This window comes from Pseudomonas sp. GW823-FHT06E10 (genome assembly GCF_058794995.1).
Genome location: NZ_JBXAHJ010000016.1, coordinates 56,535 through 112,809, shown reverse-complemented (window position 1 = coordinate 112,809; position 56,275 = coordinate 56,535). Strand labels below are relative to the sequence as shown.

At 58.1% G+C, this 56,275-nt stretch carries 54 protein-coding genes and 1 pseudogene (1 of these 55 running past the window's edge); 33 read left to right on the top strand and 22 right to left on the bottom strand.

What is annotated here, in order from left to right:
* Positions 1-69: 69 nt before the first annotated feature.
* The gene (locus AC1Q6Y_RS23295; protein ID WP_057715323.1) at positions 70-639 is read right to left on the bottom strand and encodes a lipid-binding SYLF domain-containing protein; all 570 of its coding nucleotides are present in this window, start codon (positions 637-639) and stop codon (positions 70-72) included.
* 414 nt (positions 640-1,053) lie between these two features.
* Here AC1Q6Y_RS23295 and AC1Q6Y_RS23290 point away from each other — a divergent pair, with 414 nt between their 5' ends.
* Positions 1,054-1,281: a hypothetical protein gene (locus tag AC1Q6Y_RS23290; RefSeq protein WP_057715324.1), complete on the top strand. Its 228-nt coding sequence runs from the start codon at positions 1,054-1,056 to the stop codon at positions 1,279-1,281.
* Here AC1Q6Y_RS23290 and AC1Q6Y_RS23285 read toward each other — a convergent pair.
* Positions 1,244-1,813: a carboxymuconolactone decarboxylase family protein gene (locus tag AC1Q6Y_RS23285; RefSeq protein WP_057716630.1), complete on the bottom strand. Its 570-nt coding sequence runs from the start codon at positions 1,811-1,813 to the stop codon at positions 1,244-1,246. The two genes, AC1Q6Y_RS23290 and AC1Q6Y_RS23285, sit on opposite strands and share 38 nt — an antisense overlap.
* A gap of 73 nt (positions 1,814-1,886) precedes the next feature.
* Here AC1Q6Y_RS23285 and AC1Q6Y_RS23280 point away from each other — a divergent pair, with 73 nt between their 5' ends.
* Positions 1,887-2,204 (top strand): winged helix-turn-helix transcriptional regulator, encoded by a 318-nt coding sequence (locus tag AC1Q6Y_RS23280; protein WP_057715325.1) that lies wholly within the window; start codon positions 1,887-1,889, stop codon positions 2,202-2,204.
* Between the two features lie 84 nt (positions 2,205-2,288).
* Here AC1Q6Y_RS23280 and AC1Q6Y_RS23275 read toward each other — a convergent pair.
* From AC1Q6Y_RS23275 to AC1Q6Y_RS23255, 5 genes and pseudogenes are all read right to left on the bottom strand, one after another.
* A pseudogene (locus tag AC1Q6Y_RS23275) lies at positions 2,289-2,909 on the bottom strand (tyrosine-type recombinase/integrase).
* A 196-nt stretch (positions 2,910-3,105) separates the two neighbouring features.
* On the bottom strand, positions 3,106-4,119 hold the full coding sequence (locus AC1Q6Y_RS23270) for an alpha/beta hydrolase (RefSeq protein ID WP_057715326.1): 1,014 nt from the start codon (positions 4,117-4,119) through the stop codon (positions 3,106-3,108).
* 32 nt (positions 4,120-4,151) lie between these two features.
* Positions 4,152-4,571, bottom strand: coding sequence for an organic hydroperoxide resistance protein (locus AC1Q6Y_RS23265; protein ID WP_057715327.1), 420 nt, complete (start codon positions 4,569-4,571; stop codon positions 4,152-4,154).
* 205 nt (positions 4,572-4,776) lie between these two features.
* Positions 4,777-5,178 (bottom strand): helix-turn-helix domain-containing protein, encoded by a 402-nt coding sequence (locus AC1Q6Y_RS23260; protein ID WP_057716631.1) that lies wholly within the window; start codon positions 5,176-5,178, stop codon positions 4,777-4,779.
* 164 nt (positions 5,179-5,342) lie between these two features.
* Positions 5,343-6,029: a hydrolase gene (locus AC1Q6Y_RS23255; RefSeq protein ID WP_008020170.1), complete on the bottom strand. Its 687-nt coding sequence runs from the start codon at positions 6,027-6,029 to the stop codon at positions 5,343-5,345.
* Positions 6,030-6,288: 259 nt separating this feature from the next.
* On the opposite strand from AC1Q6Y_RS23255, the gene AC1Q6Y_RS23250 reads away from it, so the two are divergent.
* On the top strand, positions 6,289-6,750 hold the full coding sequence (locus tag AC1Q6Y_RS23250; RefSeq protein ID WP_057715328.1) for a RidA family protein: 462 nt from the start codon (positions 6,289-6,291) through the stop codon (positions 6,748-6,750).
* A gap of 20 nt (positions 6,751-6,770) precedes the next feature.
* On the opposite strand, the gene AC1Q6Y_RS23245 is transcribed toward AC1Q6Y_RS23250, so the two are convergent.
* The gene (locus tag AC1Q6Y_RS23245; protein ID WP_057715329.1) at positions 6,771-7,739 is read right to left on the bottom strand and encodes a LysR family transcriptional regulator; all 969 of its coding nucleotides are present in this window, start codon (positions 7,737-7,739) and stop codon (positions 6,771-6,773) included.
* A gap of 291 nt (positions 7,740-8,030) precedes the next feature.
* Here AC1Q6Y_RS23245 and AC1Q6Y_RS23240 point away from each other — a divergent pair, with 291 nt between their 5' ends.
* Complete coding sequence (locus AC1Q6Y_RS23240; protein WP_057715330.1) at positions 8,031-8,324, top strand: hypothetical protein; 294 nt, start codon at positions 8,031-8,033, stop codon at positions 8,322-8,324.
* Positions 8,325-8,454: 130 nt separating this feature from the next.
* On the top strand, positions 8,455-9,015 hold the full coding sequence (locus tag AC1Q6Y_RS23235; RefSeq protein WP_057715331.1) for a hypothetical protein: 561 nt from the start codon (positions 8,455-8,457) through the stop codon (positions 9,013-9,015).
* 36 nt (positions 9,016-9,051) lie between these two features.
* On the opposite strand, the gene AC1Q6Y_RS23230 is transcribed toward AC1Q6Y_RS23235, so the two are convergent.
* The 5 genes from AC1Q6Y_RS23230 to AC1Q6Y_RS23210 are packed head-to-tail and all read right to left on the bottom strand — an operon-like array spanning position 9,052 to position 14,086.
* Positions 9,052-9,369, bottom strand: a complete 318-nt coding sequence (locus AC1Q6Y_RS23230) for a cytochrome C oxidase subunit IV family protein (RefSeq protein WP_057715332.1) — start codon at positions 9,367-9,369, stop codon at positions 9,052-9,054.
* 13 nt (positions 9,370-9,382) lie between these two features.
* Complete coding sequence (locus tag AC1Q6Y_RS23225; protein ID WP_057715333.1) at positions 9,383-10,096, bottom strand: heme-copper oxidase subunit III family protein; 714 nt, start codon at positions 10,094-10,096, stop codon at positions 9,383-9,385.
* Between the two features lie 6 nt (positions 10,097-10,102).
* Positions 10,103-10,795, bottom strand: a complete 693-nt coding sequence (locus AC1Q6Y_RS23220; RefSeq protein WP_057715334.1) for a cytochrome c oxidase subunit 3 — start codon at positions 10,793-10,795, stop codon at positions 10,103-10,105.
* Positions 10,792-12,564, bottom strand: coding sequence for a cytochrome c oxidase subunit I (gene ctaD / locus AC1Q6Y_RS23215; protein WP_489340615.1), 1,773 nt, complete (start codon positions 12,562-12,564; stop codon positions 10,792-10,794). The genes AC1Q6Y_RS23220 and ctaD overlap by 4 nt, the downstream gene beginning before the upstream one ends.
* A 49-nt stretch (positions 12,565-12,613) precedes the next feature.
* Positions 12,614-14,086: a c-type cytochrome gene (locus tag AC1Q6Y_RS23210; protein WP_492625236.1), complete on the bottom strand. Its 1,473-nt coding sequence runs from the start codon at positions 14,084-14,086 to the stop codon at positions 12,614-12,616.
* A gap of 314 nt (positions 14,087-14,400) precedes the next feature.
* Between AC1Q6Y_RS23210 and AC1Q6Y_RS23205 the strand changes: the two genes are divergently transcribed.
* Positions 14,401-14,739: a hypothetical protein gene (locus tag AC1Q6Y_RS23205; RefSeq protein WP_057716632.1), complete on the top strand. Its 339-nt coding sequence runs from the start codon at positions 14,401-14,403 to the stop codon at positions 14,737-14,739.
* 941 nt (positions 14,740-15,680) lie between these two features.
* Here AC1Q6Y_RS23205 and AC1Q6Y_RS23200 read toward each other — a convergent pair.
* Both AC1Q6Y_RS23200 and AC1Q6Y_RS23195 read right to left on the bottom strand, forming a co-directional pair.
* Complete coding sequence (locus tag AC1Q6Y_RS23200; RefSeq protein WP_492625235.1) at positions 15,681-16,607, bottom strand: LysR family transcriptional regulator; 927 nt, start codon at positions 16,605-16,607, stop codon at positions 15,681-15,683.
* Positions 16,604-17,578 (bottom strand): quinone oxidoreductase family protein, encoded by a 975-nt coding sequence (locus AC1Q6Y_RS23195; RefSeq protein WP_492625234.1) that lies wholly within the window; start codon positions 17,576-17,578, stop codon positions 16,604-16,606. The genes AC1Q6Y_RS23200 and AC1Q6Y_RS23195 overlap by 4 nt, the downstream gene beginning before the upstream one ends.
* Before the next feature lie 491 nt (positions 17,579-18,069).
* On the opposite strand from AC1Q6Y_RS23195, the gene AC1Q6Y_RS23190 reads away from it, so the two are divergent.
* Both AC1Q6Y_RS23190 and AC1Q6Y_RS23185 read left to right on the top strand, forming a co-directional pair.
* Positions 18,070-18,348 (top strand): DUF2790 domain-containing protein, encoded by a 279-nt coding sequence (locus tag AC1Q6Y_RS23190; protein ID WP_057715339.1) that lies wholly within the window; start codon positions 18,070-18,072, stop codon positions 18,346-18,348.
* Positions 18,349-18,624: 276 nt separating this feature from the next.
* Positions 18,625-19,278 (top strand): hypothetical protein, encoded by a 654-nt coding sequence (locus tag AC1Q6Y_RS23185; protein ID WP_057715340.1) that lies wholly within the window; start codon positions 18,625-18,627, stop codon positions 19,276-19,278.
* A 152-nt stretch (positions 19,279-19,430) separates the two neighbouring features.
* Here the strand turns inward: AC1Q6Y_RS23185 and AC1Q6Y_RS23180 are convergent, their stop codons facing one another.
* Positions 19,431-19,730, bottom strand: coding sequence for a hypothetical protein (locus AC1Q6Y_RS23180; protein WP_150813722.1), 300 nt, complete (start codon positions 19,728-19,730; stop codon positions 19,431-19,433).
* 319 nt (positions 19,731-20,049) lie between these two features.
* Positions 20,050-20,691, bottom strand: a complete 642-nt coding sequence (locus AC1Q6Y_RS23175) for a response regulator (RefSeq protein ID WP_057715341.1) — start codon at positions 20,689-20,691, stop codon at positions 20,050-20,052.
* A 284-nt stretch (positions 20,692-20,975) separates the two neighbouring features.
* Between AC1Q6Y_RS23175 and AC1Q6Y_RS23170 the strand changes: the two genes are divergently transcribed.
* From AC1Q6Y_RS23170 to AC1Q6Y_RS23140, 7 genes are all read left to right on the top strand, one after another.
* Positions 20,976-25,838 carry a HAMP domain-containing protein gene (locus AC1Q6Y_RS23170; protein WP_492625233.1) on the top strand — a complete coding sequence of 1,621 codons (4,863 nt, stop codon included), beginning with the start codon at positions 20,976-20,978 and terminating at the stop codon, positions 25,836-25,838.
* 117 nt (positions 25,839-25,955) lie between these two features.
* Positions 25,956-27,089 carry an ATP-binding response regulator gene (locus AC1Q6Y_RS23165; protein WP_090454854.1) on the top strand — a complete coding sequence of 378 codons (1,134 nt, stop codon included), beginning with the start codon at positions 25,956-25,958 and terminating at the stop codon, positions 27,087-27,089.
* A 56-nt stretch (positions 27,090-27,145) separates the two neighbouring features.
* Positions 27,146-27,886: a Mut7-C RNAse domain-containing protein gene (locus tag AC1Q6Y_RS23160; RefSeq protein WP_057715344.1), complete on the top strand. Its 741-nt coding sequence runs from the start codon at positions 27,146-27,148 to the stop codon at positions 27,884-27,886.
* Positions 27,887-27,992: 106 nt separating this feature from the next.
* The gene (locus AC1Q6Y_RS23155; RefSeq protein ID WP_492625232.1) at positions 27,993-30,119 is read left to right on the top strand and encodes a TonB-dependent receptor family protein; all 2,127 of its coding nucleotides are present in this window, start codon (positions 27,993-27,995) and stop codon (positions 30,117-30,119) included.
* An 87-nt stretch (positions 30,120-30,206) separates the two neighbouring features.
* Positions 30,207-31,484, top strand: coding sequence for a peptidase MATCAP family protein (locus AC1Q6Y_RS23150; RefSeq protein ID WP_492625231.1), 1,278 nt, complete (start codon positions 30,207-30,209; stop codon positions 31,482-31,484).
* A gap of 165 nt (positions 31,485-31,649) precedes the next feature.
* Positions 31,650-33,197 (top strand): DUF3300 domain-containing protein, encoded by a 1,548-nt coding sequence (locus AC1Q6Y_RS23145; protein ID WP_492625230.1) that lies wholly within the window; start codon positions 31,650-31,652, stop codon positions 33,195-33,197.
* A gap of 80 nt (positions 33,198-33,277) precedes the next feature.
* Positions 33,278-34,111, top strand: a complete 834-nt coding sequence (locus tag AC1Q6Y_RS23140; RefSeq protein ID WP_218498396.1) for a DUF2950 domain-containing protein — start codon at positions 33,278-33,280, stop codon at positions 34,109-34,111.
* A gap of 42 nt (positions 34,112-34,153) precedes the next feature.
* Here AC1Q6Y_RS23140 and AC1Q6Y_RS23135 read toward each other — a convergent pair whose 3' ends face one another.
* The gene (locus AC1Q6Y_RS23135; RefSeq protein ID WP_492625229.1) at positions 34,154-34,657 is read right to left on the bottom strand and encodes a GNAT family N-acetyltransferase; all 504 of its coding nucleotides are present in this window, start codon (positions 34,655-34,657) and stop codon (positions 34,154-34,156) included.
* A gap of 158 nt (positions 34,658-34,815) precedes the next feature.
* On the opposite strand from AC1Q6Y_RS23135, the gene AC1Q6Y_RS23130 reads away from it, so the two are divergent.
* Genes AC1Q6Y_RS23130 through arsH form a run of 4 tightly spaced genes read left to right on the top strand, consistent with a single transcriptional unit; the run spans position 34,816 to position 37,676 of the window.
* On the top strand, positions 34,816-35,163 hold the full coding sequence (locus tag AC1Q6Y_RS23130) for a metalloregulator ArsR/SmtB family transcription factor (protein ID WP_090454848.1): 348 nt from the start codon (positions 34,816-34,818) through the stop codon (positions 35,161-35,163).
* 23 nt (positions 35,164-35,186) lie between these two features.
* Complete coding sequence (locus tag AC1Q6Y_RS23125) at positions 35,187-36,470, top strand: arsenic transporter (RefSeq protein ID WP_492625228.1); 1,284 nt, start codon at positions 35,187-35,189, stop codon at positions 36,468-36,470.
* Between the two features lie 28 nt (positions 36,471-36,498).
* Complete coding sequence (locus AC1Q6Y_RS23120; protein WP_090454846.1) at positions 36,499-36,969, top strand: arsenate reductase ArsC; 471 nt, start codon at positions 36,499-36,501, stop codon at positions 36,967-36,969.
* Positions 36,970-36,980: 11 nt separating this feature from the next.
* On the top strand, positions 36,981-37,676 hold the full coding sequence (gene arsH, locus AC1Q6Y_RS23115; protein ID WP_102669998.1) for an arsenical resistance protein ArsH: 696 nt from the start codon (positions 36,981-36,983) through the stop codon (positions 37,674-37,676).
* Between the two features lie 149 nt (positions 37,677-37,825).
* On the opposite strand, the gene AC1Q6Y_RS23110 is transcribed toward arsH, so the two are convergent.
* Positions 37,826-38,575, bottom strand: coding sequence for a hypothetical protein (locus AC1Q6Y_RS23110; RefSeq protein WP_492625227.1), 750 nt, complete (start codon positions 38,573-38,575; stop codon positions 37,826-37,828).
* 440 nt (positions 38,576-39,015) lie between these two features.
* Between AC1Q6Y_RS23110 and AC1Q6Y_RS23105 the strand changes: the two genes are divergently transcribed.
* The 11 genes from AC1Q6Y_RS23105 to AC1Q6Y_RS23055 all read left to right on the top strand — a co-directional run bounded on the left by AC1Q6Y_RS23105 (position 39,016) and on the right by AC1Q6Y_RS23055 (position 50,999).
* A complete protein-coding gene (locus AC1Q6Y_RS23105; RefSeq protein ID WP_150814841.1) occupies positions 39,016-39,792 on the top strand; it encodes an ABC transporter substrate-binding protein in 777 nt (258 codons plus the stop codon).
* A gap of 91 nt (positions 39,793-39,883) precedes the next feature.
* Positions 39,884-40,573 carry an ABC transporter permease gene (locus AC1Q6Y_RS23100; RefSeq protein WP_057715357.1) on the top strand — a complete coding sequence of 230 codons (690 nt, stop codon included), beginning with the start codon at positions 39,884-39,886 and terminating at the stop codon, positions 40,571-40,573.
* Positions 40,574-40,585: 12 nt separating this feature from the next.
* Entirely contained in the window at positions 40,586-41,284 is a 699-nt protein-coding gene (locus tag AC1Q6Y_RS23095) for an ABC transporter permease (RefSeq protein ID WP_057715358.1), read from the top strand.
* Between the two features lie 9 nt (positions 41,285-41,293).
* Positions 41,294-42,406, top strand: coding sequence for a succinylglutamate desuccinylase/aspartoacylase family protein (locus tag AC1Q6Y_RS23090; protein ID WP_492625226.1), 1,113 nt, complete (start codon positions 41,294-41,296; stop codon positions 42,404-42,406).
* Positions 42,407-42,424: 18 nt separating this feature from the next.
* The gene (locus AC1Q6Y_RS23085; protein ID WP_057715360.1) at positions 42,425-43,189 is read left to right on the top strand and encodes an ABC transporter ATP-binding protein; all 765 of its coding nucleotides are present in this window, start codon (positions 42,425-42,427) and stop codon (positions 43,187-43,189) included.
* A 127-nt stretch (positions 43,190-43,316) separates the two neighbouring features.
* Positions 43,317-44,225, top strand: coding sequence for a MurR/RpiR family transcriptional regulator (locus AC1Q6Y_RS23080; protein WP_057715361.1), 909 nt, complete (start codon positions 43,317-43,319; stop codon positions 44,223-44,225).
* 92 nt (positions 44,226-44,317) lie between these two features.
* Positions 44,318-44,659 (top strand): hypothetical protein, encoded by a 342-nt coding sequence (locus tag AC1Q6Y_RS23075; protein ID WP_057715362.1) that lies wholly within the window; start codon positions 44,318-44,320, stop codon positions 44,657-44,659.
* A 100-nt stretch (positions 44,660-44,759) separates the two neighbouring features.
* Positions 44,760-46,016 carry a TolC family protein gene (locus AC1Q6Y_RS23070; RefSeq protein WP_492625225.1) on the top strand — a complete coding sequence of 419 codons (1,257 nt, stop codon included), beginning with the start codon at positions 44,760-44,762 and terminating at the stop codon, positions 46,014-46,016.
* The gene (locus tag AC1Q6Y_RS23065) at positions 46,013-47,497 is read left to right on the top strand and encodes an efflux RND transporter periplasmic adaptor subunit (protein WP_492625224.1); all 1,485 of its coding nucleotides are present in this window, start codon (positions 46,013-46,015) and stop codon (positions 47,495-47,497) included. The genes AC1Q6Y_RS23070 and AC1Q6Y_RS23065 overlap by 4 nt, the downstream gene beginning before the upstream one ends.
* On the top strand, positions 47,494-50,652 hold the full coding sequence (locus AC1Q6Y_RS23060) for an efflux RND transporter permease subunit (RefSeq protein WP_492625223.1): 3,159 nt from the start codon (positions 47,494-47,496) through the stop codon (positions 50,650-50,652). Before AC1Q6Y_RS23065 ends, AC1Q6Y_RS23060 begins: the two co-directional genes overlap by 4 nt.
* Complete coding sequence (locus AC1Q6Y_RS23055; protein ID WP_492625222.1) at positions 50,649-50,999, top strand: copper-binding protein; 351 nt, start codon at positions 50,649-50,651, stop codon at positions 50,997-50,999. The genes AC1Q6Y_RS23060 and AC1Q6Y_RS23055 overlap by 4 nt, the downstream gene beginning before the upstream one ends.
* Positions 51,000-51,296: 297 nt before the next feature.
* On the opposite strand, the gene AC1Q6Y_RS23050 is transcribed toward AC1Q6Y_RS23055, so the two are convergent.
* On the bottom strand, positions 51,297-52,313 hold the full coding sequence (locus tag AC1Q6Y_RS23050) for a hypothetical protein (protein WP_492625221.1): 1,017 nt from the start codon (positions 52,311-52,313) through the stop codon (positions 51,297-51,299).
* Positions 52,314-52,673: 360 nt separating this feature from the next.
* Between AC1Q6Y_RS23050 and AC1Q6Y_RS23045 the strand changes: the two genes are divergently transcribed.
* The 3 genes from AC1Q6Y_RS23045 to AC1Q6Y_RS23035 all read left to right on the top strand — a co-directional run bounded on the left by AC1Q6Y_RS23045 (position 52,674) and on the right by AC1Q6Y_RS23035 (position 55,188).
* The gene (locus AC1Q6Y_RS23045; RefSeq protein WP_057715369.1) at positions 52,674-53,159 is read left to right on the top strand and encodes an adenosine-specific kinase; all 486 of its coding nucleotides are present in this window, start codon (positions 52,674-52,676) and stop codon (positions 53,157-53,159) included.
* A 332-nt stretch (positions 53,160-53,491) separates the two neighbouring features.
* A complete protein-coding gene (locus AC1Q6Y_RS23040) occupies positions 53,492-54,301 on the top strand; it encodes a glycosyltransferase (RefSeq protein ID WP_057715370.1) in 810 nt (269 codons plus the stop codon).
* A gap of 83 nt (positions 54,302-54,384) precedes the next feature.
* Positions 54,385-55,188: a 2OG-Fe(II) oxygenase gene (locus AC1Q6Y_RS23035; RefSeq protein WP_057715371.1), complete on the top strand. Its 804-nt coding sequence runs from the start codon at positions 54,385-54,387 to the stop codon at positions 55,186-55,188.
* A gap of 92 nt (positions 55,189-55,280) precedes the next feature.
* On the opposite strand, the gene AC1Q6Y_RS23030 is transcribed toward AC1Q6Y_RS23035, so the two are convergent.
* Both AC1Q6Y_RS23030 and AC1Q6Y_RS23025 read right to left on the bottom strand, forming a co-directional pair.
* Positions 55,281-56,030, bottom strand: a complete 750-nt coding sequence (locus AC1Q6Y_RS23030) for a hypothetical protein (RefSeq protein ID WP_057715372.1) — start codon at positions 56,028-56,030, stop codon at positions 55,281-55,283.
* Between the two features lie 102 nt (positions 56,031-56,132).
* Positions 56,133-56,275, bottom strand: the 3' end of a protein-coding gene (locus AC1Q6Y_RS23025) for a DUF5666 domain-containing protein (protein WP_492625220.1). Its footprint extends 1,519 nt past the window's final position; only the last 143 of its 1,662 coding nucleotides appear in the window; its start codon lies beyond the right edge, outside the window; the stop codon is at positions 56,133-56,135.

Here is a 56,275-nt window from a genome sequence, read left to right as displayed (position 1 = left end):
TCCTGATGGCAACGAGGAGGCTCGCTAGCTGTCGCTCGAGCCTCCAGCTGAAGCGACCGACCGACGGGTTCAACGATCGAGCTTAGTAATTTTTGAACCCTGCAGTCCCAGCCCGGCCATTAAGCCCTTTTGATCAAAGATGAACGCATAAACATCAGACTGAGCCGTTGAAGTAGTCAGCGACTTAGCCATGCCTGAATCTACGACCACAATGCTTGGGCCCACGCCGACCTCAAAGCCATTAACATTTTTCAGATCGTTCATCGCTGAATAGGTCATGAAGAACATCACGTAACCAAACTTCTGCGCGCCCGCCTGAAGACCGTATGATGCTGCAGTGGTCGAGTAGTATCCCGTGACTTTGCCGTTCTCGATCAATTCGCCTTCGCCATGCTGTGCACCGACGATGAGACCCGCTTTCAGCACATCCGGGAAAACGAGGATACCCTTGGCTTTCTGCGCTAAGACACGCGCTTCCGGCGTACTGATATATAAACTCTTTAACGCCGCTTTTGCCTCCTGATCCATCTGAGCGTTCGCAGCCTTCGCACCAGAGGCGGAAGTCGATTGATCCGTTTGGCACCCCGCAACGATCGCGAAGATAGAAACCAATGCCATTATTTGAAGGTGTTTGATCATGAGGAATACTCTTTTTCTACCCCCCGCCACTGATGAACCTGCGTGACGACAGCCGTTGCTGGTTAACGTCTAACAGGTCCGACCTTTATTGCGTCGTGCTCACAAACAACTGGACTTTAGCCCTGCTAAGCGTTTGGTCAAATACGATGCGATGAACGCTTCGGATCGGCCCAGCAAAACCAAAATAGATCGCAGTGGTTTTAGACAGCTTCCACCCGCTCTCCGGCGTCGTGCCAACGGAACACAATCCACCTATCGCAGTAGTGATGCGCTAGTACATCACTGGTAATCTTCGCGCCACGTTCGCCAAACATTAAGGGATGGGGGCGAAAATAGAAGCCCCGGAGCCGCGAACCTTCGGGGCTTTGCTTTTTCTGCCTGGTGCTACGCTCACCTCATAACCGAGGATCCGCGATGCCTAATTTTGACCTGCTCCCCTCCCTGCTTCTCAAAATCAACGAAAACCAACTCGCCCTCGAAGCCGCCATCCTGGAACTATCCAACTGGGTTGAGCAGCGTGGGTCAGCTGAGGTCGCCGACAACGTACGCGACGCCTTGGAGGCGATCGACCGGTTGAATCCACAGCCAGAAGCGGACAGTGAGCCTAAGACGATTGCGCGGTTTCATGACGAAACTCGCTGAACCTCGCCGCGTTTGGCTCAAGCGGAAGAGCCAGACTATTGGCAATATACGATACCGTTCGATAGAAGCCCGCCAGCATGAGCACTTCAAGAATCTGATTGTCATCGAGGTACTTTCGGGCGGCCTGAAATTCCGCTTCGGTCAATGTAGCGCGATCGTGCAGGGCATCGATCGTAGCCAGCAGCACCGCTTCTTCTTCCTTCCAGTATTCCGCCCGGAGTGGATGGTCCAGCGTGTGGCCGATATCGTCTCTGGTCAGTCCGGCGCTCTCAGCGAAAGCCATAACGTGCACACCCCACTCATATTCGCATCCAGTACGCGCGCAGACCCTGTTGATGATCAGTTCCCGTTGACGAAGCGTCAGCAGGTTTCCATCCAGCAATGAACCGCCCCTGAACTTGCGCCACGCCCTCTCGCTGCTGGCGATGGTCGTGAACAACAACAGTGGTGGGACACCCTCCCCCATTATTTTGTCGAACGTTGCCTGGAGTTCTTCTGTGTAGGGTTTGCTGAGTGCTTGAATTCGAGCCACGGTGTACCCTCCGCTATCAAATATGTAGCACCAGTATTCGCTACACAATAAGTAGCACACAAGGGCCATAATTATGAGTGATGAGCAAAACTTGGATTCACGAATGCTAGACGGGCGTCGTCCGATCATGGCGCTCCTGGATGTGCTCGGACAAAAATGGGCCTTGCGGATTATCTGGGAGCTTCAGCACGGTTCACTGAGTTCCCGTGCATTGAGAAGCGCGTGTGGCGATATCTCGCCCACCGTTTTGCAAAGCAGAGTCAATGAGCTCCGAGAGGCGGGCTTCATCGAGTCAAACGATGGCGGTTATGGACTAACACCACTGGGTAAGGAGCTATCGGACTCGTTCTTACCTCTCTACAGGTTCGCCAATAAATGGGCCAATTCGTAGAGTAAAAATAGCGTTTGATTCTCGGCGAAATGTCCCCTTTGGGTCGGATAGCGACGGTCTAGCATCGACCGTCACTATGGATGATCAGACCTCCGTTTGTTCTGCCATTTCCAGGGCATCATCGACCTCGATTCCCAGGTATCTGACAGTGCTTTCAAGCTTCGTATGACCAAGCAGGAGTTGGACAGCTCTCAGGTTCTTCGTCCTGCGATAGATTAACGATGCCTTGGTTCTCCGTAGCGTGTGGGTACCGTACATGGTTGGATCAAGACCAATGGCTGTCACCCACGCTTTGACTATTCGAGCGTATTGCCTGGTGGAAAGATGGTCTGAGGCGTGCAAGCGGCTCAAGAACAAGAAGTCCTCACTGCGGAGATGGGCCCGATGCATCCAAGCCTCCAGAACCGTTCGGGTTTGCTCAGTGATTTCAAATTGCACTGGGTGCTGAGTTTTCTGCTGCATCACGATGGCTCATGACGACACATGCTCCCCATGGGCGATGTCTCGGACTCGCAACTTGGTTAAGTCACAGGCACGCAGCTTGCTATCGATGGCCAAGTTGAAGAGCGCCAAATCACGCGTCTTCTCAGCAAGCTGAAGTCTGACCCGGATGGCCCAGATATCTCTGACTCGAAGCGGGGCTTTCTGCCCGACAAGCTTTCCCTTGTTCCAAGGCTGATGGCTGTATCTAGCAATAGTGTTCATGGCTCGTCCTCCAGGTTGAGGGAGGACAAGGGTGGGTCAGTCACAATGGCTGATGGTCGCTATCCTACCCATAGGTGCCCTTGGCGGAGGGCTGCTAACGCTACACCGGAAACGAAAAAGCCCGCTGTTTAGCGGGCTTTTCGTTTCCGGCGGTGATTACCAGTTCATTGCATACATCTCCGGTCTTGAGTGGGGGTCACTTCAAATGAACTTTCAGCTCTTCGGAAGCCTGCAGCATTGCAGAGCGTACCGCCGGAACCTGGCTGACCACGTTCAGCAAGCCGTAGTCATGGATCATGCCGTTGTAGCGCACCGCAGTGACCGGCACGCCAGCTTGGTCCAGTTTGCGAGCGTAGGCTTCCCCTTCGTCACGCAGCACATCGGCACTCGCGGTCTGGACCAGCGCTGGCGGCAGGCCTTTCAACTGCTCAGTGGTAGCGCGCAGCGGCGAGGCGTAGATCTCGGCACATTGCTTGGGGTCGGTGGTGTAGTTGTCCCAGAACCACTTCATCATGTTCTTGGTGAGGAAGTGCCCCTCGGCGTACTGGTTGTACGACGCTGTCTCGAAGTTGGCGTCGGTCACTGGCCACAGCAGCACCTGGTACTTAATGGCCGGGGTACCTTTATCCTTGGCCATCAGGCTGACCACGGCTGCCATGTTGCCGCCGACGCTGTTGCCCGCTACCGCCAGGCGCTTACCGTCGACATTGATTTCCTTGCCGTGCTCGGCCACCCATTTGGTTGCCCCGTAGGCCTGGTTGATCGCCGTCGGGTAGTGCGCTTCAGGGGACGGGGTGTAATTGACGAACACCGCCGCCGCCCCGGACCCGACGACCAGATCGCGCACCAGGCGCTCATGGGTCGGGAAGTCGCCGAGCACCCAGCCACCGCCGTGGAAGTACATGAACACAGGCAAGGTCCCCTTCACACCCGCCGGACGCACGATGGTCAAGCTGATGTCCTGGCCGTCGACGGTGATGGTCTTCTCGCTGACATCCGCCTTGGGCAGTGTCAGTTTTACCCCGGCCTGAGCGCCGGTCAGTACCGCACGGGCGTCCTTCGGCGAAAGCTGCTCGATGGGTTTACCACTGCCTGAGTTCAATGCATCGAGGAATGCCTGGGTGTTGTGTTCGACGCCAGAGTCAGCGAATGCGTTACCGATCGACAAGGCAAGGAGCGAGCCGACGAGTGTTTTGGTCAAAACGTTCATTTCATATCTCCTGTTTCTCGTGAGGCGGGAAGTTAGACGGTGACGTGCAGACGGACATCGACGTTGCCACGGGTTGCGTTGGAGTACGGGCACACTTGGTGGGCCGCCTCCACCAACGCTTGTGCATCGGCGTGCTCCAGGCCTGGCAGGTTGATGTTCAGGTCGATATCCAGGCCAAAGCCGCCTGGGATCTGGCCAATGCCGACCCGCGCAGTGATCGAGGCGTCGGCTGGAATGCTGCGTTTGCTCTGGCTGGCGACGAACTTCAGTGCACCGATGAAGCAGGCCGAGTAACCAGCGGCGAACAGTTGCTCAGGGTTGGTGGCATCACCACCGGCACCGCCCAATTCCTTCGGAGTGGCCAGTTTCACGTCGAGGTTCTTGTCGCTGGAGATGGCTCGGCCATCACGACCGCCGGTTGCGGTTGCGACTGCGGTGTAGAGAACTTTCATGGCTTTCCTCACTTTTGAATGTCTTCGAGGGATTCTGTTAGCGATTTAAATGTTTGCGTTATAACAATGTGCAATAAGTTGCCGCTCAATAATTTAGCGCGCAAGATTTATAAAAAATCGTCGATAGCTGTAACAAATTGATTTTCAAGGGGGTTACACCTCAGTCCGCTTGGGCTCGCCCGCGCGTTGATGATGCCTTACCGTCTCAAGCAACGACCGGAATCGGGCAGATTGCTTGTTGCTGCCAAGCCTTCGGTGTCATGCCTTCAGCCTTCACGAATGTACGGCAGAAGTGAGATTGATCGCTGAAGCCGCATTCCTGCGCGATCTCTGTGAGCAACATCGTGGAAGCCTTCAATAACTCTCTGCTCTTCATGACCCGCTGTTCACGCAGCCATCGCTGCGGGGACATCCGGGTGCTTTCCTTGAACCTGCGTGAGAAGTGACTGCGCGACAATGCGCAAGCTTCGGCTAGTTCAGTCACTGAAATGCCGGTATCCAGCCTGTCCAGCATCAGTTGTTTGGCAGTTCTTATCTGCCAGGATTTGAGCTGCCCTGTCGAAGCCAGTGTGAGAGTCGCCAGCACGGTAGATTTGTCCTTGTTCATACACATCCCTTAATCCAGGTAACAGGATGCGAGCGCCTGACTCGAACAGCGCTGGGCACTGGAAATCCCCAGGGGGGCCAGGCCAGGCTCGTTGACTCGGTTCAGTCGACTGCGCACCCTTCGCAAGTCTGTGAACAGCCCCCAGGGCAGGGGCTGGCGATGGCTCAGACAGATGCAGCGACAGGCGCCAGGGTGGGGCCATGCTGAACGCGCTCAGGCGCCTTGTGCACCATGGTGTAGGCGTAGTCGACGCCCATGCCATATGCACCAGAATGTTCCTTTACCAGTTCCATTACGGCGTCGTAGGTGTCGCGGTTCTTCCAGTCCCGTTGCCATTCCAGCAGCACCTGCTGCCAGGTCACCGGTACCACGCCGGCCTGGATCATGCGCTGCATGGCGTAATCGTGGGCTTCTTTGGTGGTGCCGCCGGAGGCATCTGCAACCATATAGATTTCATAGCCGGCATCGTTCATTGCCGACAGGGCGAAGGTGGCATTGCATACCTCGGTCCACAAGCCGGAGACGATGATCTTGTTGCGACCATTTCTCTTGAGTGCGTCGCGTACCTTCTGATCATCCCAGGAATTCATGGAGGTGCGCTCCAGCAGCGGGGCGTCCGGGAACACAGCGAGTAGCTCGGGGTAGGTGTGACCTGAGAAGCTTTCTGTCTCAACCGTGGTGAAGGTGGTGGGGACATTAAAAATCTTCGCTGCCTTGGCCAAGGCAACGGTATTGTTTTTCAGCGTTTGCCGGTCAATGCTCTGAACGCCGAAGGCCATCTGTGGCTGCTGATCGATGAAGATCAGTTGGCTATTAAGCGGAGTCAGGACTTCAGTTTTAGGATTGCTCATTTTTGTTTCCTTTCAGCTCGATGATGTTCAATCGCACAAGTCTCGGGTCCCGCACCTTGCAGGCATTACCGTAGCCACGAGTGCACTCCTCAGCGTCATTGCTTGAGGACGAGCAAAAGATAACGAAACAAGGCGCCTGTCGGTGGCGCATTTTTGCGCTCCTGTCGGCTCATTTATAAGCCATAAAATACGCGATCGCGCTGCTAGCATTCGCCCACCCATTCGGATCATTCCGGTCCCTCATGTGCAGGAGAATGCAATGGCAGCTTCACAACCGTTCAACAAGCAGACCGCCTACTGGGGCGTTTCCTGGGAGGAGGCGTATGGCTATCCGCAGGCACGGCGGGTAGGAAACGAGATCTACGTATCAGGTCAATTCAACCATGATGAGGCAGGTAATCTGGTAGCCCCGGCGCCGCTGAACGCCGATGGTAAGCCCAGTGATTTCTCTTCGATGGGAGAGCAGATGCGGGTCTCTTACGACAACATTTCGAAGCTGCTCACCTTGTATGGCGCAACTATGCAAGATGTTGTCGAGGAAACGCTTTATGTGCTGGACATGGACGCTGCGTTCGCGGTGGTCGGCAAAGTGCGCAAGGCGGCCTATGGCACTGAGCGGCCTCAGTGCGCGAGCAATATCATTGGGGTGTCGAGACTTGCCCAGCGTCCGCAGCTGATTGAGATCGTGTGCAAGGCCGTGATTGGCGCCCGAGACATCTGAGCTGCACTCCCGGTTTCGATCTAGGTGACCGGGAGTATCAATTGCCCCTCGACCAAGGGCTTTTGACTGGCCACGGCAGCGGCGCAGAAGGTCATGAATGCTTTGACTCGCCACGATTTTCGAATGTCCTGGTGAGTCAGCAGCCACAACTCATCCTGAAGCTCTGGCACTACCGGGCCGGCGCGTACCAACCCTGGGGTTATGTCGCCCAACATGCAGGGAAGGAATCCAAATCCCAGACCCGCCGCGATTGCAGCGCTTGCTGCTGCAACAGAATCGGTGCGGTACGCTATGCGCTCAGCAGCGACTCTGCTTTCGACATAGCTTGTCGCCTTCAAACCGCAGAGCGCTGAGGAGTATGACACCCATGCCTGGCCCTCTTCGAAAAGGGGCAAGGCAGTCATCTGCTTGGCACAGCAGTAAGGTGCCCAGGCAATGTTCGCCAGTTTACGGCCCACCAGGCTTTCTGCAGGTTTTCTCGTCGCTCGAATCGCGATATCCGATTCATCCCGGGCGAGGCTAAGGGTTTCATTGCCCACCAGCACCTCGATGGTGATCCCCTCGTTCAGGGCCTTGAAGTCCGCGATGATGGGGGTGAAGAAGTACAGCAGCAGCGAGTCGCTGGTGGTAATTCGAAGTTTCCCGAGGGGACCTTGGCCTGAACGTGAAACACGCCGCGTGACGCTGACAATATCCAGCTCCACTCGCTCGGCGAGTGCTCGCAATTCAGCACCCTCGGCGGTGAGCAGATACCCTGATTTGCGGTGATCAAACAGCGCGATGCCGAGCGTTCGCTCAACTTGAGCAACTCGGCGCGAAACGGTGGATACATTGATGCCAAGCTTCTTGGCCGTAGCCGAACGATTGCCGCAATCACTGAGCGTCTTGATGATGCGCAAGTCGTCCCACGAGAGCTGATTGACAGCCTCGCCTATGTCCCACTTCGCCCCGTCAGAGGCAGCCGGAGCTTTTCCAGTTGGCGATTTCACACAGTTCGTTCCAGATGCAAAGGCGCTGATGATACGAGAAGGGGTTGGGTGAAGCAGCCACATTGTTCCGGCGATTGGTTGAAAACTGTTATGCCGACTGGCTGCAATGGGTCGGTTTCAGCCCCTCACGACAGGCAGTTATCGGCCAAAAATGGCCGGTGGTCGTTGCATTACGATTGTCGCCGACGTTTGGCTAAGCTTAATAAATCAAGGCGAGCTGAAGCCTTGAGTAATAGCGGCCATCAACGGATCTGGATTGGCATCAAGGCGACACTCCCAAGGGAGACGACTATGTATGCGGTTATAAGAACCTACCTGGGTACTGGAGCAAAGCAGCTTTTCGAGTTGTTGGAAGAGCGCAATGCCGACGTCGAAGCGACCCTGCGGACAGTGCCTGGCCTCGTCAGCTACACACTGTTGAATACGGGTGATGGTGGTACAGCGGTGACTGTTTGCACGGACAAGGCCGGCAGCGATGCGAGCCTGAAAGTCGCGCGTGACTGGATTCAGAAAAATGCATCGAATATCCGCGCGAACCCGCCGATCGTGACGGAAGGTCCGGTCATTGTGCAGATCAGCCAGTGACCGGTCCGCAGGATGGTGAGTGCTATACTTTTTTCAAATTGCACCGGGTGTGCAACGTTCCCCACAGTACAGCTGCCAAGTGCTGCCGGACAGAGGAGGTCTGCAGCAAACCCGAGATGGGAGGTGTGGCATGAACCGACACTATTACATCAGTGACAATCTCAACGATCTTGAAAACGTTGAATATGAATTGGAAGCCAGCGGCATCAATTCCGAACAGATTCATGTACTCAGTGAAAAAGTTGCTGATGTAGAAGAACATCACCTCCACGAGATCAGCTCGCTGATGGAACAGGATGCTGTTCACTCTGGTGAGATTGGTGCGGTGATCGGCGTGCCACTCGCAGCGCTGGTCCTGGGTGGCGCCTATTGGATGGGCTGGACCGAATCCGCCGCAGGCTGGATGCCCTTTATCTTCCTTGCCATTGTTGTATTGGGCTTCTGCATCTGGGAAGGCGGTTTTTTTGGGTTCCAGGTGCCGAACACTCACTTCCGCAATTTCAAACAGGCAGTAAAAGAAGGCAAACATATCTTCTTCGTGGATGTTGAACCGAATCAGGAATCGGTACTGGACCAGGTCATCAAACAGCATCCGAAGCTGAAGATCGCCGGCACGGGAACGGCGGCCCCCCACTGGACAGTGGCCTGGCAGCACAAATGGCATCAGTTCAAGCGAGTGATATCGGGTTAGCGCCTGGGGACTCAAGGCCATCCGAAAGCTGCTTGCCTACTGGCCAAAGAAAATGCCCCTGCTGAGGAAAATATAGTCTGCCTCGGAGGCCATCAGCCCGATAAGTACCAGTAAACACAAAGGTGGCACCAGTATGGCGTAGACCAATGCCAGGCGCTCCCATGCCATATGCATGAAGATGGAGACAATCAAACCTGCCTTCAACAACATGAAAGTGATGATCAGGGACCACCGAAGGTAGCCATGGAAGTGGAAATAGTCGACAAGGTACGACAGCGTGCTGAGGACGAATAACAGTCCCCAGATTTTAAGGTACAAACTGATTGGATGTTGCTGACCCTGAGCATGTGCCATCACCCGTGCTCCTCTACCATAAATAGAAGAATGCAAAAATAAATACCCACACTAAATCCACGAAGTGCCAGTAAAGCCCGGCTATCTCGACGTTCTGATAGTTGCCGGAACGCTCATAATCTCCGCGCCATACCTTCAGCGCCACAATGCTGAGATAGAGGGCGCCGATTGATACATGCAGTCCGTGAAAACCGGTAATCATGAAAAAACTGGCGCCAAATTGCGCCGCTCCCATGGGGTTCCCCCAGGGACGCACCCCTTCTGCGATGAGCTTGCTCCATTCAAATGCCTGCATGCTGACGAAAGTCACACCCAAGGCAGCGGTCGCCAGCATCAGGGCCGCGGTTTTCGCGCGATTACGGCGATAGGCGAAATTGACGGCCATGGCCATGGTGCCGCTGCTACTGATCAGCACAAAGGTCATGATGGCGATCAGAATAAGCGGGATTTCCTTGCCGCCGATCGTCAATGCGAACACTTCACTGGGGTTCGGCCAGGCGCTGGTGATGGTCATGCGTACCGACATGTATCCGGTCAGAAAACAGGTGAATATAAACGTGTCGCTGAGCAGGAATATCCACATCATCGCCTTGCCCCAGGGCACCTGCTTGAAGGCCTCTTTATCCGAGGACCAATCGCTGGCGATGCCCTGCCATCCCGGTGCAGGCGGCGAACCTGGTGGGTTGGATGAACTGGATTCGACTTGGGCTTGTGGGTGCAATGCCATGACTGTTTACCTCAGGCCGCAGAATCTGGCGATGGCTTCATAGGTTTGCGGCGTGCTGGCCAGCAGCGCGAAAAGCACGAACCAAAGGCCCAGCAAGTAATGCCAATAGATGGCACAGAGCTCTACGCTGGCGCCAAGTTGCGCCAGTGGCACATGACGCAGAAATCTGGCGACGATCCAGCACCAGGCGATCAGCCCGCCCAGCAGGTGGAGCCCATGCAGGCCGGTCAACAGGTAGAAGAAACTGTTGGCCGGATTGCTGGCGACAAAGTAGCCCCAGGCGACAAACTGCTGCCAGACCCAGAGTTGCCCCGCCAGAAAGGCAATGGCAAACACACCCCCCAATGCAAAACCAATGACCGTTGCGCCCAGCCGAGCCTTTCGGGCGGCCATACGCGACCATTGCAGTGCGATGCAACTCAATACCAGAAAAGCCGAATTCAGCCAGAGCGGCCGGAGATTGCCTAACGGCGCCAAAGGCTCTGTCAGGGGTAGCCAATCGGCCATTTGAGAGCGGGCAATAAAGGCGATCAGGAAGAGGAAGAATAACGAACTCACCACCACCAGAAACAAGCGCAGGCCTACCCTTGCGGTTTGCCTTCTATCGGCATCCTCGGCGGCCTGCATACCCTCAGGGTCGCGACTCCAGCTGCCGCCGGGATCAGCGCCGTCGGCGATTTTCAATAGCAGCCTGTTCATGTCTTGATGTCCGCCTTGGTTCCGGCACTGAGTTGCCGCATCTGCTCCAGCTCCTCGGCGGAGACCGTTTGCGGCACGAAATCCTGCTCTATCCCCGGCACACTGTAGTCATAGGCCCAGCGATGCACGACCGGCAACTTCTCTCCCCAGTTACCGTGTTTCGGCGGGGTGTCCGGCGTTTGCCATTCCAGGCTGGCCGCACCCCAGGGATTACTGCCTGCGGGCTTGCCCTTGAATGCACTCCAGGCCAGGTTGAACAGGAACAGCAACTGGGAAACGCCGACAGTCAATGCGATCACCGTAATGAAGGCATTCAAGTCTTGCGCGGACTGCGGGATGAACGCGTAGTTTTCATAGGCGTAGTAACGACGTGGCATGCCCTGGAAACCCAAGTAGTGCATGGGGAAGAAAATGGCGTAGGTGCCCAGAAAGGTTATCCAGAAATGCAACTTGCCCAGGGTGTCGTTCAACATGCGCCCGGTGACTTTCGGGTACCAGTGATAAATGCCGCCGAACACCACCAGTACCGGGGCTACCCCCATGACCATATGAAAATGGGCCACGACGAAATAGGTGTCCGAGAGCGGGATGTCCACGATCACATTGCCGAGAAACAACCCGGTCAGACCGCCGACCAGGAAGGTGACGATAAAGGCCAGGGCAAACAGCATCGGCACAGTCAGGTGGATGTCGCCGCGCCACAGGGTCAGTACCCAGTTATAGACTTTCAGCGCCGTCGGCACCGCGATGATCAAGGTGGTGACTGCGAAGAAAAAGCCAAAGTACGGGTTCATTCCGCTGACATACATGTGGTGCGCCCAGACCACAAAACTGAGTACGCCAATCGCAATAATGGCCCACACCATCATTCGGTAGCCGAAGATATTTTTACGCGCATGGGTACTGATCAAGTCGGAGACCAGACCAAACGCAGGGAGAGCGACGATGTAGACCTCCGGGTGGCCGAAGAACCAGAACAGGTGCTGGAACAATATCGGGCTGCCACCCTGGTGATCGAGCTGCTGCCCCAGCGAGATCATCGCCGGCATGAAGAAGCTGGTGCCCAACAGCTTGTCGAACAACATCATGACCGCACTGACAAACAACGCCGGGAAGGCCAGCAAGGCCATGATCGAGGCCATGAAGATGCCCCATACCGAGAGCGGCATGCGAAACAAGGTCATGCCGTGCGTGCGCGCCTGCAACACAGTGGTGACGTAGTTCAACCCGCCCATGGTGGCGGCGACGATAAAAATCGCCAGTGAGACGAGCATCAGGACAATGCCCCACTCGACCCCCGGTGTCCCCTGGGTAATGGACTGTGGCGGATAGAGCGTCCAGCCCGAACCTGTGGGGCCGCCAGGGACAAAAAAACTGCTGAGCAACACCAGTACCGCCACCAGGTAGAACCAGTAGCTGAGCATGTTGACATAGGGGAAGACCATGTCGCGGGCGCCCACCATCAGCGGGATCAGATAGTTGCCGAAACCACCCAGAAACAAGGCTGTGAGCAAGTAAATGACCATGATCATGCCGTGCATGGTCATCGCCTGATAGTAAGTACTGGCGTCCATGAACGCCAAACTGCCGGGGAAACCTATCTGCATGCGCATCAAGCTGGACAACACCAGAGCGATAAGACCCACGAAGATGGCCGTCAAGGAATATTGAATGGCTATGACCTTGTGGTCCTGACTCCAGATATATCTGGTCAGGAAACTCTTGGGCTCGTGCAGTGCTTCTGTCTCGGCTTGCTCCGCATAGGCCATCACGTCATCCTCCTGCCGAAGTTTCAGTGCATTCCTGGCTGTTTTACGGCTACTTCCCTGGCTCCGCCTTGCTCGCATCAGCGTCAGCATTCGCTTTGGATTTGATAAAAGCGATCAGTGCATTGAGCTCCTCGTCACTCGGAGCCAGGGCCGGCATGACGGCTGCATAGCCCTTGACGATTTTGGCATTGGGATGCAGAACCGATTCTTTGATATAGCCCTCGTCGACCTTTACGCTCGTATCGTCGCCAAGGGTTTGCGTCTTGCCATACAGGCCCTGCCAGCTGGGGCCGACGCCCTTGTTGCCATCGACACTGTGGCAGGCCAGACAGCCGAGCGACCCGGCCAATCGCTGCCCCTGCGCCACCAGGTCTTCACCCGGGCTCGACGCTTCGCCGGTCGAAGGTTCATCGTCTTGCCCCGCTGCGCCCAGTGATTTGATCAGGGCGATGACAGCGCCCATTTCATCGTCTTTGAGAGTATAGGCCACCATCACCGGCGGGTAGCCCTGTACCAGCCGGGCCTTCGGATCGAGAATCGACTCTTTCAGGTAGGCCTCGTCGACCACCGCACTGGTGCCATCGGCAAACTGTTCAGTGCGGCCGTACAGCCCTTTCCATCCCGGGCCGAGACTGGCACTGCCATCCTGGCTATGGCAGGCCTTGCAGCCGAGCTGTTCGACCAACTGGCGGCCTTTTTCCAGCACGCTGTCGCGACCGGGTTTGGCAGTTGTCGTCAATGTCTGCGCAAAAGTCGGCTGGCCGTTGAGCCATTGATCGAAGACGCCCTGCTCTTCCACGATCATATGGCCGCGCATGTTGTAATGACCTACACCACAAAACTCAGCGCAAAGGACTTCGTATTTTCCGGTTTTAGTTGGCGTAAACCAAAAGTACGACACCATTCCTGGCACCATATCCATCTTGCTGCGAATTTGCGGTACATAGAAATCGTGCAGGACATCTTTAGCGCGCAACAAGACTTTCACCGGCCGGTCGAGCGGAAGGCGAACTTCATTATTCATTACAAGCACATCGTCTTGCCCTGCAGGATCCTTGGGATCAAGGCCGAAGGGATTGGCGGCATCAATAAACCTGATATCCGATTTGCCCAGCTTTGCGTCCTGGCCGGGAAAACGAAAGGCCCACTGCCACTGTTGGGCGACCACTTCAAGTTCGTAAGCCTCTTTCGGTACCCGGATGAAGTCGTTGTAGACAACCAGACCTGGCGCCAACATCCCGGCAATACCTACCGACGTAATGATAATTAACCACAGTTCCAGCTTTTTATTTTCTGGCTGGTAGGCCGCCCTGGCGCCCTCCTTGTGACGATACCGCATCACCGCTACAGCCATGAATACCGTGATGGCAATGAAAAATATTCCGCTAATGATCAGGGTGATGAACAGGGTGGTGTCTATGGAACCCCAGTTGGAAGCTGCCGGTGTCGCGTGCCAAGGCGCCAGTATGTGGAATAGCACTGATGCAATAACGATTAGTATCAGGACAATTGCTATTGCCATTTCCTCTTCATCCTATTCCTGTTGTTCATTGGTTATGCAAAAGCATCGCCACTGACGTCCAAGCAGGGCAGACAAATACCACCCATCGGGGCGGCAAAGTCAGTAAGAAGTATAGAGCCCATCGGGTTGTACGTGAGGTTGGCAAGCGAGGCCCGGCGACCGGCTATACTGAATTTCTGATGACGGACAGCAGGGTCGACCAGAAGCGGCGCCAAAAATCGAACCCTGCCCTTGTGCAGTCATCCAACATAAGTGATGGCATCGAGCAGGAACGATAGCTACAGATTCCAGCAATCCACATGGGAGGTTTCGTCATGAGTGCCCTGACGATCGAAGGTTGGTGCAAAACCAGCGGCGCCCAAAAGTCCACCCCGATGGGGGAAGTTCATTTCTACGTCGACGGCCCTCTGCACCTCCGTCTGGAGCAGGCCGAAGAGCACTTGCAGAAGACCCACGAGCCGGAAGCCATGGTCGATGTCGATATGGACTCGATGGATCTGATCATGCCCGAGGGATACGCCCCCTTGTCCGACTGTCAGATGCGTGTCTATTTGCACCACGAACGCGGACAGTTCCATCTGGTTGGACACCGGGCGAGTGACGGCAGTTTGATCTACACCAATGCGGTGTTGATAGATCAGCTGCTTGAGTAGCGGTTACGTGATTCTCGGCATCGATGTTTCTCCTCGGGTAATGTGCGGTGCCGAAAACTCACTCGTCTATTAAACAGAATTCAGTGTGTTGCTTCGACCGGTTGAAACCACAGTTAGAAGCGGCCCTTCCGCCCCGTTAAATCCACCTCGCCTCAGGGACAAGTAGCCCCTACCAAAAACAATCGGTGAAACAGGGCCGCTACTCTCTCCAAAAATGGGGTACTACACCCACCCAACCAGGCGTTTACCACCAACTTTGAGGAATATTCCCCCCTCCCCCCTTTCTCTCGCTTGAAACCCCTCGCAAACAGCTTGTTAATTAATTTGAGTTTTTTCTTCGCCCTATTGAAATGGCTCATTAGTTGCACCACCCCTGGTACCCGCAACAGCTGTCGTCCCGGACATCATGGAGACGGCGGGGCTCGCCGGATTCGGCATGACGCGAGGGGTAGGAAATGAAACGCGCGACACCATGCGGTTCCATCGCCTTACTGCCCAAGTCAAGCCTGTGGTGCGTGTTCCACGCAAAAGTGAGGATGAGTGATGGCTTCCACTGATAGATCAATTGCTCGAATCACGAAACGGCCGATGGCCCTTTATAAGCAGCTGGCCGAGTTGGGCCTGATGTTTATCGCGTTGGTGATGACGCTGGCGTTGTCCGCTGTACTGGCGATGGAATTGACCCTTGGAGTGTTCTGACGAGTTATTGCTCATGCGACGAGCGCCCGTTTTACCAGGCACCCATGCAAAGAAAACGGTTATGGGAGGTGTGTCATGTGGAATCAGCCTCTGATGATTGTGGCGATCTACCTTGCCATCACCCTCTGCATCGGCTGGTTGTGGTCCGTTACTATCCTGTATTGGCTTTGATGCAATGCTGATTTTATGAACACACATGACCGGCAGCCATGTGTCGGTCAGGTGAATCGAAGGTCAGCCGGTCAGATGGTCCATGGGGGCGCGGGGGTAAACTTTGACTCGATCCATTGTTTGAACGCGACGACCACGGCACCCGGAAACTTGGCTGATGGCCTGACCAGGTAGACCCCACCGGCGGTATCCAATTGCCAGTCAGGAAGGACCTGCAACAGTCCCCCGGCAGCAATATCACGACTCATCAACCAGTCACCTGCCCCCAGTATTCCCGCATCGGCGCAGGCCGCTGCAAGTAATGACTCGCTGTCGTTGGCCGTCAGGTTTCCTTTGGGAGAAACCGTCTGCAGTTCATTGCCGCGATGGAGTCTCCACTGAGGAAAAGACGCAAGGCCACTGAAGCGAAGGCAATTGTGCCTGATCAGGTCCTGTGGCGTTTCGGGCATGCCGTGCTTTGTGATGTAAGCAGGCGAGGCACACAGTATCCGGCGATGGTCACTTAGTTTTTTGGCTATCAGCCGGCTGTCGTCCAACTCTCCGATTCGGATCGCCGCGTCAAAACCTTCATCGATGATGTCGACCAGACGCTCGCTATAGTCAGCGATGATCGAGACATGCGGATGAGCCTTGAGAAACTCCGGCAGCATCGGGCCAAGCCAACGCCTGCCCATGGCTGCCGGCAATGCAAGGCGCAAAGTACCGCGGATTTCGATGGCGCCCTCGGACGCTTGCTGCTGCGCTTCATTCATCAATTCGATGGCTGAGCGAAGGCGTTGCTCCAGCCTGGCACCTGTTTCAGTAATTCGAACCTGGCGGGTGGAGCGCTCCACAAGCCGAACGCCAAGGCGCTTTTCCATTGCGGCGAGTCGTTTCGAAACGACTGTTGGGTGTCGCTGCAATAGCCGGCCTGCCCCGACAAACGAGCCTTGCGAGGCCACGGCCAGAAACGCAGCGATTTCGTCGCTGTGCTGATTGTTCAGAACATCAAGATTCATGGTTTTAGAATGATCGCCCCCGATGAACGCCCCGACTCCAGGTCCGCATGCGCCAATGCTGCGTCCGCCAGAGAGTAACTTGCCCGGACCGAAGGTTTGATAATACCTGCACCAATGGCGGCCAACACATCCTGCGCTCGTTCCTGGTACTCAGAGACACTCGCCGTATGGGCTGCCAACGAAGGACGTGTCAGGAACAGCGAGCCTTTGGTATTGAGTGTCGACAGTTCCACCGCTGACGGCGCACCTGATGAGGCTCCGAACGATACCATCAGGCCTCGTGGTCGCAAGCTATCCAGGGATGCCTGGAAAGAAACACGCCCAATCGGGTCATAGACGACGTCGACCATTTTACCCTTGGTGATACGAGCGACCCGGGAAGCCAGGCTGTGCGCATCGAACACCAGGACTTCATCGCATCCCGACGCCAGAGCTTTCTCGACACTGGCCTGCTTTGAAACCACGCCGATCACGATGGCACCCAAGTGCTTCGCCCACGGCACCATTATTTCCCCCAGCCCTCCAGCCACACCGTAGAGAAGAATGGTTGTACCGGGCCCCACAGGATAGGTGGCTTTCAACAGGTACTGCGCAGTGATGCCCTTGAACATGACGGCTGCTGCATCGTCAAATGACAGCGAATCCGGAATTCTGACCAGCCGCTCTGCCGGATAAAGCCGGGCCGAAGCATAGGAACCCAAGGGGCCGGTGGCATAGGCGACGCGATCCCCTACTCGCACGTTGCTGACACCCACACCCACAGCGGCGACACGCCCCGCGCCTTCCAGCCCAACTCCAGATGGCAAAGCAATCGGCACCGCCCCTTTTCGTTGGCTAACGTCGAGAAAGTTGACACCTACAGCCTCTTGCTCAAGCCATACCTCACCCTGGCCGGGCGCTTGTTCGCTCAGTGTCTCCAGGTTCAGTACTTCAGGGTTGCCGAACTGGATAAACCGGATCGCAGATACCATGGTCATCTCTCCTTCAGTCAGAAGCCGTTATCAAATGAGTGACCTCAGTGTGATAACTGACCTACTAATGAACAAGACTGGTTTATTGCAGGACATTAATGCACCTGTTGCAGCAATATAATCATGGATAGCACGCTTTACTACGTGGAGCATGTTGGTTTCATTGTGATTTTGGAGATGCCAAAGATTGCCTCCGAGAGTCCTCCATGGGTCGGATATAGCCCTCGGTGACAGGCAGAAATCGGCCAATACCCGACGCATGACAATCGGTCATGACATGTCATGACCTCCTTGAAAAACGGACTTTTTCCAGCAAATACGGGGGTTAAAGGACGAACGGTCGAGAGGCGTCAAGCGTGGGGAATTGCCGGGAGTTTGCAGCCACTACAGGCTTTTCAGGCAGGCGCGTTCGTCGCGGTCAAGTGAACTTCACTTTCACCACGTGTCACATTAAGTCCTTGTCAAGCGAACTTCAGTGGAGGTACAGCCTTATGAGCATGGCCACGATTGTCAGTGCCGTGATTTCCAGTCTCGCACCCAGTGTCTTTGACCAGAGCAGCCTGCAAGAACCCGGCGCGCATGTTTCAGCCGTCGAATACCACTACGGGATGGACATCGATGTGAAACGGGTACTGCAGCGCACCGATACATCCGACAAGACCGGCGTGGTACCGGTGACCCTGGTCTACGAAGACAGCGAGGGCGAGGTTCACAAGATCCGTTTCCTCGAATGGGGTGGAAGCCCCGCCGACCCTACCAGCATTGCCTGATTCGCTCGTCGATCGGGTTCCGGGCCTCACCGCCCCCCAGAAGCGGAAGTTAAACCTCCCATGCACTCAGTGCGATTGAGGTTTTTGGTTACCTGAAAATGGACATGATCGAATGACTAAAAGTTCATTCGAGAAACTCACTATTATCTTGCTGGCGTAATGTCGCAAGATTAACTGATAACAATTGCTGGATCTAAATGGCAGTCAGCAACGGTAAATTCCAATCAAGCCGTGCCGAGAGCCAAGTTGATTCACTATTGAAGCCAAGAGGTCACCATGGAACTTAGTATGTTTTCTTCGTCCACCGTGGAATATGTGCGTTTGGGCGTTGTATATTTTCATCTTATCGCCTGCTGTGTGGCAATCGGGCTGGTCTTGACCAGCGACATTGCAATGGTCAAGCAACTCCTGAAGGGAGATGCGTCAGGCCACCACGATGACGCGCACATGGAAAGCCTTCAGAAAACCGTAGTGCTTGCACTTGTAGCGCTCTGGATTACGGGCATTGGTATTGTCGGGATCGATTATGCCGGCAAGGGGATGGAATATTTCCTCAATCCAAAACTGCAAGCCAAAATCGGCATAGTAGTGCTGTTGACCTTTAACGGCATCCTGTTGCATAGCGCTGTATTGCCGGCACTGAAAAAAGCCGGTTCGTTACTCAAGCTCTCCTTCAGCCTGCGCATGCTGGCGCTGTTTTCCGGCGCCCTCTCTGGCGTGTCATGGTTCTATGCCGCCATGCTGGGTATTGGTCGTCCGCTGGCCTGGAAGTACTCGCTGGTGGAGTTGCTGGCAGCCTATCCGGTACTCATCGTCGGTGGTTTCGGGGCGATGGTACTGCTCACCGCCTGGGCAAAAGACAGAGACACCGAAGCGCGTTTGGAGCAAGACACCAGGCCCCTGGGAAACGCCGCCCTGGCTGGATGGTGAAGTCAGGTTGAACAAGGAAGTTCAGCTTTAGCCAATAAAATCCGTTGTTAGCCGTTCGCAAAATTTGAGTTGAGCGCCTGACCGGAAAAGTCTCCCCGCCGGGCGACGATAGTGAAATCTCAATTACCCGCAGTAGTCATGGAGGCAGGTATCTATCGCTTCCCCTTCATGCAGACTACGGAAAGATATGCACCCCAAAGAACACCACATAGGGCAAGTATCAGCTCCGGATTGAAAACACTCTGATCGACCGGCGCCACCAGGATTTCGCTATAAAGACACATGGCGCCCGCGATCAACGCAATAAAGTAGCCTGTCCGGTTTCTAGTCCGGCGCAGCAACAGAACCTTTTTCAGACCCTCGTCTTTCCATTCCTGTCGGGGTATGAGTTGGATCTCCTCCAGCAGCACCACTCCCCACAGCAATGCGCATAACCAATAACCTATCATCATGACGCCCTCCAGTTTGAACATTGATTCAACATGAATGCAGCGTGCACTCCGCGCTCAACTTGCGAGTATCAATTCCGGAGTCTTTTCTGACTCGCGAAACTTGCTCTCATGCATATCCTGAAGGCCATGGCGGTACAAGACTTTGACGAAGACAACTCCATTGAGCGAACGAAAATTTGCCGAGAGGTAAATATGCTTGATTGGAACGGCTCCCGCTATCGACGTTAGCAGGACATCTTTGTGGAGATTTCGACCAAGAGCTTGTAGTGATTCCACTACAAACAGTCTGGTGCCCGGCTGCGTCGGATGGCAGGGCGATCTAAGTCAACAGGCCGTTTTCGAGTGCATAGCGGGCCAGTTTCGCGTTGCTGTCCATCCCTGTTTTTTCCAGGATGCGTGCCCGGTACGTCGTGACGGTACTCGGGCTCAAGTGCAATATCTGAGCGATGCGGACAATTCTCTCGCCTGCAGCGAGGAGCTTGAGTACTTCAAGCTCCCGGTCGGATAGCGCTTCGTGGGGCGCCGCGTCGCCTTTGCCGATAGCGTTGACCAGTTTTTCCGCCAGTTCAGGACTGACGTGCTTGCCACCTGAGGCCACCTTGCGAACTGCCGTAACCAGGGTGGCTGCGGAAATATCTTTGGTGAGGTAGCCCGCAGCGCCGAGCTTGATTGCGCGTAACGCATAGGCCTCGACCGAATGCATGCTCAGCATCAGAACGGCGAGCTTGGGCTTGTGCGCACGCATGAGTTTGAGGAGTTGGAGGCCGGTCTTGTCGGGAAGCTGAATATCCACCAGCGCCACGTCGAAATCCTGCTCCCGGACCAGGAGCATTGCGTCTTGTGCCGTCTCGGCTTCACCCGTTACGTCGATCTCGCCGGCAGTCTCCAGCATGCGTCGCACGCCACTGCGCACGATGCTGTGATCATCCACCAGCAAGACTCTGATTTTGTGGTCAATCATCTGTATTTTCCATTCGCACCCGCAAAGCCCCCGGCCGTATCGTGTCTCGACCTACAGATGATGTTGAACCCGCCGGCACAGTGGCGCGCGCCCATGCATTCCCACACCAGCCCTGCGGCCAGTGGCCAGCAAGCCATGGAATCTACTGCAGAGTTTGACGTTAGCAGGCACAGAGCACACTTGCACTTTTGCCTCAGGCGTTAGCGGCGCCTAAGCTCTTAGGATTGTCTGCACGCCCATGGGTAATGCCTTGCCCGTGGCATCAATTATGACTGGACAGAGGCATGGCCACAGTGACGACACCGATCGAAGTTTTCGACATGAAGACGTTGCTGGCAGCGCTGAAGTCGTTGCGCAAAGGTGACTTCACTACGCGTATGCCGGAAGACTGGACCGGCATGCCGGGCAAGATCGCTGACACGCTCAACGAGATCATCGACATGGCAGCCGACACCACCACCGAATTCGAACGCGTGGCGCGTCTGATCGGCAAGCAGGGCAAGGTCGATGAGCGTATCGAATTGCCGATGATGAAAGGCTCATGGCAAAAGATCGTCAACTCGAGCAATGCGCTCACCAGCGACCTCATCAGCCCGATGAACGAGATCATTCGCGTTGTCGGTTCGGTTGCCGAGGGTAATCTGAACCAGCAGGTACCGCCGGTACTCAACGGCCTGAGACTGCGGGGTCAGTTCCTCAAATCCGCCGAGATCGTGAACACCATGGTGACGCGACTGGGCTCCTTCGCTTCCGAGGTGACCCGCGTGGCGCGCGAAGTCGGCACTGAAGGGATTCTCGGTGGGCAGGCCAATGTCAAAGGGGTGTCCGGCACCTGGAAAGACCTGACTGACTCCGTCAACGACATGGCCGCCAATCTGACCACCCAGATGCGCAACATCGCTTACGTGACGACTGCGGTGGCCAAAGGCGATCTGGGCAAGACGATTACCGTCGAAGCCAAGGGTGAGATTCTCGAGCTGAAGAACACCATCAATACGATGGTCGGCCAGCTCTCGAGTTTCGCTGCGGAGGTGACCCGCGTGGCGCTGGAAGTCGGTACCGAAGGCAAGTTGGGCGGTCAGGCGGAAGTGCGCGACGTATCAGGCACCTGGCGCGACCTGACCGAATCGGTCAACGGCATGGCGGCCAACCTGACCACCCAGGTGCGCAACCTCGCACAGGTGACGACGGCGGTGGCGCGCGGCGACCTCGGCAAGAAAATTACGGTTGAAGCCAAGGGCGAGATTCTCGAACTGAAAAACACCATCAACACGATGGTCGACCAGCTCTCCAGCTTCGCCGCGGAGGTGACACGCGTCGCACTGGAAGTCGGAACCGAAGGCAAACTGGGCGGACAGGCCGAAGTGACCGGCGTGTCCGGTACCTGGAAGGACTTGACCAATTCGGTCAACGGCATGGCGGCCAACCTGACCACCCAGGTGCGCAACATTGCCGACGTGACGACGGCGGTGGCCAACGGCGACCTGTCACGCAAGATCACAGCCGAAGCGAAAGGAGAAATTCTCCAACTCAAGGAAACCATCAACACGATGGTGGACCAGCTCTCGACCTTTGCCGACGAAGTGACGCGCATGGCTCGCGAAGTGGGGACCGACGGCAAGCTCGGTGGCCAGGCCAAGGTGACAGGCGTCGGTGGAACCTGGAAAGATTTGACCGACTCGGTCAACAGTATGGCGGCCAACCTGACCAATCAGGTGCGCAACATCGCCGACGTGACGACGGCGGTGGCCAAAGGCGACCTGGGGCGCAAGATTACCGTGGAAGCCAAGGGCGAAATCATGGAGCTGAAGAACACCATCAACACCATGGTGGACCAGCTCAATAGCTTTGCCGCCGAAGTGACGCGGGTGGCGCGCGAAGTCGGCACCGAAGGAAAGCTCGGGGGACAGGCACAGGTGCAAGGCGTGTCCGGCACCTGGAGGGATCTGACCGAAAACGTGAACTTCATGGCCGCCAACCTGACCAGCCAGGTGCGAGGCATCGCGAAAGTGGTGACCGCGGTAGCCAACGGCGACATGAAGAAGAAACTGACACTGGAAGCCAAGGGTGAAATCGCCGAACTGGCCGACACCATCAACGGTATGACCGATACGCTGGCGCTGTTCTCCGATCAGGTGACCTCGGTGGCGCGTGAAGTGGGCGTCGAGGGCAAGCTGGGGGGCCAGGCCAACGTGCCGGGTGCTGCCGGCACCTGGCGCGATCTGACCGACAACGTGAACGGTCTGGCGGCCAACCTGACCAATCAGGTGCGCGCAATTGCCGATGTGGCGACTGCCGTGACCAAGGGCGATCTGACGCGTTACGTGGAGGTGGAAGCAAAGGGTGAAGTGGCGGAGCTGAAGGACAACGTCAACGAGATGATCCGCAACCTGCGGGAAACCACGCGGCAAAACGCGGAGCAGGATTGGCTCAAGAGCAATCTGGCGAAATTCAACCGTCTGCTGCAGGGCCAGCGCGATCTGGCGGCAGTCTCCAAGATGGTGCTGTCTGAACTGGCTCCGCTGATCAACGCCCAGCACGGTGTGTTCTACATGATGAACGAGAGCCCGCCCGATCCTGCGAAACTCAAGCTACTGTCCGCTTATGCGTACAAGGGAAACATCAATGTGAACGATGAGTGGCGGCTCGGCGAGGGCTTGGTCGGGCAATGCGCTTATGAGAAGCGGCGCATCCTGCTGACCGATGTACCCGCAGATTACGTCGCGATTTCATCCGGACTGGGTGCCGCCGCCCCGCTGAACATCATCGTGTTGCCGATCCTGTTCGAGAACAAGGTCAAGGCCGTCGTCGAAATGGCTTCGTTCACGCGCTACAGCATCATTCATCAAACCTTCCTTGATCAGCTTGCTGAATCGATTGGTATCGTGCTCAACACGATCGAAGCCAATATGCGTACCGAAGAACTGCTCAAGCAGTCGCAATCGCTGGCGCAGGAGCTGCAAAAGCAACAAGAAGAATTGAGACAGACCAACGAGGAACTGGGGGACAAGGCTGGACTGCTGGCGGAGCAGAAAGCCGAAGTCGAGCGCAAGAACCGCGAAGTCGAAATCACCAAGCTATCGCTGGAGGAGAAGGCGGAGCAACTGACGCTGACCTCGAAGTACAAGTCCGAATTCCTCTCCAGTATGTCCCATGAGCTCAGAACGCCATTGAACAGCTTGCTGATCCTGGCCCGCCAGCTCAGCGACAACGCGGAACACAATCTCACTCCCAGGCAGGTCGAATATGCCAAGACCATCCGTAGCGCGGGCAAGGATCTGCTGGAGCTGATCGACGAGATTCTCTATCTGTCCAAGATCGAGTCGGGTACGGTCACACTGGATCTGAATGAAGCGCTGTTCGCCGATCTGCACGACCAGATCGAACGCACCTTCCGGCCGGTCGCCGAAAGCCGGGGCCTCTCCTTCACGATTGAACTGGCGACTACCCTGCCCCCCGTCATCCGGACCGACGAAAAGCGCCTGCTGCAGGTGGTCAAGAACCTGCTGTCCAACGCCTTCAAGTTCACTGAACAAGGCAGCGTCAAGATCAGCATCGCGCCCGCTGTGTCCGGGTGGAGCGTGGATAACAGCGAATTGAATCGTGCCGATGCGGTGGTCGCCTTCGTGGTCACCGACACCGGCATTGGCGTCTCGGCCGGCAAGCAGAAGCTGATCTTCGAAGCGTTCCAGCAGGGAGATACCGGAACCTCACGAAAATACGGCGGCACCGGCCTCGGCCTGTCGATCAGCCGCGAGCTCGCACACCGGCTGGGCGGTGAGCTGCGACTGATCCCCGCTGAGGTCGGCAAGGGCAGTACTTTCGCGCTGTACGTGCCCTTGCGTACACAGGATGCCCAGGGTCAGACGCTAGACGAATCAGCGACAGAGGCAGTACCTGGCCAGGTCAAACGCGACCTCATGTCAAACCCGACCGCACAGGTACTGGACGACCGAGAGTCTGTCCAACCCGGGGATAAAGTGCTGCTGATGCTCGAGGGCGACGCCCGATTCGCCAGCATTCTGCTCGAGGCCGCGCACCAGAAGGGGTTCAGGGCTATCGTCACGACCCGTGGCGCGGATGCACTGGAGCTTGTCGAGCGCTTCAAACCCGCCGCGATCACGCTGGACCCGGGCCTGACGGACATCGATGGCTGGTCGCTGCTCGAGCAGTTGAAGCGCAATTTCGCCACGCGTCACATCCCGGTCCAGATCATCTCGATCGCTGACGACCACACCCGTGGGCTGCGCTATGGCGCTTTCGACTATCTGCTCAAGCCGGTCACAGCCGACGAGATTCAAAATGCGCTGGCCGCCATCGTGGCATTCGCTCGGCGCAAGACCCGGGACCTGCTGCTCATCGACGGCGACGAAGGGAACCGCGCCCGCATCCTCGATCTGCTCGATAACACCGACGTGAAGATCACAGCGACCGACAGCGGCGCTGACGCCATGAAGAAACTGGCAAAGAAACGCTACGACTGCATGGCAATCAATCTCAAACTGCCCGACGCATCCGGCATCAGGTTTCTCGAGGCGTTGCAGGAAGACCACGCCATGCGTGAATTGCCGATCGTCGTCTATGGTGCACAGACGCTGACCAAACCGGAACACGAGCGTTTCAGGACACTGCTCGGCAAGAGCGTCATCAAGGCCGTTCAGTCCCCCGAGCGCATACTCGACGAAACCGCTCTGTTTCTACACCGTGTCGTCGCCAGGCTGTCGCAGACCCAGCGCAGAATGCTGGAAAAACTCTATGAGGGTTCGGACAGTCTCGAGGGTAAAAAGGCCCTGGTGGTCGACGATGACGTGCGCAATATTTTTGCCCTGACCAGCGTGCTTGAGAGCAACAAAATGTTGGTGGCCACGGCCGAAAACGGCCGAACCGCCATTGAACTGCTGCAGCAGCAGCCCGATACCGACATCGTGCTGATGGACATCATGATGCCCGAGATGGATGGCTTTGAAACCATGCGCCAGATCCGTACATTCAAAAGATTTGAAGCCCTGCCCATGATTGCGCTGACGGCCAAGGCGATGATGGGTGACCGTGAAAAGTGCATCGAGGCAGGCGCCTCGGACTATGTCAGCAAGCCGGTGGATACCGACCAGCTACTGTCACTGATGCGCAAATGGCTCTATCGATGATTCTGTGCCGCGCTGATTGCGCGACAGCAAAGGTGGCAAAGTGCGCAAGGCCGGCTCGACTCTACCGGTGTTGCCGTAACGGCAAGAGGCGCTAGCGCAAACCGAAGTGGCATAAATATGCAGCAGGAACCCCCGGTATTCAATGAGAGAACCCAGGTGCGGCACCCGCTCCCGCCTGATGGCGTGCCAGCATCCGTGTTGCTGGTGGATGACAATCCCGCCAAGCTCACGGCGCTCGCCGCGGTGATTGCCGACATGGGCCTCGATATTGCCACGGCGACTTCCGGACGCGAGGCGCTGCGCCTGCTATTGCAGCGCGACTTCGCCGTCATTCTGCTCGACGTGAAAATGCCAGTGATGGACGGTTTTGAAACCGCTGCACTCATTCACGGCCGCCCGAAGTCGGCCCACACGCCCATTATCTTCGTCACGGCGGAGGCCGACACCGATTCCGAGCGTTTCCGCGGTTATACGGCCGGCGCAGTCGATTACATCTTCTCGCCGATTGTGGCCGAGGTTCTTCGCGCCAAGATCCAGGTGTTTGTCGACCTGTTCTACTTGCAGCGCAAACTGACAATGCAGGCCGAAGAATTGCTGCAATCGAAGCTGCAGCTGCGTGAACTGGCCTCCTATCAGGAGCACATCAAGGAAGAAGAGCGAAAGCGGATCGCACGGGACATCCATGACGAGCTGGGGCAGAGTCTGCTGGCGTTGCGAATCGATGTCTCCATGTTGCAGACGCGCACCAGTACCATGCACCCCAAGCTCAATGAAAAGGCCAGCGATGCTCTGAATCACCTCGATACAGCCATCCGCAGTGTCCGCAGTATCATCAATGATCTTCGGCCACCCGTACTCGATCTGGGATTGCAGGCAGCGATCGAGTGGCAACTTGAAGAGTTCCGGCAGCGCAGCGCGATCGATTGCACGATGTCGGCGAAAGACGAAAACTTCCGTTGCGATCTGAATGAAAAATCCGCCACCACTCTGTTCCGCATCGTGCAGGAATCGCTGTCGAATATTGCCCGGCACGCGCAAGCGACACAGGTGCATATCGAACTCTCCAGGGAGGGTCGCCGGCTTTACCTGCAGATCAAAGACAACGGCGTAGGCATGACGGATCGCAAAAAACTGAACTCGTTCGGGTTGGTGGGGATGAAGGAACGCATCAGCATGCTGGGCGGGGAGTTCACGATCGACAGCGCACCGGACAAAGGAACGAGATTAACGATATCGCTGCCCCTCGACTGACCCGGCTGGCATCAACACCAGAACAACCACACTGCAGCCCTGCCATACTGTTCAACATGACCAGTGCAACTTTCCGCTTCTACGAGGAGCTCAACGATTTCCTGCCGGCCGAACGGCGGCGGCAACCCTTCACCTGTGAGTGCGCGCAAGGGGCGACGGTCAAGCACATGATCGAGGCGCTCGGGATACCGCACACCGAGGTCGAACTGGTGCTGCTCAACGGCGAGTCGGTGGGCCTGGAGCGGGTGATCCTCGACAATGACCGGCTGGCGGTGTATCCCAAGTTCGAAGCGCTGGACATCAGCCCGCTGCTCAAGGTTCGTGCGCAACCTTTACGGGTGCTGCGTTTCGTCGCGGATGCGCACCTTGGCGGGCTGGCCAGCCTGCTGCGCATGAGCGGCTTCGACACCCTCTACGACAATGGCTTCGAGGATAGCGAGATCGCCGAGATCGCTGCGCAGCAAGGACGCATCGTGCTGACCCGCGACCGCGAACTGCTCAAGCGGCGAATCATCAGCCACGGCTGTTATGTGCATGCCCTGAAACCGTCGCTGCAGCTGCGCGAATTGTACGAGCGCCTCGACCTGGCGCGTAGTGCGCGGCCATTCAGCCTGTGCCTGCATTGCAACCTGCCGCTGCACGAGATCAGCCTGGAACTGGCCCGGACGCAGGTACCGCCACGCATTGGCGTCCTCTATTCGCACTTCCTGCGCTGCGACGCCTGCCAACGGGTTTACTGGGAGGGCTCGCACTGGCGCGGTATGTGCGCATTGCTGGCACCGCTGCTGAATCGATAGCCGCCAGTCCTTGGCGGGCAAAATAACAAAATTGCCATGTGCTCCCTTCGTTCCTTCTTGCGTCGCACTGTTCATTGCCCGTTCCCGTACGTCTGGAGTTTTCCCAATGCCCTCGCCTCATTCCTTGCCCGCTGCGCTGCTGGGCCTGGCCCTTGTTTATCCGGCCATGACCGAGGCTCAGGGCCTGGAGCTGGGACAAGTGCTGATTGGCGCTGAGGACCAGAGCGACGAAGACCAGGGGATCGAGGACGCCAGGGCCCGGCTGGCCCAGGTGCCCGGCGGCACCAACGTGGTCGACATGCGCCGTCCGTTGCAGGGCCGCGTGGCCAGCAATCAGGATGTGCTGGCTTACCAGCCGGGGATCTATGCCCAGTCGGCGGGCAACGAAGGGGTGAAGATTTCGATCCGCGGATCGGGGATCAACCGTGCACCGGGCGCCCACGCCTCCGGGCTGTACACCATGCTCGACGGTCTGCCGCTGACCGGCCCCGGCGGCACGCCCTATGAATTGCTGGAACCGCTGTGGCTCGACCATGTGCAAGTGCTGCGCGGCGCCAACGGATTCGACCGGGGCGCCCTGGCTCTGGGCGGTGCCATCGATTACGTCAGCCATACCGGCTACAACGCGCCGAAGTTGCAGGTACGCTACGCAACGGGCAGTCACGGCTATCAGCAGCGCCAGGTCAGCTCCGGACAGGTGCTCGGCGCCTTCGATTACTACGTGGCCATGACCGACGCCAACGCCGGCGGCTATCAGGACCACACGGCCAGCGAGAGCCAGGGTGTCATCGCCAACTTCGGCTATCGCTTCAACCCCAATCTGGAAACACGCTTCTACCTGCGTCACCGCCAGACCGACAACGATCTCGCGGGACGGGTGACCAAACACTCCATCGAGCACAACCCACGGGCGGCCAACCCGGCCTACGTGGCGCGGGACGACCGCCGCGACGAGCCGGGCAGCACCTTTATCGGCAACAAGACCACCTGGTACATCGATGACAATTCGAGCATCCAGACCGGCCTTGTCTACCACGACTATCCCATGGACCTGAGCGAGGGCCCCAACCGCCTGAAGGTGGCGTACACGGATGTCAGCGGCACGTTCGACTACAAGCGTCGCGACACGCTCTGGGGGCTGGAAAGCCAAAGCACCCTGGGTCTGCGAGTGACCAAACACCTGCCCAACGCCGGTGCCAGCGAGTTCGTGCGCATCCCCACCGGCAACACCGCCGGTTACGCACCGGGCACGCTGATTCGCAACTTCACCTACCAGGGCTCGGACACGGTCCTGCATGTCGGCAATGACCTGGAGATCGCCGACGACCTGTGGCTGACCACCGGCCTCGCCGCGATCTACACCCGCCGTGAAAGCGCTGTCACCTACCCGCAGGAAGGTGGCAAGACCAGCCTGCACGACTGGGACTACGCCCCGCGCGTGGGCCTGCGCTACCAACTGACACCGGACCTGCAACTGTTCGGCAATCTCAGCCGCTCGGTCGAGGCGCCACATCCGTGGTCGCTGATCTATAGCTCGAACATCCGATTCCCCGCCGGCAGTGGCGTCGCCACGGGCGCCCAGCGCGAACCGGTCACGCTGCAAAACCAGACCGCCACCACCCTGGAAATCGGCGGCCGTGGCGACAGCACGCTGGGGCAGTGGAGCCTGGCCTGGTACTACGCCCAGGTGCGCCACGAATTGCTTTCGGTGCTGCCGGACGCCAACGCCACCACGCCCTACGAGCTCAATGCCAGCCCGACCGTGCACCAGGGCGTGGAAGCCAGCCTGCTGACCCCCCTCTGGTCGCCGGACGATGGCGGCCAATTGAGCCTGCGCCAGAGCTATACCTTCAGTGATTTCCACTACCGCGACGATGAGCGCTTCGGCGACAACCGCCTGCCGGGTCTGCCGATGCACTATTACCAGGGCGAACTGCGCTACGACTGGCCACAAGGCTTCTTCGCCGCGGTCAACACGCAATGGGTGTCGAAGGTGGCAGTCGATTACGCCAACAGCTACTACGCCGATCCCTATGCCATATTCGGCGCGACCTTGGGCTACAACGCGCCCAAGGGCGACTGGCAGACCTGGCTGGACCTGCGCAACCTGACCGACAAGCACTATGCCGCCACGGTCACGCCGGGCTACGACGACAAAGGGCTGGACGCGGCACGATCCACCCCCGGCGAGGGCATGGCAATGTACATCGGGGTGTCGTGGAGCCTGCTCTGAGGCCGTTTACCTCACTTCGTAAACGCACACAACCGCGCGCGACGACTAAGCTTTTGTAACGTCACTTCGTCCCTCAAGGAGCTATCCATGAGCGCCGCCGCCCTGTCCGAACTCGATGCCGCCCTGCCCGGCCTGACCCGCAAGATCCGCGTGCTGGATGCCCTGTCCTGGCCGGACGGTGTCGAGGAAGACTTCCTGGCGAAATGGCGCGGCGGGCGGGCCGAGTTACCCAAGGTCCAGTTGCAACCCCGCGACCACAGCGCCGACATCGCCGCCCTGGAAACCTTTATCCGCCGTTGCGATGTGGGGCATCCGGCCGGCAATTACCTGGCCATGACCGCCCGTAGCTATGCCACGGCCGGGCACATGCTGGGAGCCATCGGTACTCCCGCCTTTACGCAGTATTCATCCGCCCTGTACCGGCGCCCGGATTTCTATTACACACGCCTGCAACTGAGCATGCTTGACGCGGCCCGGTTCTTCCTCAAGACCACCGACGCCCTGCTGGGCAATGCGCGGATTCCACCCTGCCCGGCGGAGATCCCGGCCAAGGCGTTCGCCGCCTGGATTCAACCGGAACTGGACAGATTCTTCGGCGTCGGACAAATCACGGTCGTGCTCGATCCGAACCTGGCCGCCAAGGCCATCGCCGGATCGAGCCGCATTCGCCTGCGGGCCAGCGCGCTGTTCTCGGAACTGGACAAGCATCAGCTGTTGCAACACGAGGCGTTCGTGCATGTCGCCACGGCACAGAACGGCGCGCGCCAGCCCAACCTCACGAGCCTGGGCCTGGGGGCGCCCCGCACCACCCAGACCCAGGAAGGCATTGCCACCCTGGCCGAACTGTTCACCGGCAGCATGGACATCAACCGTCTGCGGCGCCTGGCCCTGCGCGTGCTCGCCGTCCAGCAGGCGCTGGAGGGTGCGGATTTCATCCAGGTGTTCGAAGGCTTTCTGGCGGCCGGACAGACAGAAGAGGAATCCTTCCGCTCAACCCAACGGGTGTTCCGCGGTGCCGACCTGCGGGGCGGCTCGGCGTTCACCAAGGACGCCGCCTACCTGACCGGGTTGCTCGGCGTCCACACCCTGCTGCGCATTGCTATCCGCGATAACCGGCCGGAACTGATCGGGCATCTGTTTGCAGGGCGCCTCAGCCTGGCTGACACCGTGCGCCTGGCGCCCCTGTTCGAGTCTGGCTGGCTCAAGGGGCCGGTCTATCTTCCGGCCTGGGCCAGCGACCTGCGCCTGCTGGCCGCCAACCTGGCCTTCTCGGCGTTCATCGCCCAGATCAAGCTGGAGGTGCTGGACCTGGATGTGTTCATGGCATTCGCCGAAGAACACGAAAGCGATGCCAGTGCACATTGACCAGGAACAGGATCACACCGTTTGAAAGTCAACCTGGCTTTTTAAAATCAACTGCTACCATTAGGAAGCGGTGTCGAGGTCAGGCTCTGTGGCTTGCAAAGTCGGCTTCACCTGCCAGGGATTGATCCACTCATTTCAAGCCTGCCTGACCCCATGGGGGGTGCAATGCACAATCCATTACTTTACGCGTTGTCGGCCGTACTGTTCTTGAGCGGATCGTCCTGCCTGGCACTGGGTACGGAGGGGATCGCTGCAGCACCGGCCCCGGTTCCGGCACCTGCCGCAGCCCCCGCACCGGCAAGCACAGCCAATGCAGCGCCCGTCGCCCCGGTGGCCAAGGATCCGGTATTCACCCAGGAACAACTGGATCAGATGCTGGCGCCCATTGCGCTTTACCCGGACCCACTGTTTGCACAGGTGCTGATGGCCACCACCTACCCCGGGGAAGTCGGCGAGGCGGTCAACTGGTCCAAAGCGCACCCGGACGCCAAGGGTGACGACGCGGTCAAACAGGTGGCGAACCAGCCCTGGGATCCGAGCGTGCAGGCACTGGTTGCCTTCCCGCAGGTTCTGGCATTGCTCGGACAGGATCCCGTCTGGGTCCAGCGCCTGGGCGATGCCTTCCTGGCGCAGCCCGACGATGTCATGGAAAGCGCGCAACGCTTGCGGCGCCAGGCACAGGCAGCCGGCAATCTGCAGAGCAACCAGTATCAGAACGTGACGATCCAGAATGTCGCGGCACCGGCACCGGCGACCACGACTGCGGCACCGGCTCCAGCCCCTGAATCGGCCCCCGCCAGCAACTCCACCATCATCATTCAGCCTGCCGATCCGCAGGTGGTGTACGTCCCCACCTATAACCCGACCACCACCTACGGCACCTGGCCCTATCCGGCGTCGCCGCCCGCGTACTATCCACCGCCACCGGCCTATTACCCTGGTCAGGCCCTGATGGCCGGACTCGCGTTTGGTGCCGGAGTGGCGATCATTGGATCGTTGTGGGGTGAATGTGACTGGGGCAATAACGACATCGACATCGACGTCAATCGCTACAACAACATCAATGCCAACAACCGGATCACCAACAACAAATGGCAACACAACCCGGTGCACCGTAATGGCGTGCCCTATCGAGACAACGCAAGCCGCGCACAGTACGGCCGCCAACTCAACGGTGCCAACCAGCGTGAAGCCTATCGCGGGGACAATGCCCAACGCGCCCAGGCCCGTGAAAATGCCCGCACCTCAATGGACAGGCACGGTATCGAACGACCTGCCACCAGCAACCGCGAAGCCCGTGATCAAACACGCAAACTCCAGTCCGGGGCCTCGGGCGGCGACCGGTTACAGGCCGGTGCAGACAGACCGAAGGCGGCGGACAGAAGCCAGGGCACGGCCAGGAACACCCGGGAGAACCAGCAACCCAGGAGAGAGACCCAGCAACCCAGGAACCAGAGCGCCCAGTTGAATCAGCGCAGAGAAGGCTCCGCGCAGACGCGGCAAGCGACGAATAAACGGCCTGCCGCCAGTGCCGGCAGTGCCCGCAACAATGCGTTCGCCGGCGCACGCTCACCGTCCCAGGCCAACGTCCAGGCCAATCGTGGCCGGGCCAGCCAGGTTTCCGCCCAACGCCCCAGTGCTTCGCGATCAGCCGGCCACCAGGTCAGCCGGCCGTCCAATCCACCATCGCGTCAAAGGGGGGGCCGTCGTTGAACAACCATCCTCGATTGAAGGGACTCACGGGCTTGCTCCCTCATGTCCTGGTTATAGCCACCGGCTTGTTGTGGTCGTGCATGGCGACGGCACAGCAGGCCTTTCCAACCCCGGAAAAGGCCGCGGAAGCCTTTGTCGAAGCACTGGGCACGGAACACGCCGACCAGGCACGCCTGACCGAACTGCTGGGCAATGACTGGCACAATTACATCCCCCGCGAAGGCGTGCAGCGCAAAGATGTGGATGCGTTCTTGCAGCAGTACCGCGAGCAACACCACTTTGAAAACACCAGTGACCGCAAGGCTGTCCTGGCGGTCGGCAGTGAGAACTGGACACTGCCTATCCCCCTTACAAAGAACGAGAACGGTTGGCGCTTCGACATGAAGGCCGGCAGTGCAGAGATCCGTGCACGTCAAATCGGCCGCAATGAACTTGCCGCGGTGCAATCGGTGCTGGCCTATCACGACGCCCAGATGGACTATGCGTCAGTGGATCGGGACGATGATGGCGCACTCGAGTATGCGCAGAAAATCTTCAGCACCCCCGGCATGCACGATGGACTCTATTGGGCCGAAGACGACAGCGGCCAGATCAGCCCGCTGGGGCCTTCGTTCGGCAAAGCCATTGCCGACGAAGAGTGGCATGGCTACCGCTTCCGCATCCTTCATGGCCAGGGTCCTTCGGCACCGGGTGGCGCCTACAGCTACCTCATCGGTGACAAGATGAGCCGCGGCTTTGCGCTGATCGCCTGGCCGGCAAAGTACAACGACACCGGTGTGATGAGTTTCATGATCAGTCATGAAGGACAGGTATTCGAAAAAGACCTGGGGCCCGAAGGTGAAAAACTGGCGCTGGCGATGAAGCGCTTTGATCCGGATGACAGCTGGAAAGAGGTACCTGAAGATCAGGAGTAGCAGGCGTGACCTGCTACAAGCCTTCAGAATGGTTGAACGCAGTTATCTGATCGACAGGACGAATCGATCTTCGCCCCCCGTGTTGTCGTTGCAGGAGGGTTGCTCAAGCTTGAATCCGCACCGATCCAGGACTTTTCTGGAGCCGGCGTTCTCCCTGAAGGCATACGCAACCAGTTGCGCAAGTCCCCAGCGTATCCGGGCCTCCTGGATCAGGTGCCTCAGCGCCCGTGTTGCCAGCCCCTGCCCGCACACGCGTTGATCGATCCGATAGCCGACTTCGGCAGAACCCGACGATGAGTCGATGCTTTTCAGATTGGCTCGACCGACGATTCTCTGACTGGAATCCTCGATGACAAAGGGGTGCCAGGCGCCGATGGCGAAATCGGACAAATAGCTTTCGATATGATCGGCGACACCCTGCAACGAGTAAAAAGCAGGGTCGCGCGCATCGATATGGGATTCGAACCATTCACGGTTCTGGATTTCGAAAGCCAGCAACGCTTGAGCATCCGTCATTTTCAGCTCGCGTACGCTAAATGATTCCATTCACCGCCTCTCCTGTGCCTTGTGCCGAATGGGCTCGAGTCTATCTCATACCTGAACAACCTGTTCGGGCCGAGCCTTCCCTTCGCGAGCCCGAGCGGCTTGCACAATACATATGGAAAATCGTATATTCGAATAACCATATGTATCGAGCCACGCCAATGCTCAATCCTGCTGCCGTATTCAAATGTCTGTCCGACGAAACCCGCGCCCGGGCCACTTTGCTCATCACTCGTGAAGGCGAGTTATGCGTGTGTGAGCTGGTCTGCGCCCTGGACGACAGTCAGCCCAAAATTTCCCGCCACCTTGCCCAGCTTCGCGGCTGTGGCCTGCTTCTCGACCGTCGCCAGGGGCAGTGGGTGTATTACCGGCTCAATCCCGATCTGCCCGCGTGGGTTCGCGACGTTCTCGAGACAACCTTGCTGGCAAACGCCGACTGGCTTGCGGACGACAGCACTCGTCTTGCCGCGATGGGCGACCGTCCACTCAACACTTCCGCCTGCTGCTGACCCTTCATTCATCGAGACTCCGCATGTTTACTGCGTTTATCATTTTCCTGCTCACCATGGTGTTGGTCATCTGGCAACCCAAGGGCCTTGGCGTCGGTTGGAGCGCCGCCCTGGGAGCCATCCTGGCCCTGCTGGCAGGCGTCGTGACGCTGGACGATATTCCACTGGTGTGGGCCATTGTCTGGAACGCCACCGCGACCTTCATCTCGCTCATCATCATCAGTCTGCTGCTCGATGAGGCCGGGTTTTTCCAGTGGGCGGCATTGCATGTGGCGCGCTGGGCCAAGGGTGACGGGCGGCGCCTGTTCGTCTTCACGATTCTGCTGGGGGCCGGCGTATCCGCGCTGTTTGCCAACGACGGTGCAGCCCTGATCCTGACCCCCATCGTTGTTTCAATACTGCTCGCACTGCGTTTTTCGCCAGCCTCTACCCTGGCGTTCGTCATGGCGGCCGGTTTCATTGCCGACACGGCGAGCCTGCCCCTGGTGGTGTCCAACCTCGTCAACATCGTTTCGGCCGACTACTTCGACCTGGGCTTCAGCGAGTACGCGGCCATCATGGTGCCGGTCAATTTCGTTGCCGTGGCGACCACGCTCGTGGTGCTGTACTGGTTTTTCCGGCATGACATCCCCAGGGACTACTCTCTCGATGACGTGATGGACCCGCGACGCGCCGTGCGTGATCCCCTGACCTTCCGCGTCGGCTGGATTGTCCTGACCCTGTTGCTGATCGGGCTGTTTGCTCTGGAACCCTTGGGCATTCCCATCAGTGCCATTGCAGCGGTCTGTGCCGCGATGCTGTTCGCCGTGGCTGCGCGTGGGCATGTGATTTCAACGCGACGGGTGCTGCGCGAGGCGCCCTGGCAGGTCGTGATCTTTTCGCTGGGCATGTACCTGGTGGTGTACGGGCTGAAAAACGCCGGACTGACCACCTACATGACCATGGCGCTGAACCACATGGCCGAATTCGGCATCTGGGGCGCCGCGCTGGGCACTGGCCTGCTCACGGCGTTACTGTCATCGGCCATGAACAACATGCCCACGGTGCTGGTGGGTGCCCTGTCGATTCAGGCCAGTGACGCCACCGGTGTGGTGCGTGAAGCCATGATCTACGCCAATGTCATCGGTTCTGACCTCGGTCCCAAAATCACCCCCATCGGCAGTCTTGCCACCTTGCTCTGGCTGCATGTGCTGGAGCGCAAAGGCATCCGCATTACCTGGGGTTACTACTTCAAGGTCGGCGTGGTCCTGACGCTGCCGATTCTGTTCATCACCTTGTCTGCCCTGGCCCTGCGCCTGAGCGTTTAGCCCTGTGCGACTGCAAAGAGGAATCACCATGCGCGTTCTGTTTATGTGTACCGCCAATAGCTGTCGCAGCATCCTGTCCGAAGCCATGTTCAACCATCTCGCCCCGCAAGGTTTCGAGGCGATCAGTGCCGGCAGCTTCCCCAAGGGACAGGTGCTGCCCCGCAGCCTGAGCACGTTGCAAGAAGCCGGCATCGCCATCGACGGCTTGAGCAGCAAAGGCAATGAGGCTTTCGAAGCCAACCCGCCGGACATCGTCATCACGGTCTGCGACAAGGCCGCTGGTGAGGCGTGCCCCGTGTACTTCGGGCCGGCGTTGAAAGCTCATTGGGGCCTGGAAGACCCATCGGACATAAAGGGAGATGACGCGACGGTATCGGCGGCGTTCCACTCGACCCTGGCGCGCATCGAAACGCGCTGCCGGGCATTCCTCGACCTGCCTTTTGCACAACTCGACCGCGATGCGCTGAAGCGGGAACTCGACCGCATCGGCACGCTATGACCGGAGCCCCCATGACTCATCCCCTGCCCAATCTCGACACATCACTGACCCAGCCCATCGACAGTGGGCGCGACGACCAGCACAAACCGCGCATCCTGTTGCTATACGGTTCGACTCGTGCGCGGTCGTTCAGTCGCCTGCTGGTCGAGGAAGCAGCCCGGTTGCTCGAACACTTCGGTGCCGAGACACGGATCTTCAACCCGTCAGGCCTGCCGCTACCGGACGACGCGCCCTCCGATCACCCGAAAGTCCAGGAGCTGCTCGAACTGATGCAATGGTCCGAAGGACAGGTCTGGTGCTCGCCAGAGCGCCACGGCTCCATGTCTGCGGTGTTCAAGGCGCAAATCGACTGGGTGCCATTGGCGTTGGGGGCCGTTCGCCCAACCCAAGGGAAAACCCTCGCGGTCATGCAAGTCTGCGGCGGTTCCCAGTCCTTCAATGTGGTGAATCAGCTTCGTGTGCTGGGGCGCTGGATGCGCATGTTCACCATCCCCAATCAATCCTCCGTGCCAAAGGCTTTTCTGGAGTTTGACGACACCAATCGCATGAAACCCTCGTCGTTGTACGACAGGGTGGTGGACGTCATGGAGGAACTGGTGAAATTTACCCTGCTGCTACGGGATCGCCCCGATCTGGTTGATCGCTACTCGGAACGCAAAGAGTCCGCGCAGGAACTGAGTCAGCGCGTGAATCAGCGGGCGATCTGACTGTAGAAATGTTCGCCTTGGCTCGATAGCCGAAAAAAGTCGCAAACCCCACGATGCTTCGGGTTTGCGACTCTTTGCCGATACGTCCCTCAAGCTCCCGGGACGTTTTCTACGGTATGCCTGCCGTGTTCATTGCCGAACGTGCAGGTCTAGTTCTCTACCTCAACCGCGTCGAAATCCGGTTCGTCCGGGGCGTCCGCCATATCCTCTCGGACGTCTTTCGCCTCAACTTTGGCAGCTTCTCTGGCTGCGTTCGCCTCGGCTTTGGCGGCGTCCCTGGCAGCATCCGCGGTAGCCCGGGCAGCATCCCTGGCGGCATCTGCTTCAGCCTTGGCGGCGTCCCTCGCTGCATCTGCAGTGGCCCGGGCAGCGTCCCTGGCTGCATCCGCTTCTGCGCGCGGTACGCCAGCCGCTCTTGCGGCATCCCGGGCGGCATCTGCTTCAGCCCTGGCGGCATCCCGTGCGGCATCGGCAGTGGCTTTTGCCGCATCACGGGCGGCATCCGCAGTCGCTCTGGCGGTGTCCCGGGCTGCATTGGCATCAGCTCTGGCAGCGTCCCTGGCTGCATCGGCGGCATCGTTGTCATGGGCATTGCCCGGGCCTTTGTTCCCGGCTACACCACCATGGTCAGCGTCGCCGCGCCCCGGACCTCCATGACCGTCACCGTCATGGCCTGCAGCACCATGATCGCCACCCTCTCCTCCATGGCCGCCGGCACCGTGACCGCCACCGCCACCGCCACCGCCGGAGCCACCGCCGTGACCTCCACCGCCTCCACCGCTGCCGCCATCCTTGGCATACACGCTGGAGAAACTACCGATGTAATCGGGCACCAGGACAGTCGAAGCCGACAGGACTCCGCCGATTGCCAGAGCCAATAAACATTTCTTGAGCAGCATGATGCACCTCCGCATGGAGTTGCGTACCCATCTCCGTATCGAACGCAATGTCCAGTGAGTTCCCGGCCGCCCGTTGGAGCAGCCGGCCAACCGGCACGGCCATCAATCTGCAGCATGAACGAGCTACTGCGGTATCCGCACGATCCCTGAAAGCCAGTTGGCATCGTTGCGTGGGAAACATTCCCATATTTTTTGGATAAGTGCTTTCAGCCCGAGTTCAAAAAATGAGCATCAGGGCTTACCCATGGGTTGAGCAAAAACGTCTACCGGGCCCAATGGAGCATCGTCGCGATCAAAACTGATATGTTTATTTTCAGTTTATTTGCATATAGAATTTTATTGTGTCATTTATAGGCTCGCCGATCACAGGACTGATCCACCACGCCAACCTGGATGGCGGGCACCCGTTTCCCCCAAATGCCTTCCAAGGAGTCAACAATATGAACAAGACAGAACTTCTAGGTGCTCTGGCGCTATGCGCTTTCAGCTTCCTGGCACATGCCGACGAAGACAGCCTGCGTATCGGTATCGAAGCCGCCTACCCACCCTTCTCCTTCAAGACACCAGAGGGCAACGTCAGCGGGTTCGATTACGACATCGGCAACGCCTTGTGCGAAGAAATGAAGGTCAAGTGCGAGTGGGTCATTCAGGAGTTCGACGGCATGATCCCGTCGCTCAAAGTGCGCAAGATCGATGCCGTGCTGTCGTCGATGTCAATCACCGAAGACCGGATGAAGTCCGTGGACTTCAGCAAAAAGTACTACCACACACCGGGCAAGTTCGCGATGAAGGCCGGCAACGTGATCAATGATCCTTTGGTGGACCTCAAGGGCAAGAAAGTCGGCGTGCAACGCTCCTCGACTTACGATCGTTTTGCCACCGAGCAACTGGAAAAAGCCGGCGTCGTCGTGGTGCGCTACTCCTCACAAAATGAAGCCTTTCTCGATCTCGCCTCGGGTCGTCTGGACGCCACCCTCGCCGACATCGTCAACACCGATGAGAGCTTCATCAAAACACCGGCTGGCCAGGGCTTCACCCTCACAGGGCCCGACATCAACGACCCGAAGTATTTTGGCCGTGGCGCCGGGATCGCCGTGCGCAAAGGCGACAGTGCCAACGTTGCGCGCCTGAGTGCCGCGATCGACGCCATTCGCGCCAACGGCAAGTACCAGCAAGTGATGGCCAGGTACTTCGCGTTCGATATCTACGGCAAGTAAGCCTTACCCATAGCCCCGGTGCCGGCCTATTGCAGGCGCCGATTCGGGCTTGTCTTGCGCGCCTCGCGGCGCTCGCTTGAGGAACTTCATCATGCTTCACGGCTACGGATCGAGCATTCTCGATGGCGCCTGGCTGACCATAAACCTGGCCCTGACTTCCATGTCCCTGGCGATTGCCCTGGGCCTGGTCGGCGCGGCCTTTCGCCTGTCACCGCTCAAATGGCTGGCCCTGCTCGGGGAAAGTTACACCACCCTGATTCGCGGCATTCCAGACCTGGTGCTGATCCTGCTGATCTTCTACGGCGGCCAGGATCTGGTGAACCGCATTGCCCTGGCGCTCGGTTACACCCGCTATATCGACATCAACCCCTTTATCGCCGGCGTCTGCACCATGGGCTTCATTTTTGGCGCCTACCTCTCGGAAACCTTTCGCGGCGCCTTCATGGCAATCCCCAAAGGTCAGGCCGAAGCCGGCGTGGCCTATGGCATGGGCGGTGCGCAGGTGTTCTGGCGAATTCTGGTACCGCAGATGATTCGTTTCGCCATTCCCGGGTTCACCAACAATTGGCTGGTACTGACCAAGTCCACCGCGCTGATCTCGGTGATCGGCTTGCAGGACATGATGTTCAAAGCCAAGAACGCAGCGGATGCCACACACGAGCCATTCACGTTTTTCCTCGCGGTGGCGGCGCTGTACCTGATGCTCACCAGCCTGTCATTGCTGGTGCTGCGCTATCTGGAAAAACACTACTCGGTCGGCATCAAAGCCGCCGAATTGTGAGGGGAGCCGCCCATGATTCTCGACTACAACCTGATTTGGGAAAACCTGCCGCTGTACTTCAATGGCGCCTTGTTGACCCTCAAAGTCCTGCTTATTTCCCTGGCCCTGGGCCTGGTATTGGCGATTCCACTGGCGTTGATGCGGGTGTCGCGATCACCGCTGATCAACTTCCCGGCCTGGCTCTATACCTACGTGATTCGCGGCACGCCGATGCTGGTGCAATTGTTCCTGATCTATTACGGCCTGGCGCAGTTCGAAGCAGTGCGCCAAAGCGCGCTCTGGCCTTACCTCTCCAGCGCCACCTTTTGCGCCTGCCTGGCCTTCGCGATCAACACCAGTGCCTACAGCGCAGAGCTGCTGGCCGGCAGTTTGAAATCCACCCCCCATGGCGAGATCGAAGCCGCCAGGGCCATGGGCATGTCACGCCTGACCCTGTATCGCCGCATTCTCATGCCGTCGGCCTTGCGCCGGGCATTGCCGCAGTACAGCAACGAGGTGCTGATGATGCTGCAAACCACCAGCCTGGCCTCCATCGTCACCCTCGTCGACATCACCGGGGCCGCGCGTACTGTCAGCTCACGGTTCTATCTACCGTTCGAGGCGTTTATCACCGCCGGCCTCTTCTACCTCGCCCTGACCTTCATTCTGGTGCGCCTGTTCAAGCTGGCCGAGCGCCATTGGCTGGCGTATCTGGCACCGCGCAAGCACTAAGGAGCTGCTATGGAGCACATTCAATACCTGTTGCCGTGGAGTGCCTCGGGCACCGAACGAACGCTGTCACTGTTTCGTTTTGGCAGTGGAGCACGCAAAGCGTACATCCAGGCGTCATTGCATGCCGACGAATTGCCAGGGATGCGCGTCGCCGTCGAGCTCAAGCGCCGTCTTCTGGAACTGGAAACACAAGGTCGCCTGACCGGGGTGATCGAGTTGGTGCCAATGGCCAATCCGATCGGTATCGCCCAGATGTTCCAGGCCACCCATCAGGGGCGCTTCGAGTTCTCCAGCGGCAAGAACTTCAATCGCGACTTCCCGGAGTTGGTCGATGCCGTTGCACCGCTGCTGGAAGGCCGATTGGGAAACGATGCCGACGCCAACATCGCACTCATCCGCCGCGCCATGGGCGATGCCCTCGCCGCCATGCCGGCACCGACCTCGGAACTCGACGGCCTGCGCCGCCTGTTGCTGCAGCATGCCTGCGACGCCGATGTGGTGCTGGACCTGCACTGCGATTTCGAATCGATCATGTTGTTGTATGCGATGCCGCAAAACTGGCCACGCCTGCAGTCACTGGCCGCTCGCCTCGGTGCCGGGGTCACGTTATTGGCCGAAAATGCGGGCGGCAGTGCCTTCGACGAAGCCTGCGCCATTGCATGGCTACGCCTGGCCGAGCTGTTTCCCCAAGCCAACATTCCCCTGGCGTGCGTGGCCACCACCATTGAATTGCGTGGCATGGCAGACACCGAACGCGAGCAATGCGTCGACAGTGCACAAGCCATTCTCGGGTATCTCGCCGAACAAGGCCTGATCAGCGGTGACTGGCCAGCGGCACCGCCGAGCCATTGCCAGGCCGTGCCATTCGCCGGTGCGCAGTACGCCTGTGCGCCCCATCCCGGTGTGGTGAGTTTTCTGCAACCGCTGGGCGCGCAGGTCAAGGTCGGCGATCCGCTGTTCGAGGTCATCGACCCGCTGACCGACCGCCATAGCGTGGTGAGCGCCAGCACCGACGGCATTCTCTATGCCCGCGAACGGCTGCGCTTTGCCCAGCCTGGATTGTGGCTGGCCAAAGTTGCCGGTTCTACCCCCATTCGCCAGGGTCGCTTGCTCAGCGACTGATTCCAGAGAGTTCAAACCATGTACAAACTTGAAGTTCAGGACCTGCATAAAAGTTACGGCGCGCACCAGGTGCTCAACGGCGTGTCCCTGCAAGCACAGGCCGGTGACGTGATCAGCATCATCGGCTCCAGCGGCTCTGGCAAAAGTACGTTCCTGCGCTGCATCAACCTGTTGGAGCAACCCAATGCGGGCAATATCGTGCTCAATGGTGAACCGCTCAAGCTGGTGGCCAACAAGCTTGGCGGGCTGAAGGCGGCCGAACCCAGGCAGTTGCAACGCATGCGTTCGCAGCTATCGATGGTATTTCAACACTTCAACCTCTGGTCACACATGAGCGCTCTGGAAAACGTCATGGAAGCCCCGGTGCATGTGCTGGGCCTGGGCAAGAAAGAGGCACGGGAAAAGGCCGAGCACTACCTGAACAAAGTCGGTGTAGCGCACCGCATGAACGCCTGGCCGGCGCATATGTCCGGTGGCGAGCAGCAGCGCGTGGCCATTGCCCGCGCACTGGCGATGGAACCGCAAGTGATGCTGTTTGATGAGCCGACTTCGGCGCTCGACCCCGAACTGGTCGGCGAAGTGCTTAAAGTCATGCAGGATCTGGCGCAGGAAGGCCGCACCATGGTGGTGGTGACTCACGAAATGGGCTTTGCCCGCGAGGTTTCGAACCAACTGGTGTTCCTGCACAAGGGCGTTGTCGAAGAGCGCGGCGACCCGCGCGAAGTGCTGGTCAACCCGCAGTCCGAACGCCTCCGGCAGTTTCTGGCCGGGAGCTTGAAGTAAGACCGCCGCCTACCCATCGACTGCTCGGCGCTGCCCTGACAAGGTTGGCTTCGGATACACTCCAGCCAACCTTGTCAGGGCATCAGGCACAGCCCTTCTCTCACCTTCAGGAAATGTTGAGCCGGATATGCCCACCCCATCGAAAGACACCACTGTCTATGCCGCGCCGGTCATGCGCAAACTGACGGAAATCGTTTCCGAACTGCCGCCGTCATTGCGCAAGGTCGCGGACTTTATCCTGCGTCACCCGCTCAAAGCCGCGACGCTGACCATCGAGGAGATGGCTCACGAAACATTGACCTCACCCGCCGCCGTCAACCGCCTGGCCAAAGCACTGGACCTCGGTGGCTACAGCGGCATGAAGGCCGAACTGGTCGCAACGTTGCAGCAGATGGTGTCGCCGGTCGACAAACTGCGCAACGAACTTGCCCATCGCCCGGGCGGCGCGTTTGGTCTGCATGAGCAACTCCAGAGCGCCAGCAGCAACCTGGCCACCGCGGCGAGCAACAACCACGCCGACACCTTTGAAGCCTTCGTCACTCGCCTGACCAAAGCGCGCAAAATCTACATTCTGGGCTTTGGCAACAGTGTCTACTTCGCCGGTCTCGCCGCCTCGACCCTGATGCCCTTTTGTGCGGACGCCACTGCCATCAGCATGGAGGGCGGTAACGAAAACGCCGCTTACCGTCTGGCCGCCATCACCGACCAGGACGTGCTGCTGGCGATCTCCCTGCCACGCTACTCCCTCGACACCCTGCAACTGGCACGCTTCGCCAATGAACGTGGCGCATCAGTGCTGGCAATTACCGACTCACCCGCCTCGCCGCTCACCGGCATTGCCGAGCACACGCTGTTTGCGCCTTGCGATCACCCGGTGCTGACCAGTTCCAACATCGCCGTACTGGCCTTGATCGAAGGCTTGGTCGCCGGCGTGATGGCACGCAATAAAGAAGCGGTCAAACTGGCAACCGAACTGACAGAAAGCGTGATGTCGTACCTGCACATCCCTGCCAGCGGTAAACCAGCGAAAAAGTGAGCGATGGAAATCCAGCGCCCGCTTCTTGCCGGCAGGCTGTGAGAACATTCATCCAATTGAAAGAGTCCATTTCAGCCTCTACACTCCAGCCCATGAAACGCTACCTGCGGTTTTGCCTCATTTTCGTGATTAGCCTGGTGCTTCCCCTCAGCGGGATGGCGGGTGTCCAGGCGCCCACAGAACCGTGCCCGATGAAGACGATGGGCATGGCGATGATGGATGACATGGGAATGGACTGCTGCAACGACATGAAAAGCCCGACAGAGCATGGCAAGCCCTGCAAGCCGGGCCAGGAATGCAAGACAGGCGGTATGCTGCAAGTCTCGATCCTCAAGCCTCCTGTAACCGTGTTCAGCCCCGTAGTGGTTTCCTTCTTCAGTGATTCCATGCCCGTACAAACCCCGTCCGGGGTATGGCGACCGCCTCGCGTTTGATTCCTGTCCAACATTGAGCCTCATTCCGTATTAGCGGGATGGACTGGCTGTGCGCATGTCTTTTTGACGCGTGCAGTGGATGATCACAGGAATCGTAAACATGAACTCCAAGTGCTATTGCACAGGCTGGTCCCTCGTGGCCGGTCTGGCGGCAAGCGTACTGGCATTGCCGAGCTTCGCTGCCGCGCTGACCCTCGATGAAGCGCTGCGCCTGGCCGAAAACAATGCGCCGTCGCTGGCTGCACAAGATGCAAAGATTCAGGCTGCCAGCAGTGCGGCTATTCCAGCGGGTGAATTACCTGACCCCAAGTTGCTGGCAGGTGTGCAGAACTACCCCATCGGCGGCCCGGATCGCTGGAGCATCAACGACGACTTCATGACCATGCAAATGGTCGGGGTCAGGCAAGAGATGCCCAACGGTGACAAACGCAAAGCTCGCATCGAGGTCGCCAACGCCGCCGTTGATCGCGCTGCCGCCGAGCGTCGGGTTGCACGACTGAACGTACGCCAGTCCACGGCATTGGCCTGGATCAACAGCTACTCGGTCGAGCGCAAAGATGCGCTGTTCCAGGACTTCTACAAAGAAAACCGCCTGCTGACCGATACCGTCCTGGCCCGGATTGCTGGTGGTCGCGCTCAACCCGCCGATGCGGTGACGCCCAGGCAAGAAGCGGCTCGACTGGCGGAGCAGCAGGACGATCTGGTTCTCCAGAGAGCGCAGGCCCGAGCGGCCCTCAAACGCTGGATTGGCTCCGCCGCCAACGACAAGCCTGTGGGCAGCTTGCCGCAGTGGCCTGTCGATTCCTCGAGCTACGCCCATAAACTGCAACACCACCCCGAGCTGGCAGCGTTTGCGCCGATGACCCGCGAAGCGCAAGCCAAGGTTCGTGAAGCCGAGTCGGAGAAAAAGTCAGACTGGAGTTGGGAGCTTGACTATCAACATCGCGATCGCCAGTTCGGCGACATGGTCAGCGTGCAATTGTCCTGGGACTTGCCACTGTTTCCTGACTCCCGGCAAAACCCCAAAATCGCAGCCAAACAGGCTGAACTCAGCCAGCTTGAGGCTGAGCGCGAAGCCCTGTCACGGGAGCACACTCAGCAACTGGAAAATGAACTGGCTGACTATGAGCGCCTCAATCGTGCGGTAAGCCGCAACCAGGAAAGCCTGCTGCCGCTGGCCAGGGAAAAGGTCGAACTCAGCATGGCCAGCTACCGTGCCGGCACAGGCGATTTAAACGCCGTTGTCGCCGCCCGACGCGAACTCATCGAAGCCCGACTCAAACAGATCGACGTGGAGGAGCAGCGAGCGCTGACCAGTGCGCGTCTGTATTTTGCTTATGGGGAGTCCGGCCAATGATCCTTGAAAAATGGAACGGAGCATTGCTGGTTGGCGTCTCGTTGGCATTGGGTGTTGCCGGTGGCTACTGGTTCGCTCACCCGCGCATGAGCGAGGTACCTGTTACCGCCCGGGAGCAGAAAATCAATTCGCCGGACGAACGCAAGGCACTGTATTGGTACGACCCCATGTACCCGCAGCAAAAGTTCGATAAACCGGGCAAGTCCCCCTTCATGGACATGCAACTGGTTCCCCGGTACGCCAGCGGTGTCGAGGATCGTGCGACCGTCAGCATCGATCCGGGTCTGACCCAGAATCTCGGTCTGCGTTTTGCGACCGTCACCCGTGGAGTCTTTGACTCCAGCCTCGATGTGACAGGTGTCCTGGCATTCAACGAACGTGATGTGGCGGTGATACAGGCACGTACAGCCGGCTTCGTGGAGCGAGTCTATGCCCATGCTCCAGGCGACCTGCTCAAAGCCAATGCGGCACTGGCGGATATCCTGGTGCCGGAGTGGGCGGCCGCCCAGACAGAGTTCCTTGCCCTCAAGCGCAACGCTGATGCCGACCTGTTGGTTGCGGCCCGCCAGCGACTGCGGCTCACAGGGATGCCCGCGGCGCTGATCACCCAGGTAGAGCGCAGTGGCAAAGTCCAGCCGAACCTGACGATCACCAGCCCCATCAGCGGCGTGCTGCAAGAGTTGAACGTACGTGCGGGTATGACCGTCGCGGCTGGCGAGACTCTGGCACGCGTCAATGGCTTGAGCCGTGTCTGGCTCGCCGTGGCCGTTCCGGAATCGGATGCCGGAGCCATCACCGTGGGGCAGGCAGTCGAAGCGCGACTGCCCGCCTTCCCGGGGACAATGTTCAATGGCAAGGTCAGCGCGATTTTGCCCGAGACCAATCCGGACAGCCGCACCCTTCGCGTACGTGTCGAGTTACCCAATCCCGACGGGCGTCTGAGACCAGGTTTGACCGCGCAGGTCCGCCTCAAACACTCGACCGGGCACAGTGTGTTGTGGGTGCCTAGTGAGGCGGTTATCCGCACTGGGCGACGTGCCCTGGTAATGCTCGCCGAAGACGCCGGCCGCTACCGCCCGGTGGAGGTGCAACCCGGGCAGGAAAGCGATGGCAAGACGGAGATTTTGAAAGGTCTGGAAGAAGGCCGGAAGGTGGTTACGTCTGGCCAGTTCCTCCTCGATTCCGAGGCCAGTCTCAAGGGCATTGTTACTACCTCCGAGCAAGAGTCACCCGCCAGTGGAGCAGCCGCCAGTTTGCATGAGGCGGATGGGCAGATCGTTGAGATCAACGACAAAGAAGTTACGCTCGCCCACGGTCCTTTCAAGACGCTGGGCATGCCTGGCATGACGATGACTTTCCCTCTCGCCAGTGCGGCGCTGATGCAGGGCCTCAAGGCGGGTGACAAGGTTCGGGTCACGGTGAGCCAGACCGACGATGGCTTGCGTGTCGAGCGCCTGGCCAAATCGGGGAGCCAGCCATGATCGCTGCCCTCATTCGTTGGTCAGTGGCCAACCGGTTCCTGGTACTACTGGCGACGTTGTTCGTCACGGCTTGGGGTATCTGGACGGTGCAGAGCACCCCCATTGATGCACTGCCAGATCTCTCGGATGTGCAGGTGATCATCCGCACCCCTTATGCAGGACAAGCGCCGCAGATTGTCGAGAATCAGGTGACCTATCCGTTGGCCACCACCATGCTCTCGGTGCCGGGCGCCAGAACCGTGCGTGGTTACTCCTTCTTCGGCGACAGCTTCGTTTACGTGCTGTTCGAAGACGGTACGGACTTGTACTGGGCTCGCTCGCGGGTGTTGGAGTACCTGAGCCAGGTACAAAGCCGGTTGCCGGCCAGCGCCAAGCCGGCGTTGGGGCCGGATGCGACGGGAGTGGGCTGGATCTACCAGTACGCACTGGTGGATCGCAGTGGTGGCCACGACCTGGCGCAACTGCGCGCGCTTCAGGACTGGTTTCTCAAGTTCGAACTCAAGGCCCTGCCCAACGTGGCGGAAGTGGCCACGGTGGGTGGCATGGTCAAGCAGTACCAGGTGCAGCTGGACCCGCTGAAACTGGCCAGCTTCGGTATCACTCAGGCTGAGGTGACCGACGCTATCGGCAAGGCCAATCAGGAAACCGGTGGCGCGGTGCTGGAGATGGCAGAGACCGAGTTCATTGTGCGCGCGTCCGGCTACTTGAAAACGCTCAATGACTTTCGGGCAATCCCGCTCAAGCTGGGTTCGGGCGGTGTGCCGGTGACCCTTGGCGATGTTGCCACGATCCAATTGGGACCGGAAATGCGCCGTGGCATCACGGAACTCGACGGCGAAGGCGAGACCGTCGGCGGCGTGGTGATTTTGCGCAGCGGCAAGAACGCTCGCCAGACCATTGCAGCGGTCAAGACCAAACTCGACGAACTGAAAAGCAGTCTGCCGGCCGGGGTGGAAATCGTCACCACCTACGACCGCAGCAAGCTGATCGACCGCGCGGTGGAAAACCTCAGCCACAAGCTCATCGAAGAGTTCATCGTCGTCGCGTTGGTCTGCGGGATCTTTCTTTGGCACTTGCGCTCATCGCTGGTAGCGATCATTTCGCTGCCGGTGGGGGTGCTTGCTGCCTTCGTCGTCATGCACTACCAAGGCATCAACGCCAACATCATGTCCTTGGGCGGAATTGCCATCGCCATCGGCGCCATGGTCGATGCCGCCGTGGTGATGATCGAGAACGCCCACAAAAAGATTGAGGCCTGGCACGTAGCCAATCCTGGGGAGGAACTGAAGGGCGAGCGTCATTGGCATGTAATGACCGAAGCAGCGGTGGAGGTAGGCCCGGCGCTTTTCTTCTGTCTGCTGATCATCACCCTGTCGTTCATTCCGGTGTTCACGCTGCAAGCTCAGGAAGGACGGCTGTTCGGCCCTTTGGCTTTCACCAAGACCTATGCCATGGCCGCAGCGGCGGGATTGTCAGTGACCCTGGTACCGGTGCTGATGGGCTACTGGATTCGGGGGCGAATTCCCAGTGAACAACAGAATCCGTTGAACCGGTGGTTGATTCGAATCTATCAGCCGGCCCTGGACGCGGTCTTGCGCCGCCCAAAGATCACGCTACTGGTCGCGCTGTTGGTTTTTGTCAGTGCGCTATGGCCAATGTCTCGCCTGGGTGGCGAGTTTCTCCCCCCGCTGGACGAGGGCGACCTGCTCTATATGCCTTCTGCCCTGCCGGGATTGTCGGCGCAGAAAGCGGCGCAACTGCTGCAACAGACCGACCGGTTGATCAAGACCGTACCAGAGGTCGAACACGTCTTCGGTAAAGCCGGTCGTGCCGAAACCGCCACCGACCCGGCACCGCTGGAAATGTTCGAAACCACCATCCAGTTCAAACCACATGAGCAATGGCGTGCAGGCATGACTCAGGAAAAACTGGTGGAGGAACTGGATCGCGTGGTGCGCGTTCCCGGTTTGACCAACATCTGGATACCGCCGATTCGTAACCGTATCGACATGCTGGCGACGGGTATAAAGAGCCCGATCGGTGTGAAGGTTGCCGGCACCAATCTGGCGGAAATCGATGCGGTCACCCAGGCGGTCGAGCGAGTGGCCAAGGACGTGCCCGGTGTCAGTTCGGCCCTGGCCGAGCGGCTGACTGGCGGCCGCTACATCGATGTGGATATCGACCGCAAGGCTGCTGCTCGTTACGGGCTGAACATCGCCGATGTGCAGTCCATCGTGGCCGGTGCCATCGGTGGTGAAAATGTCGGGGAGACCATTGAAGGTCTGGCACGTTTCCCGATCAGCGTACGTTACCCACGGGAGTGGCGCGACTCGCTCGGCGCCCTGGAACGACTGCCGATCTACACCCCGCTGGGTAGTCAGATCACCCTTGGCACAGTGGCGAAGGTCAAGGTCAGTGACGGCCCACCGATGCTCAAGAGCGAGAACGCACGGCCTTCAGGCTGGGTGTACATCGATGTTCGAGGCAGGGATATTGACTCGGTGGTTGCCGATCTTCGTCGGGTCGTCAATGAACAGGTCAGGTTGCAGCCAGGCATGAGCCTCAGTTACTCGGGACAGTTCGAGTTTCTCGAAAGAGCCAACGCACGACTCAAACTGGTGGTGCCTGCCACGCTGCTGATCATCTTCGTGTTGCTCTACCTGACTTTTGCCCGATTCGATGAGGCCCTGCTGATCATGGCCACTCTGCCATTCGCACTGACTGGGGGGGCATGGTTTCTCTATCTGTTGGGCTTCAACCTGTCAGTCGCCACGGGGGTCGGCTTCATCGCCTTGGCCGGCGTTTCTGCCGAGTTCGGCGTGATTATGTTGCTCTACCTGAAAAACGCCTGGGCCGAACGAGAAGACCTCGGTGACAGCACTGAACGCGGGCTGGTGGCGGCGATTCGTGAAGGCGCCGTGCAGCGCGTTCGACCCAAGGCCATGACCGTTGCCGTCATCATTGCCGGTCTGCTGCCCATTCTGTTGGGCAGCGGAACCGGTAGTGAGGTGATGAGCCGTATCGCCGCGCCCATGGTCGGCGGCATGGTCACGGCTCCCTTGCTGTCCCTGTTTGTCATTCCGGCAGCCTATCGATTGATGCGCCGCCGACACCTCCTGCCTGCACCCACCACACATCAAGGTAAAGTCATATGAAACTCACCCTGACCGCAGTCGCAAGCACCCTATTCGTGCTTTCACTTTCTGCCCACGCGCAGGACATGCCGGGCATGAAAATGGACGGCATGGAAGGCATGCCGATGAAGCAGGAAACAAAACAAGCTCCGGTATCCAATGCCGAAGGCACGATCAAGGCTATCGATACTGCGAAGCATACGGTGACCATCTCCCACGGCGCCGTTCCCGCCCTGCAATGGCCACCGATGACGATGGCGTTTTCCGTGACGCAAGATCAGTTGTCAGGGTTGGCGCCTGGAGACCGGGTATCGTTTTCCTTCCGGCTAGAGGGTAACAGCGCCTCGATCGTGTCGATTAACAAGTAAATTCCGGTGGTGGAAGTGTCCGGCACATATTGTCGTGCCGGACTAACCCGTTAAATCGGCTGGTTCAGGAAAAACGGAGGGTTCGGGGGATTTTGAACGGCTGGCAATTGCTTACCCGCCCAGTTCCGTCTTCTTTTGCGTCTTCCTCGTCAGTGTTTCGGACCTGCAACAGACTTCGAAAAAAAGTCGCAAGCCCCGAGATTCTTCAGGGCTTGCGACTCATTGCCGATACGTCCTTCAAACTCCCCGGACGTAATCTACGGGATGCCTGCAGTGTTCAATGCCGAACATGCAGGCCTAGTTCTGCACCTCAGCCGTGTCGAAATCCGGCGCGTCTGGTGCATCTGGTGCGTCTGGAGCATCCGGTGCATCCAGTGCATCCGGTGCGTCTGGAGCATCCGGTGCATCCGGTGCATCCGGGGCGTCCGCTACATCCCTCGCCTCAGCTTTGGCAGCCTCTCTGGCTGCGTTCGCCTCGGCTTTGGCTGCGTCCCTCGCGGCATCCGCAGTAGCCCGAGCAGCATCTCTGGCTGCATCTGCCTCGGCCTTGGCAGCGTCCCTGGCTGCATCCGCAGCGGCCCGGGCAGCGTCTCTGGCTGCATCCGCTTCTGCGCGCGATACGCCAGCAGCTCTTGCGGCATCCCGGGCTGCATCCGCCTCAGCTCTGGCGGCGTCACGGGCGGCATCCGCAGTCGCTTTTGCCGCATCCCGCGCTGCATCTGCATCAGCCCGAGCAGCGTCCCGGGCTGCATTGGCATCAGCCCTGGCCGCGTCCCTGGCAGCATCTGCGGCATCGTTATCATTGTCTTTGGCGTTGTCGTTGTCACGCGCATTGCCCGGGCCTTTGTTCCCGGCTATACCACCATGGTCAGCGTCGCCGCGTCCCGGGCCTCCACGACCGTCACCGTCGTGGCCGTCACCACCATGACCGCCACCCTCTCCTCCATGACCGCCACCGCCGTCACCACCGTGACCACCGCCTCCGGAGCCTCCACTGCCGGAGCCACCGCCGCTGCCGCTGCCGCCACCATGGCCGCCTCCGCCACCGCCGTCACCACCGTGACCGCCGCCTCCGGAGCCGCCGCCACCACCGTGACCACCGCCTCCGGAGCCGCCGCCACCACCGTGACCACCGCCTCCGGAACCGCCGCCACCGCCGTGACCGCCACCGCCTCCGCCGCTACCACCACCGCCGCTGCCGCCATCTTTGGCATACACGCTGGAGAAACTACTGATGTAATCGGGCACCAGGACAGTCGATGCCGACAGTACCCCGCCTATTGCCAGAGCCAACAAACATTTCTTGAGCAGCATGATGCACCTCCGATTGGAGTTGCGTTTTCACCTCCGTATCGAACGCAATGTCCAGTGAGTTCCCGGCCGCCCATTGGAGCGGCCCGCCAACCGGCACGGCCATCAATCTGCAGCAATAGCGAGCCACTGCGGTATCCGTACGGTCCCTCAAAGCCAGCTGGTATCTATGCGTGGGAAATATTCCCACACATCTTAGATTAGTACCCTCAGCCCAAGTGTCAACGACCACATATCAGGTCCAAGGCACGCGTTGAGCAATTGGCCAAAAACAGACAGAGGACGCAGCAATAACCAATGAGTAGCTATGCTTTGGTTTGTGGCCAGGCTCTCCTGGCAACATCGTGAAAGGAGGCGTTTGAGATGCAACTCATCACGTTGAAAATCGAAAAGCCGGATGCGACGAACTTCATTCTGGGCCAGACGCACTTCATCAAGTCCGTCGAGGACATCCACGAAGCGCTGGTCAATACCGTGCCAGGTATCCAGTTTGGCGTGGCCTTTTGTGAAGCCTCTGGTCAATGCCTGGTGAGATGGTCTGGCACCGATAGCTCAATGATTGAACTTGCACAGAAAAATGCGAAAGCCATCGCCGCCGGCCATAGTTTCATCATTTTCCTGGGCGACGGTTTCTATCCGCTGAACGTGTTGAACACCATCAAAATGGTTCCAGAGGTATGCCGTATTTTTTGTGCAACAGCCAATCCAACCGAAGTGATTCTCGCTGAGACGCAGCAAGGGCGAGCGATCCTTGGTGTAGTGGATGGCTTTTGTGCCAATGACATCGAAGGCGATGAAGACATCCTGTGGCGCAAGAACCTGTTGCGGCAGATTGGCTACAAGCAGTGAATTGCAGAACGTGCTGGCACACCACATGACGTAACAAATTGCCTGAATGCCTTGCGCAAGAGCAGTTCACACCGTCCCGGGATGCTGGCCCGGCCAGCCTCCTGATGTAACGAATCAAGTCAAAATGTTTACCTGCAGAGCAGATCCTTATACGATGAAGTCCGCTTCTACTGCTCTCCATCGGGTCTGAGCAGCCCGTGGTTATTATGCATGACTAAGCGACTTAAAAAATTGTGCTCTATGGCCATGCAAGTTTTTGCGCGGCGAACAAGAAAAAATTGTATACAAATTAATTCATACAATTAAATAGAATAACATTGAGCACCTGAACGATGAACAACCCTGATTTACTGACTGAAAACTCCAAAACCTTCAGCGTAGTTATAGTAAATTACAAAACACCTGAAATCACCAAGATATGCCTGGACTTATTACACCAGCATTTTGGCAGCAACAGCGTCCCGGTATGGGTGGTTGACAACTATTCCGCCGATGAAAGCACTGAGTACTTACGAACGCTTGACTGGATCAATTTGATTGAACGCTCTGTTTCCGAACCAGAGGCGGGCCATATTGCCCATGGCAAGGCACTTGACCTGGTTCTCGAGCGAATTGACACCGATTATTTATTCCTGATGCACACCGATACATTTGTTTTCGACAAGAATGTTTTTCCGATGATGCTGAATAAATGTTTGAAAAACCCAAAAGTCGTGGCCGTCGGTTGTGTCGAGCAAATTAACCGCGGCACCGCCAGAACTGTCTGGCGCTATAGCTCACGACTATTCAAGCATCACTTCAGACGCCTGAAAATCTCCATGGGATTGCGTTCCAGAGAACCAAAGCCGTACAAAGAAGTCTACTTGAAAAGTTTCTGCACATTGTGGAACTGCAAACTTGTAAAACAGCACAACATGCACTTTTCGATGGATGATCGCGTGCCAGGCTATACGCTTCAGGACCGCATGACCGAACTGGGTTATGTCGTTGAAATGCTATCACCGCGTAAAATTTTCAGCTATCTGGATCACATTCAGTCCGGCACTGTTGCAGCGGTTGGCGGCTATGCTAAAAATCATAGACGAACCAAAATGTACAACAACATCCTTAAGCGTCTGAACAAGGACGACAGAACAAATTGAGTTGCGAATAGACGCAACGAGCAGTGCATTCAACGCTGCGTGAAGTCACCCACAGGTTTTTATATCAGGTCATTGGAGCGGTAATGGCACCCATCACTCAGGCACTACCTATCACCCTGTCCCCGGAGCTTGATTTCGACCAGAATGCCGCCAGCGCCTTTGGTGCCTCATTGACCGATAGCTATGTTCAGGCTACGCCATTTCCGCACATAGTCATCGACAACTTCTTGCACGAAGACCTGATTGCGAGCATCTGCTCGCATTTCCCGGTCGAGCCAACCAACAACGAAATGCTCTACGAGCGCGGCTATAAAGGTCAACGCAAACGTCAAATCAGTCCCAACGAATGCGACCCTTATTTGAAGACTGTTTTCAACGCCTTTAACTCGGCCCCCATGTTGCAGTTTCTTGAAAAGCTCACTGGCATCGAAGGCTTGATACCCGACCCCTACTTTACCGGTGGCGGTCTGCACGAAACAAAAAGCGGTGGTTTCCTGGGGGTGCACTCGGACTTCCGGCTCAACAAAAAACTTAATGTTGAACGCAGACTGAACATCATCATTTATCTGAATGAAGACTGGCAAGAGGAATACGGCGGCAACCTGGAACTTTGGGATGTCGGCATGAAGACCTGCCTTAAAAAAGTCCTGCCCATCTACAATCGCTGTGTCATTTTCAACACAGACAAGGACAGCAATCATGGGCACCCGGAGCCTTTAACGACTCCGGAACACATCACCCGCAGGTCTATTGCGCTTTATTACTACACCGCGGGAACCATGGCGATCGATCCGGCACAAAGAAACAAAACCCACTACAAACCAAGGCCCAAGGATCGTTTGAGCCTGAAGTACTACATCAATAAACTGATCAAGAAGAAAAACTGAACTGCAAAACGCCCGGGAGTGAGGCAAGGGCCTGAGTCGAGGCGGTGAAACGCATCAATGCTGGAAGTTACCTGACAGGCAATGGCCAGGAATCAGAAAGCGTGGCTGAGCAACAGCCCGGCCTCGCCGTCCGGGCTGGCGTCGGAAAAGCCCTTGACGGCATATAACTGAAACTTCCATTCCTGATTGAGCTTGTGCGTGAGGAAGAGCGTCAGCTCCTTGATTTCGTCACCCGTGGAAACGACCTTCTGCCGCCAGTCGTAGGACACGCCCGCCGTGGTGCGCACGAACACGGGCATGGCAAAGCCCAGGCCGGCGAATATCGGGTTGTCGAAGTCGGAGCCCGACGGGTCGCCGAACTTTTTCCAGCCCAGGGTCGCGAACCCGGTCACAGGACCGAAGGCTTTGGCGACATCGACCTGGGCGGAATAGTCGGTTTTGCCGGTGCCCAGGCACTCGTCTTCGTCGGCGGTTGGCAACTTGACCTTGCCGATCAGGTCCACGAACAGCCCGCCAACGCTGCCGTCCAGCACAGCATAGTCGGCACCGGCAACGGTGTCGCCCAGACCGCTTTCCACCTTGCCGCAGCCGCCGGGCAGCGGCTCGCCGTCAGGGCCGACCGAAGGATTGGTGATGCGCAGCCAGGGCACGGTGAGCTTGTAGGTCATGGGGCCGGTTTCATATCTGCCCACCAGCGGGACGTACCATGTTTCGGAAGTCGTACCGGTGCCATAGTCGCCTCGTGAGTAGTCGGTTCCGATCGAGGTCGTAAAGGTATCGGCCAAGGTCGGCAAAGCCAGGCTGGCAAGCCAACCGACGAGCAGGATGCGCTTGGGATCCATGTTCACCTCGTGTCTGACGTCATCGAAGTTCACACGCATGATTTGTTGCGTGACTTACCCAGCCTAGTTACTTATGACGAAAGTGCATCATGACTGCACTGCTTAACCCGACTTGCCAGAGCGATCGACTTTTTCAACCGGCTCGACTTTTTCGACCTTCTCAACTTTTTCTGGCCGATCAACTTTGTCTATCTTCTCAACCTTTTCTGGCCGATCAACTTTCTCGACCTTCTCCGGACGTTCGA

Coding starts and splice junctions, on each gene's coding strand:
- AC1Q6Y_RS23295 (WP_057715323.1), bottom strand. CDS start 639: ATGATCAAACACCTTCAAATAATGGCATTGGTTTCTATCTTCGCGATC.
- AC1Q6Y_RS23290 (WP_057715324.1), top strand. CDS start 1,054: ATGCCTAATTTTGACCTGCTCCCCTCCCTGCTTCTCAAAATCAACGAA.
- AC1Q6Y_RS23280 (WP_057715325.1), top strand. CDS start 1,887: ATGAGTGATGAGCAAAACTTGGATTCACGAATGCTAGACGGGCGTCGT.
- AC1Q6Y_RS23270 (WP_057715326.1), bottom strand. CDS start 4,119: ATGAACGTTTTGACCAAAACACTCGTCGGCTCGCTCCTTGCCTTGTCG.
- AC1Q6Y_RS23265 (WP_057715327.1), bottom strand. CDS start 4,571: ATGAAAGTTCTCTACACCGCAGTCGCAACCGCAACCGGCGGTCGTGAT.
- AC1Q6Y_RS23260 (WP_057716631.1), bottom strand. CDS start 5,178: ATGAACAAGGACAAATCTACCGTGCTGGCGACTCTCACACTGGCTTCG.
- AC1Q6Y_RS23255 (WP_008020170.1), bottom strand. CDS start 6,029: ATGAGCAATCCTAAAACTGAAGTCCTGACTCCGCTTAATAGCCAACTG.
- AC1Q6Y_RS23250 (WP_057715328.1), top strand. CDS start 6,289: ATGGCAGCTTCACAACCGTTCAACAAGCAGACCGCCTACTGGGGCGTT.
- AC1Q6Y_RS23240 (WP_057715330.1), top strand. CDS start 8,031: ATGTATGCGGTTATAAGAACCTACCTGGGTACTGGAGCAAAGCAGCTT.
- AC1Q6Y_RS23235 (WP_057715331.1), top strand. CDS start 8,455: ATGAACCGACACTATTACATCAGTGACAATCTCAACGATCTTGAAAAC.
- AC1Q6Y_RS23230 (WP_057715332.1), bottom strand. CDS start 9,369: ATGGCACATGCTCAGGGTCAGCAACATCCAATCAGTTTGTACCTTAAA.
- AC1Q6Y_RS23225 (WP_057715333.1), bottom strand. CDS start 10,096: ATGGCATTGCACCCACAAGCCCAAGTCGAATCCAGTTCATCCAACCCA.
- AC1Q6Y_RS23220 (WP_057715334.1), bottom strand. CDS start 10,795: ATGAACAGGCTGCTATTGAAAATCGCCGACGGCGCTGATCCCGGCGGC.
- ctaD (WP_489340615.1), bottom strand. CDS start 12,564: ATGGCCTATGCGGAGCAAGCCGAGACAGAAGCACTGCACGAGCCCAAG.
- AC1Q6Y_RS23210 (WP_492625236.1), bottom strand. CDS start 14,086: ATGGCAATAGCAATTGTCCTGATACTAATCGTTATTGCATCAGTGCTA.
- AC1Q6Y_RS23205 (WP_057716632.1), top strand. CDS start 14,401: ATGAGTGCCCTGACGATCGAAGGTTGGTGCAAAACCAGCGGCGCCCAA.
- AC1Q6Y_RS23200 (WP_492625235.1), bottom strand. CDS start 16,607: ATGAATCTTGATGTTCTGAACAATCAGCACAGCGACGAAATCGCTGCG.
- AC1Q6Y_RS23195 (WP_492625234.1), bottom strand. CDS start 17,578: ATGGTATCTGCGATCCGGTTTATCCAGTTCGGCAACCCTGAAGTACTG.
- AC1Q6Y_RS23190 (WP_057715339.1), top strand. CDS start 18,070: ATGAGCATGGCCACGATTGTCAGTGCCGTGATTTCCAGTCTCGCACCC.
- AC1Q6Y_RS23185 (WP_057715340.1), top strand. CDS start 18,625: ATGGAACTTAGTATGTTTTCTTCGTCCACCGTGGAATATGTGCGTTTG.
- AC1Q6Y_RS23180 (WP_150813722.1), bottom strand. CDS start 19,730: ATGATGATAGGTTATTGGTTATGCGCATTGCTGTGGGGAGTGGTGCTG.
- AC1Q6Y_RS23175 (WP_057715341.1), bottom strand. CDS start 20,691: ATGATTGACCACAAAATCAGAGTCTTGCTGGTGGATGATCACAGCATC.
- AC1Q6Y_RS23170 (WP_492625233.1), top strand. CDS start 20,976: ATGGCCACAGTGACGACACCGATCGAAGTTTTCGACATGAAGACGTTG.
- AC1Q6Y_RS23165 (WP_090454854.1), top strand. CDS start 25,956: ATGCAGCAGGAACCCCCGGTATTCAATGAGAGAACCCAGGTGCGGCAC.
- AC1Q6Y_RS23160 (WP_057715344.1), top strand. CDS start 27,146: ATGACCAGTGCAACTTTCCGCTTCTACGAGGAGCTCAACGATTTCCTG.
- AC1Q6Y_RS23155 (WP_492625232.1), top strand. CDS start 27,993: ATGCCCTCGCCTCATTCCTTGCCCGCTGCGCTGCTGGGCCTGGCCCTT.
- AC1Q6Y_RS23150 (WP_492625231.1), top strand. CDS start 30,207: ATGAGCGCCGCCGCCCTGTCCGAACTCGATGCCGCCCTGCCCGGCCTG.
- AC1Q6Y_RS23145 (WP_492625230.1), top strand. CDS start 31,650: ATGCACAATCCATTACTTTACGCGTTGTCGGCCGTACTGTTCTTGAGC.
- AC1Q6Y_RS23140 (WP_218498396.1), top strand. CDS start 33,278: ATGGCGACGGCACAGCAGGCCTTTCCAACCCCGGAAAAGGCCGCGGAA.
- AC1Q6Y_RS23135 (WP_492625229.1), bottom strand. CDS start 34,657: ATGGAATCATTTAGCGTACGCGAGCTGAAAATGACGGATGCTCAAGCG.
- AC1Q6Y_RS23130 (WP_090454848.1), top strand. CDS start 34,816: ATGCTCAATCCTGCTGCCGTATTCAAATGTCTGTCCGACGAAACCCGC.
- AC1Q6Y_RS23125 (WP_492625228.1), top strand. CDS start 35,187: ATGTTTACTGCGTTTATCATTTTCCTGCTCACCATGGTGTTGGTCATC.
- AC1Q6Y_RS23120 (WP_090454846.1), top strand. CDS start 36,499: ATGCGCGTTCTGTTTATGTGTACCGCCAATAGCTGTCGCAGCATCCTG.
- arsH (WP_102669998.1), top strand. CDS start 36,981: ATGACTCATCCCCTGCCCAATCTCGACACATCACTGACCCAGCCCATC.
- AC1Q6Y_RS23110 (WP_492625227.1), bottom strand. CDS start 38,575: ATGCTGCTCAAGAAATGTTTATTGGCTCTGGCAATCGGCGGAGTCCTG.
- AC1Q6Y_RS23105 (WP_150814841.1), top strand. CDS start 39,016: ATGAACAAGACAGAACTTCTAGGTGCTCTGGCGCTATGCGCTTTCAGC.
- AC1Q6Y_RS23100 (WP_057715357.1), top strand. CDS start 39,884: ATGCTTCACGGCTACGGATCGAGCATTCTCGATGGCGCCTGGCTGACC.
- AC1Q6Y_RS23095 (WP_057715358.1), top strand. CDS start 40,586: ATGATTCTCGACTACAACCTGATTTGGGAAAACCTGCCGCTGTACTTC.
- AC1Q6Y_RS23090 (WP_492625226.1), top strand. CDS start 41,294: ATGGAGCACATTCAATACCTGTTGCCGTGGAGTGCCTCGGGCACCGAA.
- AC1Q6Y_RS23085 (WP_057715360.1), top strand. CDS start 42,425: ATGTACAAACTTGAAGTTCAGGACCTGCATAAAAGTTACGGCGCGCAC.
- AC1Q6Y_RS23080 (WP_057715361.1), top strand. CDS start 43,317: ATGCCCACCCCATCGAAAGACACCACTGTCTATGCCGCGCCGGTCATG.
- AC1Q6Y_RS23075 (WP_057715362.1), top strand. CDS start 44,318: ATGAAACGCTACCTGCGGTTTTGCCTCATTTTCGTGATTAGCCTGGTG.
- AC1Q6Y_RS23070 (WP_492625225.1), top strand. CDS start 44,760: ATGAACTCCAAGTGCTATTGCACAGGCTGGTCCCTCGTGGCCGGTCTG.
- AC1Q6Y_RS23065 (WP_492625224.1), top strand. CDS start 46,013: ATGATCCTTGAAAAATGGAACGGAGCATTGCTGGTTGGCGTCTCGTTG.
- AC1Q6Y_RS23060 (WP_492625223.1), top strand. CDS start 47,494: ATGATCGCTGCCCTCATTCGTTGGTCAGTGGCCAACCGGTTCCTGGTA.
- AC1Q6Y_RS23055 (WP_492625222.1), top strand. CDS start 50,649: ATGAAACTCACCCTGACCGCAGTCGCAAGCACCCTATTCGTGCTTTCA.
- AC1Q6Y_RS23050 (WP_492625221.1), bottom strand. CDS start 52,313: ATGCTGCTCAAGAAATGTTTGTTGGCTCTGGCAATAGGCGGGGTACTG.
- AC1Q6Y_RS23045 (WP_057715369.1), top strand. CDS start 52,674: ATGCAACTCATCACGTTGAAAATCGAAAAGCCGGATGCGACGAACTTC.
- AC1Q6Y_RS23040 (WP_057715370.1), top strand. CDS start 53,492: ATGAACAACCCTGATTTACTGACTGAAAACTCCAAAACCTTCAGCGTA.
- AC1Q6Y_RS23035 (WP_057715371.1), top strand. CDS start 54,385: ATGGCACCCATCACTCAGGCACTACCTATCACCCTGTCCCCGGAGCTT.
- AC1Q6Y_RS23030 (WP_057715372.1), bottom strand. CDS start 56,030: ATGGATCCCAAGCGCATCCTGCTCGTCGGTTGGCTTGCCAGCCTGGCT.